The organism is Streptomyces sp. L2, assembly GCF_004124325.1.
Classification (GTDB): Bacteria; Actinomycetota; Actinomycetes; order Streptomycetales; family Streptomycetaceae; genus Streptomyces.
Map to the genome: position 1 here is coordinate 5,589,183 of NZ_QBDT01000001.1, position 56,132 is coordinate 5,645,314.

At 70.8% G+C, this 56,132-nt stretch carries 52 protein-coding genes and 1 tRNA gene (2 of these 53 cut by a window edge); 22 read left to right on the top strand and 31 right to left on the bottom strand.

Going from position 1 to position 56,132, the window contains the following annotated elements:
* The 7 genes from DBP14_RS24910 to DBP14_RS24940 form a co-directional block, all read right to left on the bottom strand.
* Window positions 1-750 carry the 5' portion of an aldose epimerase family protein gene (locus tag DBP14_RS24910; RefSeq protein ID WP_129309341.1) on the bottom strand. It extends 411 nt beyond the left edge of the window, so 750 of the gene's 1,161 nt are visible here — the first part of the coding sequence; the start codon lies at window positions 748-750; the stop codon falls past the left edge of the window.
* A 24-nt stretch (window positions 751-774) separates the two neighbouring features.
* Window positions 775-2,022, bottom strand: a complete 1,248-nt coding sequence (mmsB, locus tag DBP14_RS24915; protein WP_129309342.1) for a multiple monosaccharide ABC transporter permease — start codon at window positions 2,020-2,022, stop codon at window positions 775-777.
* A complete protein-coding gene (mmsA, locus tag DBP14_RS24920; RefSeq protein WP_129309343.1) occupies window positions 2,019-3,614 on the bottom strand; it encodes a multiple monosaccharide ABC transporter ATP-binding protein in 1,596 nt (531 codons plus the stop codon). The genes mmsB and mmsA overlap by 4 nt, the downstream gene beginning before the upstream one ends.
* A gap of 32 nt (window positions 3,615-3,646) precedes the next feature.
* A complete protein-coding gene (gene chvE / locus DBP14_RS24925) occupies window positions 3,647-4,756 on the bottom strand; it encodes a multiple monosaccharide ABC transporter substrate-binding protein (protein WP_129309344.1) in 1,110 nt (369 codons plus the stop codon).
* A 5-nt stretch (window positions 4,757-4,761) separates the two neighbouring features.
* The gene (locus DBP14_RS24930; RefSeq protein WP_129309345.1) at window positions 4,762-5,778 is read right to left on the bottom strand and encodes a hypothetical protein; all 1,017 of its coding nucleotides are present in this window, start codon (window positions 5,776-5,778) and stop codon (window positions 4,762-4,764) included.
* A gap of 122 nt (window positions 5,779-5,900) precedes the next feature.
* Window positions 5,901-6,905, bottom strand: a complete 1,005-nt coding sequence (locus tag DBP14_RS24935) for an alcohol dehydrogenase catalytic domain-containing protein (protein WP_129309346.1) — start codon at window positions 6,903-6,905, stop codon at window positions 5,901-5,903.
* On the bottom strand, window positions 6,902-8,065 hold the full coding sequence (locus DBP14_RS24940) for a mandelate racemase/muconate lactonizing enzyme family protein (protein WP_129309347.1): 1,164 nt from the start codon (window positions 8,063-8,065) through the stop codon (window positions 6,902-6,904). Before DBP14_RS24940 ends, DBP14_RS24935 begins: the two co-directional genes overlap by 4 nt.
* A gap of 225 nt (window positions 8,066-8,290) precedes the next feature.
* Between DBP14_RS24940 and DBP14_RS24945 the strand changes: the two genes are divergently transcribed.
* Together DBP14_RS24945 and DBP14_RS24950 are read left to right on the top strand one after the other, a co-directional pair.
* Entirely contained in the window at window positions 8,291-9,262 is a 972-nt protein-coding gene (locus DBP14_RS24945) for a hypothetical protein (RefSeq protein WP_129309348.1), read from the top strand.
* Between the two features lie 85 nt (window positions 9,263-9,347).
* On the top strand, window positions 9,348-10,505 hold the full coding sequence (locus tag DBP14_RS24950; protein WP_129309349.1) for a serine hydrolase domain-containing protein: 1,158 nt from the start codon (window positions 9,348-9,350) through the stop codon (window positions 10,503-10,505).
* A 135-nt stretch (window positions 10,506-10,640) separates the two neighbouring features.
* On the opposite strand, the gene DBP14_RS24955 is transcribed toward DBP14_RS24950, so the two are convergent.
* Window positions 10,641-11,060: an organic hydroperoxide resistance protein gene (locus tag DBP14_RS24955; RefSeq protein ID WP_129309350.1), complete on the bottom strand. Its 420-nt coding sequence runs from the start codon at window positions 11,058-11,060 to the stop codon at window positions 10,641-10,643.
* Window positions 11,061-11,178: 118 nt separating this feature from the next.
* Window positions 11,179-12,177, bottom strand: coding sequence for an NADP-dependent oxidoreductase (locus tag DBP14_RS24960; RefSeq protein WP_129312080.1), 999 nt, complete (start codon window positions 12,175-12,177; stop codon window positions 11,179-11,181).
* 122 nt (window positions 12,178-12,299) lie between these two features.
* Here DBP14_RS24960 and DBP14_RS24965 point away from each other — a divergent pair, with 122 nt between their 5' ends.
* Both DBP14_RS24965 and DBP14_RS24970 read left to right on the top strand, forming a co-directional pair.
* A complete protein-coding gene (locus DBP14_RS24965) occupies window positions 12,300-12,734 on the top strand; it encodes a MarR family transcriptional regulator (protein WP_129309351.1) in 435 nt (144 codons plus the stop codon).
* A 20-nt stretch (window positions 12,735-12,754) separates the two neighbouring features.
* Window positions 12,755-13,579 (top strand): EI24 domain-containing protein, encoded by an 825-nt coding sequence (locus tag DBP14_RS24970; RefSeq protein ID WP_129309352.1) that lies wholly within the window; start codon window positions 12,755-12,757, stop codon window positions 13,577-13,579.
* Between the two features lie 11 nt (window positions 13,580-13,590).
* Here DBP14_RS24970 and DBP14_RS24975 read toward each other — a convergent pair whose 3' ends face one another.
* The 3 genes from DBP14_RS24975 to DBP14_RS24985 all read right to left on the bottom strand — a co-directional run bounded on the left by DBP14_RS24975 (window position 13,591) and on the right by DBP14_RS24985 (window position 17,069).
* Entirely contained in the window at window positions 13,591-14,856 is a 1,266-nt protein-coding gene (locus tag DBP14_RS24975; RefSeq protein WP_206739343.1) for a pyroglutamyl peptidase, read from the bottom strand.
* Between the two features lie 315 nt (window positions 14,857-15,171).
* Complete coding sequence (locus DBP14_RS24980; protein WP_129309353.1) at window positions 15,172-16,143, bottom strand: aldose epimerase family protein; 972 nt, start codon at window positions 16,141-16,143, stop codon at window positions 15,172-15,174.
* 23 nt (window positions 16,144-16,166) lie between these two features.
* The gene (locus tag DBP14_RS24985) at window positions 16,167-17,069 is read right to left on the bottom strand and encodes an SGNH/GDSL hydrolase family protein (protein WP_129309354.1); all 903 of its coding nucleotides are present in this window, start codon (window positions 17,067-17,069) and stop codon (window positions 16,167-16,169) included.
* Window positions 17,070-17,325: 256 nt separating this feature from the next.
* Between DBP14_RS24985 and DBP14_RS24990 the strand changes: the two genes are divergently transcribed.
* Window positions 17,326-17,820 (top strand): DUF3145 domain-containing protein, encoded by a 495-nt coding sequence (locus tag DBP14_RS24990; RefSeq protein WP_129309355.1) that lies wholly within the window; start codon window positions 17,326-17,328, stop codon window positions 17,818-17,820.
* A 167-nt stretch (window positions 17,821-17,987) separates the two neighbouring features.
* Here the strand turns inward: DBP14_RS24990 and fabF are convergent, their stop codons facing one another.
* From fabF to DBP14_RS25015, 5 genes are all read right to left on the bottom strand, one after another.
* Window positions 17,988-19,250 (bottom strand): beta-ketoacyl-ACP synthase II, encoded by a 1,263-nt coding sequence (fabF, locus tag DBP14_RS24995; protein WP_129309356.1) that lies wholly within the window; start codon window positions 19,248-19,250, stop codon window positions 17,988-17,990.
* 94 nt (window positions 19,251-19,344) lie between these two features.
* Window positions 19,345-19,593, bottom strand: coding sequence for an acyl carrier protein (locus tag DBP14_RS25000; protein WP_129309357.1), 249 nt, complete (start codon window positions 19,591-19,593; stop codon window positions 19,345-19,347).
* Between the two features lie 80 nt (window positions 19,594-19,673).
* Complete coding sequence (locus DBP14_RS25005) at window positions 19,674-20,705, bottom strand: ketoacyl-ACP synthase III (RefSeq protein ID WP_129309358.1); 1,032 nt, start codon at window positions 20,703-20,705, stop codon at window positions 19,674-19,676.
* Between the two features lie 15 nt (window positions 20,706-20,720).
* Window positions 20,721-21,662, bottom strand: coding sequence for an ACP S-malonyltransferase (locus DBP14_RS25010; RefSeq protein ID WP_129309359.1), 942 nt, complete (start codon window positions 21,660-21,662; stop codon window positions 20,721-20,723).
* Between the two features lie 89 nt (window positions 21,663-21,751).
* The gene (locus tag DBP14_RS25015; RefSeq protein WP_129309360.1) at window positions 21,752-22,957 is read right to left on the bottom strand and encodes a helix-turn-helix domain-containing protein; all 1,206 of its coding nucleotides are present in this window, start codon (window positions 22,955-22,957) and stop codon (window positions 21,752-21,754) included.
* Between the two features lie 74 nt (window positions 22,958-23,031).
* Here DBP14_RS25015 and DBP14_RS25020 point away from each other — a divergent pair, with 74 nt between their 5' ends.
* The gene (locus DBP14_RS25020) at window positions 23,032-23,685 is read left to right on the top strand and encodes a pirin family protein (protein ID WP_206739472.1); all 654 of its coding nucleotides are present in this window, start codon (window positions 23,032-23,034) and stop codon (window positions 23,683-23,685) included.
* Window positions 23,686-24,084: 399 nt separating this feature from the next.
* Here DBP14_RS25020 and DBP14_RS25025 read toward each other — a convergent pair whose 3' ends face one another.
* Both DBP14_RS25025 and DBP14_RS25030 read right to left on the bottom strand, forming a co-directional pair.
* Window positions 24,085-24,906, bottom strand: a complete 822-nt coding sequence (locus DBP14_RS25025; RefSeq protein WP_129309362.1) for a serine hydrolase domain-containing protein — start codon at window positions 24,904-24,906, stop codon at window positions 24,085-24,087.
* Between the two features lie 20 nt (window positions 24,907-24,926).
* A complete protein-coding gene (locus DBP14_RS25030) occupies window positions 24,927-25,424 on the bottom strand; it encodes a GNAT family N-acetyltransferase (RefSeq protein ID WP_129309363.1) in 498 nt (165 codons plus the stop codon).
* A gap of 97 nt (window positions 25,425-25,521) precedes the next feature.
* Between DBP14_RS25030 and DBP14_RS25035 the strand changes: the two genes are divergently transcribed.
* Complete coding sequence (locus DBP14_RS25035; protein WP_129309364.1) at window positions 25,522-25,986, top strand: MerR family transcriptional regulator; 465 nt, start codon at window positions 25,522-25,524, stop codon at window positions 25,984-25,986.
* On the opposite strand, the gene DBP14_RS25040 is transcribed toward DBP14_RS25035, so the two are convergent.
* The 3 genes from DBP14_RS25040 to DBP14_RS25050 all read right to left on the bottom strand — a co-directional run bounded on the left by DBP14_RS25040 (window position 25,987) and on the right by DBP14_RS25050 (window position 28,895).
* Window positions 25,987-26,832, bottom strand: a complete 846-nt coding sequence (locus DBP14_RS25040; RefSeq protein WP_129309365.1) for a DUF4429 domain-containing protein — start codon at window positions 26,830-26,832, stop codon at window positions 25,987-25,989.
* An 86-nt stretch (window positions 26,833-26,918) separates the two neighbouring features.
* Window positions 26,919-28,136 (bottom strand): alpha/beta hydrolase, encoded by a 1,218-nt coding sequence (locus DBP14_RS25045; protein WP_129309366.1) that lies wholly within the window; start codon window positions 28,134-28,136, stop codon window positions 26,919-26,921.
* A 114-nt stretch (window positions 28,137-28,250) separates the two neighbouring features.
* Entirely contained in the window at window positions 28,251-28,895 is a 645-nt protein-coding gene (locus DBP14_RS25050; protein ID WP_129309367.1) for a TetR family transcriptional regulator, read from the bottom strand.
* Window positions 28,896-29,004: 109 nt separating this feature from the next.
* Here DBP14_RS25050 and DBP14_RS25055 point away from each other — a divergent pair, with 109 nt between their 5' ends.
* Window positions 29,005-30,648 (top strand): MFS transporter, encoded by a 1,644-nt coding sequence (locus DBP14_RS25055; RefSeq protein ID WP_129309368.1) that lies wholly within the window; start codon window positions 29,005-29,007, stop codon window positions 30,646-30,648.
* Between the two features lie 693 nt (window positions 30,649-31,341).
* Here DBP14_RS25055 and DBP14_RS25065 read toward each other — a convergent pair.
* Entirely contained in the window at window positions 31,342-32,085 is a 744-nt protein-coding gene (locus DBP14_RS25065) for a potassium channel family protein (RefSeq protein ID WP_129309370.1), read from the bottom strand.
* 170 nt (window positions 32,086-32,255) lie between these two features.
* On the bottom strand, window positions 32,256-35,003 hold the full coding sequence (gene aceE / locus DBP14_RS25070; RefSeq protein WP_129309371.1) for a pyruvate dehydrogenase (acetyl-transferring), homodimeric type: 2,748 nt from the start codon (window positions 35,001-35,003) through the stop codon (window positions 32,256-32,258).
* Between the two features lie 402 nt (window positions 35,004-35,405).
* On the opposite strand from aceE, the gene DBP14_RS25075 reads away from it, so the two are divergent.
* From DBP14_RS25075 to DBP14_RS25100, 6 genes are all read left to right on the top strand, one after another.
* Complete coding sequence (locus tag DBP14_RS25075; RefSeq protein WP_164992402.1) at window positions 35,406-35,843, top strand: DUF3052 domain-containing protein; 438 nt, start codon at window positions 35,406-35,408, stop codon at window positions 35,841-35,843.
* 137 nt (window positions 35,844-35,980) lie between these two features.
* Complete coding sequence (locus DBP14_RS25080; RefSeq protein ID WP_129309373.1) at window positions 35,981-36,439, top strand: peroxiredoxin; 459 nt, start codon at window positions 35,981-35,983, stop codon at window positions 36,437-36,439.
* A gap of 139 nt (window positions 36,440-36,578) precedes the next feature.
* Window positions 36,579-37,154 carry a TerD family protein gene (locus tag DBP14_RS25085; RefSeq protein ID WP_129309374.1) on the top strand — a complete coding sequence of 192 codons (576 nt, stop codon included), beginning with the start codon at window positions 36,579-36,581 and terminating at the stop codon, window positions 37,152-37,154.
* A 106-nt stretch (window positions 37,155-37,260) separates the two neighbouring features.
* Window positions 37,261-37,839, top strand: a complete 579-nt coding sequence (locus tag DBP14_RS25090) for a TerD family protein (RefSeq protein WP_129309375.1) — start codon at window positions 37,261-37,263, stop codon at window positions 37,837-37,839.
* A 76-nt stretch (window positions 37,840-37,915) separates the two neighbouring features.
* Window positions 37,916-39,061, top strand: coding sequence for a DUF475 domain-containing protein (locus DBP14_RS25095; protein ID WP_129309376.1), 1,146 nt, complete (start codon window positions 37,916-37,918; stop codon window positions 39,059-39,061).
* A 130-nt stretch (window positions 39,062-39,191) separates the two neighbouring features.
* Window positions 39,192-39,929: a Tellurium resistance gene (locus DBP14_RS25100; protein WP_129309377.1), complete on the top strand. Its 738-nt coding sequence runs from the start codon at window positions 39,192-39,194 to the stop codon at window positions 39,927-39,929.
* Window positions 39,930-40,051: 122 nt separating this feature from the next.
* Here the strand turns inward: DBP14_RS25100 and DBP14_RS25105 are convergent, their stop codons facing one another.
* Window positions 40,052-40,828 (bottom strand): TerD family protein, encoded by a 777-nt coding sequence (locus DBP14_RS25105; RefSeq protein ID WP_129309378.1) that lies wholly within the window; start codon window positions 40,826-40,828, stop codon window positions 40,052-40,054.
* Window positions 40,829-41,004: 176 nt separating this feature from the next.
* Between DBP14_RS25105 and DBP14_RS25110 the strand changes: the two genes are divergently transcribed.
* From DBP14_RS25110 to DBP14_RS25120, 3 genes are read left to right on the top strand one after another with little or no spacing between them, the layout of a single operon-like run.
* On the top strand, window positions 41,005-42,171 hold the full coding sequence (locus DBP14_RS25110) for an HpcH/HpaI aldolase/citrate lyase family protein (protein ID WP_129309379.1): 1,167 nt from the start codon (window positions 41,005-41,007) through the stop codon (window positions 42,169-42,171).
* Between the two features lie 24 nt (window positions 42,172-42,195).
* A complete protein-coding gene (locus tag DBP14_RS25115; protein WP_129309380.1) occupies window positions 42,196-44,706 on the top strand; it encodes a phosphoribosyltransferase in 2,511 nt (836 codons plus the stop codon).
* Window positions 44,706-45,536 (top strand): HAD family hydrolase, encoded by an 831-nt coding sequence (locus DBP14_RS25120; protein ID WP_129309381.1) that lies wholly within the window; start codon window positions 44,706-44,708, stop codon window positions 45,534-45,536. The genes DBP14_RS25115 and DBP14_RS25120 overlap by 1 nt, the downstream gene beginning before the upstream one ends.
* Window positions 45,537-45,798: 262 nt before the next feature.
* On the opposite strand, the gene DBP14_RS25125 is transcribed toward DBP14_RS25120, so the two are convergent.
* Window positions 45,799-46,035 (bottom strand): zinc ribbon domain-containing protein, encoded by a 237-nt coding sequence (locus tag DBP14_RS25125; protein WP_129309382.1) that lies wholly within the window; start codon window positions 46,033-46,035, stop codon window positions 45,799-45,801.
* Between the two features lie 172 nt (window positions 46,036-46,207).
* Between DBP14_RS25125 and DBP14_RS25130 the strand changes: the two genes are divergently transcribed.
* From DBP14_RS25130 to DBP14_RS25140, 3 genes are all read left to right on the top strand, one after another.
* On the top strand, window positions 46,208-48,553 hold the full coding sequence (locus DBP14_RS25130) for a transglycosylase domain-containing protein (protein ID WP_241741032.1): 2,346 nt from the start codon (window positions 46,208-46,210) through the stop codon (window positions 48,551-48,553).
* 57 nt (window positions 48,554-48,610) lie between these two features.
* Entirely contained in the window at window positions 48,611-49,891 is a 1,281-nt protein-coding gene (locus tag DBP14_RS25135) for a hypothetical protein (protein ID WP_206739474.1), read from the top strand.
* Between the two features lie 175 nt (window positions 49,892-50,066).
* Window positions 50,067-51,188 carry an amidase domain-containing protein gene (locus DBP14_RS25140; protein ID WP_241741282.1) on the top strand — a complete coding sequence of 374 codons (1,122 nt, stop codon included), beginning with the start codon at window positions 50,067-50,069 and terminating at the stop codon, window positions 51,186-51,188.
* Here DBP14_RS25140 and DBP14_RS25145 read toward each other — a convergent pair.
* Together DBP14_RS25145 and DBP14_RS25150 are read right to left on the bottom strand one after the other, a co-directional pair.
* Window positions 51,176-51,751, bottom strand: coding sequence for a DUF4383 domain-containing protein (locus tag DBP14_RS25145; RefSeq protein WP_129309384.1), 576 nt, complete (start codon window positions 51,749-51,751; stop codon window positions 51,176-51,178). The two genes, DBP14_RS25140 and DBP14_RS25145, sit on opposite strands and share 13 nt — an antisense overlap.
* 370 nt (window positions 51,752-52,121) lie before the next feature.
* A complete protein-coding gene (locus tag DBP14_RS25150) occupies window positions 52,122-53,420 on the bottom strand; it encodes a hypothetical protein (RefSeq protein WP_241741283.1) in 1,299 nt (432 codons plus the stop codon).
* Between the two features lie 280 nt (window positions 53,421-53,700).
* Here DBP14_RS25150 and DBP14_RS25155 point away from each other — a divergent pair.
* Window positions 53,701-53,775: transfer RNA gene (locus DBP14_RS25155), tRNA-Val, on the top strand.
* Window positions 53,776-53,831: 56 nt separating this feature from the next.
* On the opposite strand, the gene DBP14_RS25160 is transcribed toward DBP14_RS25155, so the two are convergent.
* Window positions 53,832-54,176 carry a hypothetical protein gene (locus DBP14_RS25160; protein ID WP_129309386.1) on the bottom strand — a complete coding sequence of 115 codons (345 nt, stop codon included), beginning with the start codon at window positions 54,174-54,176 and terminating at the stop codon, window positions 53,832-53,834.
* 120 nt (window positions 54,177-54,296) lie between these two features.
* Window positions 54,297-55,196 (bottom strand): 2-dehydropantoate 2-reductase, encoded by a 900-nt coding sequence (locus DBP14_RS25165; protein ID WP_129309387.1) that lies wholly within the window; start codon window positions 55,194-55,196, stop codon window positions 54,297-54,299.
* Window positions 55,197-55,289: 93 nt separating this feature from the next.
* Here DBP14_RS25165 and DBP14_RS25170 point away from each other — a divergent pair, with 93 nt between their 5' ends.
* Window positions 55,290-55,520, top strand: a complete 231-nt coding sequence (locus DBP14_RS25170) for a DUF2277 domain-containing protein (protein ID WP_129309388.1) — start codon at window positions 55,290-55,292, stop codon at window positions 55,518-55,520.
* A gap of 275 nt (window positions 55,521-55,795) precedes the next feature.
* Here the strand turns inward: DBP14_RS25170 and DBP14_RS25175 are convergent, their stop codons facing one another.
* Window positions 55,796-56,132, bottom strand: partial view of a VTT domain-containing protein gene (locus DBP14_RS25175; protein ID WP_129312084.1) — the 3' portion only. Its footprint extends 227 nt past the window's final position; only the last 337 of its 564 coding nucleotides appear in the window; the start codon falls outside the window, past its right edge — the gene reads right to left on this strand; its stop codon occupies window positions 55,796-55,798.

The following is a 56,132-nucleotide window of genomic DNA, read 5'->3' on the forward strand; positions in this document are numbered from 1 at the left end:
CCCGGTGGGGATCAGGCCCGCGTCCGTCGGGGTGTAGCGGGACGCGGCGACGCGGAGTTCGTGGTCCTCGATGCTCCCGCTGCCCTCACCGGCGAGGTTCCAGTACACGTGACTGGTGAGGTTGACGATCGTCGGCTTGTCGGTGGTGGCCTCGTAGTCGATGCGCCACTCGCCCCGCTGGTTCAGCGTGTACGTCACCTTCGCCCGGAGCGTGCCCGGGTAGCCCATCTCGCCGTCGACGCTGGTGTAGTGGAGGTGGAGGCCGACGTCGGGGCCGTCGGTGAACGGCTCGACGTCCCACACGTGTTTGTCGAAGCCCTTCGCCCCGCCGTGCAGGCTGTTGACGCCGTCGTTGACGGAGAGCTGGTACTCCTTGCCGTCGAGGGTGAACCGGCCCTTGCCGATGCGGTTGCCGTAGCGGCCGATCAGGGCGCCGAAGTAGGGGCTCTTGGCCACGTAGTCGTCGAGGTTGTCGAAGCCCGCCACCACGTTGGCGTGCCGGCCGTGCCGGTCGGGGATCTCCAGACTCTGGACGATGCCGCCGTAGGAGAGGACCTTGAGGCGGGTGCCGCCGTTCTCCAGTGACCAGCGGTGGACCTTCGTGCCGTCGGCGAGCCTGCCGAAGGGCTCCCGCACCGGCTTCCGGCCTCCGTGACCGGTGCTCGCCCGGGCCGTGCCGGTGCCGAGGGCGGTGGTGGCGAGGCCCGCCGCCGCGGCGCCCGCGATGACCGTGCGTCTGTTCAGTTCCATTTCAGCTCCCTGTGGTCGGGCCGATCACGAACCGGACTTGCGCTTGTTCCACACGTCGAAGCCGACCGCCACCAGCAGGGCCAGGCCCTTGATGACCTGTTGCCAGTCGGTGCCGACGCTGAGGAGGTTCATTCCGTTGTTCAGCACGCCGAGGACGAGGCCGCCGATGATCGCGCCGAGGACGGTGCCCACACCGCCGCTCATCGAGGCTCCACCGATGAACGAGGAGGCGATGGCCTCCAGTTCGAAGTTGACGCCCGCCTTCGGAGAGGCCGCGTTCAGGCGGGCGGCGACCACCAGACCCGCCAGGGCCGCGAGCACGCCCATGTTCAGGAAGACGTAGAAGGTGACCTTCTTGTCCTTGACGCCGGACAGCTTGGCCGCCGGCAGGTTGCCGCCGATCGCGTAGATGTGCCGCCCGAACACCGCGTTGCGCATGATGTAGCCGTAGCCGACGACCAGCGCGCCGAGGACGATCAGGATGATCGGGGCGCCCTTGTAGCTGGCGAGCAGCAGGGTGAGGACGAGGATCGCGGCGACCAGGGCGGTCAGCTTGAGCAGGAAGAGCCGGGCGGGCAGCACGTCGAGGGCGAACTCCTGCTGCCGGCGCCGGTCGCGGACCTCCTGCCACACCACGGCTGCGATCAGCACCAGGCCGAGCAGCAGCGTGAGGTTGTGGTAGTTGGTGTCCGGTCCGGTCTCGGGCAGGAAGCCGTTGCCCATCTTCTGCAGGCCGTCGGGGAAGGGGCCGAGGGTCTGGCCCTTGAGGAGGATCTCGGTCAGGCCGCGGAACAGCAGCATCCCGGCGAGGGTGACGATGAACGACGGTATGCCGAGGTAGGCGATCAGGAACCCCTGGAGCGACCCGGCGACCGCGCCCACCAGCAGACAGGCGACCAGGGCGATCGGCCAGGGCACGTGGTGGCTGACCGTGAGCACGGCCGCGAAGGCGCCGACGAACGCGGTGAGCGAGCCGACCGACAGATCGATGTGCCCGGCGATGATCACCAGCATCATGCCGATCGCGAGGATCAGGATGTAGCTGTTCTGCAGCACCAGGTTGGAGACGTTGCGCGGCAGCAGCAGGTCCCCGTCGGTCCAGATCGCGAAGAGCACCACGATCAGGCCGAGCGCGATCAGCATGCCGTACTGGCGCATGTTGCGGCGCAGCCCGCTCAGCAGGACGCCGAGCAGTCCCGGGCCGGCGGCCGCCGGGCCGCTGCCGCCCGGCGGCGCGGGGGCCGGGCTCTTGGCGGTCACATCCGTGCTCATCGCGACACCTCTTCGTCCCTCTGCTCCTGCCGGTCCTGCTGGTCCGTCTGGTTCTGCTGGTCCTTCGTCATGTGGCGCATCAGCACTTCCTGTGTCGCCTCGGCCCGCGGCACCTCACCGGTCAGCCGCCCGGCGGCCATCGTGTAGATGCGGTCGCACATGCCGAGCAGCTCGGGCAGCTCGGAGGAGATGAAGACGACCGCCTTGCCCTCGGCGGCGAGCCGGTCGATGACCGTGTAGATCTCGTACTTGGCGCCCACGTCGATCCCGCGCGTCGGCTCGTCCAGGATCAGCACCTCCGGGCCGGCGAAGATCCACTTGCTGAGGACGACCTTCTGCTGGTTGCCGCCGGACAGCCTGCCCACCGGCTCGAACACGGTCGGCGCCTTGATGTTCATCGACGTGCGGAAGCCCTCGGCGACCTGCCGTTCCTCGTGCTCGTCGACCACGCCCCGCCGGGCCACCTTCCGCAGCGCGGTCAGCGAGATGTTGCGGTTGATGGTGTCCATCAGGTTCAGGCCGTAGTGCTTGCGGTCCTCGGTGACATAGGCGATGCCGTGTCCGACCGCCTCCGCGACGGTCCTGGTGCGGATCTCCCGGCCGTCCTTGAGGACCGTGCCGCCCGCGTACCGGCCGTAGCTGCGCCCGAAGACGCTCATCGCGAGTTCGGTGCGGCCGGCGCCCATCAGGCCCGCGATGCCGACGATCTCCCCGCGGCGCACCTGGATCGACACGTCGTCGACGACCTTGCGCTGCTGGTCGATCGGATGGCGCACGGTCCAGCCCCGGATCTCCAGTGCCGGTGCCGCGCCCTCCTCGGGTTCGTGCGGGGTGCGCTCGGGGAAGCGGCTGTCGAGGTCCCGGCCGACCATGCCGGCGATGATCCGCTCCTCGGTCGTCCCGGGGGCCTTCACGTCCAGGGTCTCGATGGACCGGCCGTCCCGGATGATCGTCACCGAGTCGGCGACCCGGCGGATCTCGTTCAGCTTGTGCGAGATGATGATCGAGGTGATGCCCTGCTTCTTCAACTCCAGGATCAGGCCCAGGAGTTTGCCGCTGTCCTCGTCGTTGAGCGCGGCCGTCGGCTCGTCCAGGATGAGCAGCTTCACCTGCTTCGACAGAGCCTTGGCGATCTCCACGAGCTGCTGCTTGCCCACGCCGATGTCGGCGACCCGGGTCTCCGGGTGCTCGTCGAGACCGACCCGGCGCAGCAGTTCGGTGGCGTGCCCGAGGGTCTCGGTCCAGTCGATGAGCCCGCGCCGGGCGTGCTCGTTGCCGAGGAAGATGTTCTCCGCGATGGAGAGGTACGGCACCAGCGCCAGCTCCTGGTGGATGATGACGATGCCGCGCTGCTCGCTCGCCCGGATGTCCCTGAACGCGCAGGGAGCGCCCTCGAAGAGGATGTCGCCGTCGTAGCTTCCGTGGGGGTGGACGCCGGAGAGCACCTTCATCAGGGTGGACTTCCCGGCGCCGTTCTCCCCGCAGATGGCGTGGACCTCGCCCTGCCGGACGGTCAGGGTGACGTCCGACAGCGCCTTGACACCGGGAAAGGTCTTGACGATCGAGCGCATTTCCAGGACGGGTCCCGCCATGGTCGTGCCTTCCAATCCGTAGGGGTGGCGGCTTACTTGAGCTCGGACGCGGTGTAGTAGCCGCCGTCGACCAGGACCTTCTGGTAGTTGGACTGGTCGACGCTGACCGGCTGCAGCAGGTAGGCGGGCACCACCTTCGCGCCGTTGTCGTACGTCTTCGTGTCGTTGACCTGCGGCTTCTTGCCCTTGAGCGAGTCGTCGACCATGCTCGCGGCGACCTCGGCGAGCTTGCGGGTGTCCTTGTAGACGGTCTGCGTCTGCTCACCGGCGATGATCGACTTCACCGAGGCCAGCTCCGCGTCCTGGCCGGTGACGACGGGCAGCGGCTTGCTCCCGGAGCCGTAGCCGTCCGACTTCAGCGAGGACAGCACGCCGATGGAGATCCCGTCGTACGGCGAGAGGACCGCGTCGACCCGCTGCGACTTGTACGACGAGGTCAGCAGGTCGTCCATGCGCTTCTGGGCGGTGGCGCCGTCCCAGCGCAGGGTGGTCACCTTGTTCAGCGCGGTCTGGCCGGAGCGGACGACGAGCTGCTTCTTGTCCAGGTACGGCTTCAGGACGCTCATCGCGCCGTTGAAGAAGTACTTGGTGTTGTTGTCGTCGTTGGAGCCGGCGAACAGCTCGATGTTGAACGGGCCCTTCTTTCCGCTGTCCAGGCCCAGCTTGTGCACGATGTACGTGCCCTGCAGCTCGCCGACCTTCTCGTTGTCGAAGGAGGCGTAGTAGTCGACGTTCTTGGTGCCGAGGATCAGCCGGTCGTAGGCGATGACCGGGATGTGGGCGTCCGCGGCCTCCTGGAGCACGTTGTTCAGGGACTTGTTGTCGATGGCCGCGATGATCAGGCCCTTGACGCCCTGCGTGATCAGGTTCTCGATCTGCGAGACCTGGGTGTCCGGGTCGTCCTCGCCGTACACCAGCTTCGTCTTGTAGCCCTTGGACTCAAGGTTCTTGACGACGTTGTTCCCGTCGGATATCCAGCGCTCGGAGGACTTCGTCGGCATGGCGATGCCGATGGTGGCGCCCTTGACGTCGCCCGTCTTCGCCTTGCTGCCGCCGTCGCTGTTCTGCCCGCAGGCGCTCAGCGTGAGGGCGAGCGAGGCGGCCGCGGCCGCCGTGGCGAGTGCTGCTCTGCGGTTGCGCATGATGATCAGTCCTTGTCGGTGTCGACGTCGATGGGGGATCGGCCGGGGGTGCTTTCCGGGTCGGGGAAGCGGTGGAGCGGGCCGGGGAGGCGGGAGCCCAGCGGGGCCATGCCGGTGTCCGCGCCGTGCCGGGCGAGCAGGTCCAGGGCGAGCCGGCCGCGCCGCACCCGCTCCCGGGCGGTGTCCAGGGTCAGGTCCCGCAGATGCCTGCCCCACGGGTAGATGCCGGGCGCCTTGGACAGGCCGAACTTCAGGTAGAGCGGTGCGCCGCGCCGGATCAGCTCGGCGACCTCGTACATCCGGACATAGCCGCCGAGGTCGTCCGGGGCCTCGATGTACATGTCCATGGGAGCGCCGGACACCCGGCGGATCTCGGTGAGGTGAGCGGGCGTCAGGTCGCTGGGCACGTTGACCGAGTCCGCGCCCAGCCGCTCGTACACCGCGTACGACGCCGGATTGACGGGGCCGATCAGCGCGGACACCTTCAGCGTGGTGCCGGCCGGGATGATCCCCCGCTGCCGGGCCCGGTGCAGGGTCCACAGCACGCCCTCGTCGGCCACCAGCAGGCACCGCACGCCCAACTCCGTCGCCCGGACGGCGTCCTCGACGCAGCCGGCGACCCCGTCGTGGCCGCGCACGCGCGGTCCGGCCCCCCGCGAGTCGGAGCGTACCGAGCCGCCGATGTCCCAGGTGCCGCGCGGGCCGGTGAACAGGCAGAGTTCGATGTCGCGTTCGGCGGTGGCCTCGACCATCTCGGTGATCTCGGCGTCGGTGAGCATCCACACGCCGCTGCCCTGACTGATCCGGTGGATCGGCACGTCCAGGCGCGAGGACTCCTTGAGGACGACCGCGAGCGCCTCGGGCCCCTCGCACGAGGGGACCTCGGTGCGCCAGCGGCCGCCGCCCGGGAAGCTGTGCGGGGAGGCGTCGGCGGGGTCGAGGGCGGGCGCGCCCAGACCGAGCGCGGCGAGCACCTGCTCACCGGGTCGGCGGGCCGCCGGGGCGGAAGCGTCGGTCGTCACTGGCTGTCCTTCGTGTTCGGAAGAGCGTGTTCGGAAGAGCGTGTTCGGGCGGGTTCGATATTTCGGACGTCGTTCGCGTCTTTGGGTAGGGAAAGTTCCCGAGTCTGGCGGTGAAGGAGGTCCTACGGCCGGAGCAGCACCTTGCCCACCTTCGGGTCACCGGCCCCCACCAGCTCCATGGCCTGGGCGAACTCGGTCAGCGGCAGCTCGTGCGTGACCAGCGGCAGCGGGTCGAGCAGCCCGGCGCCGAAGACCCGCACGGCATGCGCCCAGGCGGCCGGCGGGGCGCCGAAGACGGTGCGCACCTCCAGTTGCCGTACGACCAGAGAGGTCGGGTCGAGTCCGTCGGCGCCCGGCGCCGGGATGCCGGTCAGGACCAGCCGGCCGCCCCAGCGCAGCAGCGCGGCGGCGGTGCGCGCGGCGGACGCGGACCCGGCGGCCTCGATCACGACGTCCAGGTCGTCCGGCAACTCCTCGCCGGCGAGCCGGAAGTCGCTCGCCCCGAACGAGCGGGCCGGCGCCTCCCGTTCGCGGCCAGTGCCCACCACCAGCAGGCCGGCGGGGGACACCGCCCTGAGGAACCGCACGGCGAGCATCCCGAGCGTGCCCGTGCCGACCACGCCCACCCGCTCGCCCGGCCGGGCGTCCGCCTTCAGCGCGGCGGCCGCGACGCAGGCGGCCGGCTCCAGGAGGGCGGCGGCGGTGAGATCGGCGTCCTCGGGCAGGACGTGCAGCAGCCGGGCCGGCAGGGTGAGCGTTGTGGCCATGGCACCCGGCTGGGTGAACCCGGTCTCCTCGTAGCCGGCCGTGCACAGCGTGGTCTCGCCCGCGTGACAGCGGGCGCACACCTGGCAGTTGCGGAAGCCCTCCCCGACGACCTTGCGGCCGACCAGGGCCCCGGGCACACCGGCGCCCACCGCCCGCACCGTCCCGGACCACTCATGGCCGGGCGTCAGCGGGTAACGGACGTAGCCCTCGGGCCGGTTGCCCTGGTACACCTCGCGGTCGCTGCCGCAGACGCCGACCGCGTGCACGGCGACGAGTGCCTCCCCGGGGCCGGGGTCGCGGGGCGTGTGCCCGGCGATCCGGTGCCGGCCGGGCGCCTCGACGACGACGGCGACGCTCACCGCTCGCCCTTCGGGGCGCGCTTCTCCCAGCCTTCCGCCCACAGGTCGAAGTGGGCGCGCTGCTGCGGGAACTCGGCGGCCGCGTCGACGTCCAGCTCGACGCCGAGCCCCGGCGCGTCGGAGAGGTGGAAGCAGCCGTCCTCCGGGTTCACCCGCGGGGCGCCCTTGACCACCTTCTTGATCTCCGCGTCCGCGAAGTCGTTGAAGTGCTCAAGGATCTTGAAGTTCGGGGAGGTGAAGCCCACTTGGAGCGAGGCCGCGGTGAGCACGGAGCCGCCGACGTTGTGCGGGGCGACCAGCACGTAGTGGGTCTCGGCGGTCGCGGCCAGCTTCCGGGTCTCCCAGATGCCGCCGATGTGTCCCACGTCCGGCTGGATGATGTCCACGGCCTGGCTCTGGAACAGCTCGCGGAACTCGATCCGGTCGTGGATCCGCTCACCGGTGGCGACCGGGACGTCCACCTTCGCGGCGACCTTCTCCAGCGCCTTCATGTTCTCCGGCGGGCACGGCTCCTCCAGCCAGGCCGGGTTGAAGGGCGCCATCTCCTTGGCCAGCCGCACGGCGGTGGCGGGGGAGAAGCGGCCGTGCATCTCCAGCATCAGCTCGGCGTCCGGCCCGATCGCGTCCCGCACGGCCTCGATCAGCGAGACGGCGTACCGGGTCCGCTCGTGATCCAGCTCGAAGTGCCCCGTGCCGAACGGGTCGATCTTCAGCGCCCGGTACCCGCGCTCCATCACGCCCCGCGCGGCCTTGTGGTACGCCTCGGGCGTCCGCTCCGTGGTGTACCAGCCGTTGGCGTACGCCTTGACCTTCTCGGTGACGCTGCCGCCCAGCAGCTGCCAGACCGGCACGCCCAGCGCCTTGCCCTTGATGTCCCAGCAGGCCATCTCGACGACGGCGATGCCCGACATCACGATCTCACCCGCACGGCCGTAGTCGCCGTACTTCATCCGGCGCACCAGGTCCTCGGCGGCGAACGGGTCGGAACCGAGAATGTGGTTGGTCTCGGCCTCCCGGAGGTAGCCGAGCAGCGCGTCGGTGTGACCGAGCATCCGGGTCTCGCCGACTCCGGTGATCCCCTCGTCGGTGTGCACCTGGACGTACGTCAGGTTCCGCCACGGCGTTCCGACCACGTGCGTGCTGATTCCGGTGATGCGCACGGCAGTTGCCCCTCAGCTGTTCGACAGTGCTGTTCGGTGCTGTTCGATATTTCGTCACTCGTTCGAAATGTTGGCGTGACAGTAAGGAGGGTGCGGCGGGGGTGTCAATGGGGCGAACAGGTAACGGTTTCGGCAAGGCTTTCGAGAATTTCGTTCGCTCTCCCACCAAACCTTCACAGCGGCACCTAGGAACGTGACCCGCGGGGAATCTAGTCTTCCGGCGTCATGGACTTCTGCCACCCGTGCCAACGGCACCTCAACGGCGCCCTGGCCTGCCCGGGCTGCGGCGCACCGGCGCGGACCCCCGCGCCGGCCGAGGGTGTTCCGTTCGCGCAGGTATACGCGGCCGCGAACCCGGCGCCGGGCCACGGCGGGTACGGCGGGTACGGCGGGTACGGGGACTACGGCACCCACGGGGGCTTCGGCGCGGGCGCCTCGTACGAGGAGTACGGCGGCCGGTCGGAACCGGAGGAACGCCGGGAACCGGAAGCCCGTGAACCGAAGGAGCGGCGGGAACCGGAGCGGCGGGAACCGGAGCCGGACCGTGAGCCGGAGACGAGGGAACCGGAGGTGACGGGTGGCCGGGCCGCCGCCCGGCGCCAGGCCCGCGGCCGGAGGGACGCCGGGAGTTCCGCCGCTGCCGTCGGGAGTTCCGCCGACGCCGAGGCCGGCCGTCGCGACCGCAAGGCCGCCGCCCACCGCCGCCGTCGCCGCCGTACCGTGTTCATCGCCGCCGGCCTCGTCCTGGCGGCCGGTGCCATGAGCGTCGCCGAACTCGGCATCGACGCCCCCTTCTCCGACGACAAGCCCGCCGCGGCCGGGGACACCGCACCGGACGGCACCTCGTCCGACACGGCCCCGGGCCACACCGCGTCCCCCCTCGACGACACCGCGGGTGGCGGCGCGGCCCGCCGGCACGGCTCGGCCTCGCCCGGCGCGTCGGCCTCCGCTTCCGCCTCCGCTTCCGCCTCCACGTCCGCGAAGCCCGAGGACTCCACGTCCCCGGACCCGCAGGGCAGCGGGCAGCCCCAGCAGTCCGCCGGCACGGGTCCTGACCCGACCGGCGCCCCCACCACGGCCCCGGCCCCGCAGCCGAGTTCCGCCCCCGCCTCGGCTCCCGCGAGCTCCGCTCCGCCGCCGCAGCCGACACCGACGAGGACGAGGTCCTGCGACCGCTTCCTCTGGTGGTGCACCTGACCCCTCTCCCGCCTGGAGTCACGCCCCTGCGTTGAGTCGAACGGGCGTCTGGCGCCGTACCCGTTCCCGGAAGTGAGGAGAGCGGATGAGGCAGGAGATCAGCGTCCACGGCACGGTCGCCGAGGGCTTCGAGGCGGTGCGCGAGGAGTTCGCCGCGTTCGTCGCCTCCGAACAGAGCGACTACGAGGGCCAGTTGTGCGCGTACGTCCACGGCCGGCGGGTCGTCGACCTGTGGGCCGGCGAGGGTGCGGACGCGGACTCGCTGTACGGCGTGTTCTCGTCCACGAAGGGCGCCGCCCACCTCGTCGTGGCCCTGCTGGTGCAGGACGGCACCCTGGAGCTGGACCGCAAGGTCACCTACTACTGGCCCGAGTTCGCGGCCGAGGGCAAGGGCGCGCTGACCCTGCGCGACCTGCTGGCACACCGCGCGGGCCTGATCGGCACGGACACCGGGTTCACCCTGGCCGAACTGGCCGACGACCGCGCGATGGCCGAACGCCTCGCGGACCAGCGGCCGTTCTGGCGACCGGGCACGGCGTTCGGCTGCCACGCCCTGGTCCTCGGCGCGCTGACCGGCGAGGTCGTCCGCCGCGCGACGGGCCGTACGCTCCAGGAGGTGTACGAGGAGCGGATCCGCGCCCCCTACGGCCTGGACCTCCACCTCGGCCTGCCGGCCAGGTCGGACCACCGCTACCGCGGCGTGCGGCCCATGCGGCCGACCCCCGTACAGCGGGCGGCACTGGACGCGCTGCCGTCAGGCCCGCACACGCTCACGTCGATCGCCCTCAACGGGCACACGGCCGACCCGACCGACCTGGCGAACCTGCCCAACGAGCCGCTGATCCGCGCCAAGGGCCCGGCCTCGTTCGGCGCGGTCGCCTCGGCGCGGGGTCTCGCCGGGATGTACGCGGCGATGATCAGCGAGGTCGACGGGCAGGCGCCCCTGCTCAAGCAGGACACGGTCGCCGAGTTCGGCCAGCCGCACTCCGTGGGATACGACCTGGTGGCCCGCGCCCACAGGTCGTACGGCCTCGGCTTCCAGGCCACCTCCGACACCTGGTATCCGTTCCTCGGCGCCGGCACGATCGGCCACAGCGGCGCCTCCGGCTCCCAGTCCTTCGCCGACCCCCACACCGGCCTCACCTACGCCTACACCCGCCGCACCTGCGCCCACCCCCTGGGCCCGGCCCCGGAAAACGCCCGCCTGGCAGAGGTGCTGCACAAGGCAACACTGGCCAGTTGAAACGCCCCAACGGGGCGCGGGGCTGTATCGATGTGCGGCTCCGCCGCGTGGGCGCGACAAGCCACAACCCACCCGCGCCCGAAACTCAACAGAACCCGGCAGCCGCTCCCGACCTCAGACCAGCGTCACCGTGCTTCAGACGAGCGTCACCGTGATGTTGCCCCGAGTCGCCTTGGAGTACGGGCACACCTGGTGAGCCTTCTCCACCAGCTCCCGAGCCACCGCAGCGTCCACCTTCGGGATGCTCGCCGAGATCTCCACGATGATCCCGAACCCCTCCTCGTTCTTGCCGATCCCGACCTTCGCCGTCACGGTCGACCCGGAGACATCCGCCCCCTCCTGCCGGGCGACGACACCGAGCGCGCCCTGGAAGCACGCGCTGTACCCCGCCGCGAACAGCTGCTCGGGGTTGGTGCCGGCGCCGTTGCCGCCCATCTCCTTGGGCGGGTTGACGACGACGTCGAGCTTGCCGTCGTCGGTGGCGACCCGCCCGTCGCGGCCGTTCTCGGCGGTGGCGACGGCGGTGTACAGGACGTCGGACTGCTGAATGGGCATGCGGTTTCTTCCTCCTAGGTCCGCCGCGACTCGCGCCCACGATCGGCGACGGATTTCGGAAAGAAGTTACCGCATGCCGGAAACGACGCGGAAGCCCCTGCCGGCATCCGGACCGGGATCACAGCTTGACGATCATCTTCCCGGTGTTGTCGCCGCGCAGGACCCCGAGGAACGCCTCCAGGTTGTTCTCGATGCCCTCGACGACCGTCTCGCGGTACTTCAGCGCGCCCGAGGCGACCCACGGCCCGACCTCCTGGACGAACTGGGGCTGCAGGTCGTAGTGGTCGCCGACCAGGAAGCCCTCGATGCGGCCACGGGTCTGGATGAGCCGGGCGAGGTTGCGCGGGCCGGGGGCCGGCTCGGTGTTGTTGTAGACCGAGATCATGCCGCAGACCGCGATCCGGCCGCCCTGGTTGAGCGAGCCGATGGCCGCCTCCAGGTGGTCCCCGCCGACGTTGTCGAAGTAGACGTCGACGCCGTCGGGAGCGGCGGCGCGCAGCTGCTCGCTCACCGGCCCGTTCTTGTAGTTGAACGCGGCGTCGAAGCCGTACTCCTCGACCAGCAGCTTCACCTTCTCGTCGGAGCCGGCCGAGCCGATCACCCGCGAGGCGCCCTTGAGCTTGGCGATCTGCCCCACCTGGCTGCCCACGGCGCCGGCCGCGCCGGACACGAACACGGTGTCGCCCTCCTTGAAGGAGGCGGTGCGCAGCAGGCCCGCGTACGCGGTCAGACCGGTCATGCCGAGCACGCTGAGGTACGTCGACAGGGGGGCGGCACCGGCGTCGACCTTGACGGCGTGCTGCGCGTCGAAGGCCGCGTACTCGCGCCAGCCGAAGAAGTGCAGCACGTGGTCGCCGACGGAGATCCCCTCGGCGTTGGAGGCGACGACCTCACCGACCGCACCGCCCTGCATGACCTTGCCCAGCTCGAAGGGGGCGGCATACGACTTCGCGGCCGACATCCTGCCGCGCATGTACGGGTCCACGGACAGGAACAGGTTCCGCACCAGCACCTGGCCCTCGCCCGGGGTCGGCACGGGTGTCTCGACGAGTGCGAAGTCCTCGGGCTTGGGCCAGCCGACGGGACGGTTCAGCAGGTGCCACTCGCGGTTGATCATCATCGTTCCTCTCTGGTGGTTCAGGTGGTTCTCTCAGGTGGTTACGTCAAATTACTTCAGTAACTGAAACAACAGTGCATCTGAATATTTCATGTTGTCAAGTAAAGAGGTATCCTGGAGGCATGGCCACACCGCACATCGCCCGCCCCGACCAGCTGACCGTCGAGGTCGTCGAACTGATCGCCGAGGTCGTGGCCCGCTACCACGCGGACTACGACGAGGCCGCCGCCGTCCACGCCCTCACCGGCGCCCAGGCCAAGCTGCTCAGCCTGCTGTCCCTTGAGCCGCTGCCCATGCGCAAGCTCGCCCAGAAGCTCAAGTGCGAGCCGTCGAACGTCACCGGCATAGTGGACCGCCTGGAGTCCCGGGGCCTGGTCGAGCGCCGCCCCGACCCGGCCGACCGCCGGGTCAAGCTCGCCGCCGCCACCGAGGACGGTGTCCGCGTCGTCCGGGAACTGCGCGACGGGCTCCGCTTCGCCCACGCACCGCTGGCCGGCCTCTCCGACGAGGAGCGGCTGTCCCTGCGCGACCTGCTGCGCCGCATGCTGGAATCCTGAGGCTGGGTAAAGTCCTCCCCATGCGCGATCTCGGGGTGGGTTTCCGGTACCTGGTGGAGGGCCAGCGCTGGGTCGGCCGGCACGGCCGGAGCTACGGCTTCGGGCTGCTGCCCGGCCTGATCACCCTGGTCCTCTACGCGGCGGCCCTGGTCGCCCTCGCGGTGTGGGGCGAGGACGCCGTCGCCTGGGCGACCCCCTTCGCCGACGACTGGACGAGCCCCTGGCAGGGCCTGTTCCGCGGCTTCCTCACCGCCGTCCTCTTCGCCCTCGGCCTGCTCCTGGCCGTGCTCACCTTCACCGCCGTCACCCTGCTGATCGGCCAGCCCTTCTACGAGAACCTCTCCGAGAAGGTCGACGAGGACGTCTCGCCCGACGGCACCGCGCCCCGCTCCGGCCTGCCCCTCTGGCGAGAGCTGTGGATCTCCGCGCGCGACAGCCTGCGCATCGTGCTCCGCGCCGTCCTGTGGGGCGTGCTGCTGTTCGCCCTCGGCTTCCTGCCCGTCGTCGGCCAGACCGTCGTACCGGTGATCGGCTTCTTCGTCACCGGCTTCTTCCTCACCGAGGAACTCGCCGCTGTGGCCCTCCAGCGCCGAGGCGTCGAACTCCGCGCCCGCCTCACCCTGCTCCGCTCCCGCAAGACCCTCGTCTGGGGCTTCGGCACCCCGCTCGGCCTGGCCTTCCTGGTCCCGTTCGTCGCGGTGTTCCTGATGCCGGGCGCGGTCGCCGGCGCCACCCTGCTCGCCCGCGACCTGCTGGGCGAGGAGACCGCCGGCGCCGAGCCCGACCGGGAGGGTGCCGACGAGCCGGTCACCACCGGGGGCACCGACGGGCCGGTCACCCTCTGACCTGCGGCCCGTCACCCCTCCCCGGCCGCCGTCGCCTCCGCCGCCACCCGCGCGATCGCCCGCACCTGCTCGACGATGTCCATCCGGTTCCGCACGAACACCGGGTCCGTCACCGACCCCGACGCCGGGTCCGTATTCCCCGGCCCGAACTCCAGCACCGGCGTGTGGACATGGCCGCCGGGCAGCCGGCCGTGCAGCCCCAGCCGGTCCCGCAGCAGCGTCGCCCGATAGGCGATCTCGTTGGAGAGGTAGTCGCCGCCGCCCCCGGCCCGCGCCATCGAACCGGGAGTCGGACCGTCCGGCCGTACCACCGGCTCCGTGCCGCCCGCCGGGATCTCGGTCACCTCCGTGTGGTCGTACACCGGGAAACGGCCCGTGCGCGCGGCCGTGATCGCGCCGTACGGCAGGGTCGTCGTCGTCCACTGGGGCTGCGAGGCCGGGTCGGCGACCGGCACGGTCTCTGTGCGCGACACGTCGTCGTTGTCGGGGAACCCGCCCCGCCACGCCCCGTTGGTCCGCTCCACGTCGAACCGCCCTACCCGCCCCTGGCTCACCGTCGTGAACAGGTCGACCCGCGGCAGGTACGGTCGCAGCGCCCGCTCGACCACCCCGTCCGCGAAGTCCCGCCAGCGCACCGGGAACACGGCCGTCTCCACCCGCACCGGCCCCCGCGCCGTCTCGATCACCGTGCCGTCCAGCGCGAGCGCGGCCGCCCCCGACGGGTTGGAGATACGGATGTCCCGGTCCAGGGTGAAGGGATCGAAACCGGTGAGCAGCACCCGCCGCAGGTGCGGCCGGCGGGGGTAGCGGATGTCGGTCTGGCCGCGCGAAGTGCGCTCCAGCCCGTCGAGCAGCGCTGTCCGCCGGGACTCCGGAAGCCCGAACCGCGGCTCCCACGTCCGCACCTCCCGCGTCATCCCCAACCGCGCCCAGTACAACGGCCGGTCGTCGTCCCGGCTCAAGTCCCCGGCCACCGGACCCCGCCCCCGCGCCCGGTCCACGGCCCGCCGCCACAGCGAGGTCCCCTCGCGTACGACGACACGGCGGGCCTGCGCATAGGAGCGGGCCTGCTCCAGCGCGCGCGTGAACTCCGGGAGCACGGCGTCGAATCCGGAGCGCCGCAGGATCTCCTGCGGTACGGCCCCGTCGAGCCGCTGCTCCTCGACGGTGGGGGAGAGGGGCGCCGCTTCGGCGGCGGACGCTGTCGTCGTGGGTGCCGTCATCCCGGCCAGCAGGGCCAGACCGAGTACGGCGGTGCGTATACGCAGACCAGTCAAGGGAGTTCGGGTCCTTCCGTCGCTGTGGGGCGCGTGGTGCGGTGGACGCCAGGCAGTATCCCGTGCCGGCGGCGGACGGACGAGGGCGCGCCCGTTTGTGAAGGCTTCGTACGAACTCGCCGGGGACCGCTCCCACGCAGGCCGCGAGCCCGCCGCGCCGATTAACGTCAGTTCCGGGACAAGTCGCCCACGAACAGCCCCGGTCCGGGACCTGACCCCTGGACCGGGGCTCGTACCCCCGCCCCCCGACTCCCGCCCCGGCGGCCGCCGGACTGGCCCTGCCGGCCTTCGGGACCTTCTCGGCGGTGTGAACCGTCAGCGCGCCGAGAAGCCGTACACCGTCTCCGAACGGAACACCCGTCCCGGCCGGAGCACGGTGCCCGGGAAGCCGGGGTGGTGCGGGGAGTCGGGGAAGTGCTGGGTCTCCAGGGCGATGCCGTCGACCGGGGCGAAGGGCGCGGTCAGGTGGTCGGCGGTGTAGAGCTGGAGGCCCGGCTCGGTCGTCGAAATCGTCAGCGTCCGGCCCGACGCCGGGTCGTGCAGCTCGGCGACCGGCTCCGGACTCTCCGTCAGCCCCTTGTCGAGCACGAAGTTGTGGTCGTAGCCGGCGCCGGTCTCCCGGGGCTCACGGAAGTCGAAGCGTGAACCGGTGACGTCCTCCAGCGCGCCCGTCGGGATCGGGCCGGCGTCGACGGGCGTGTAGCGGGAGGCGGCCAGCCGCAGTTCATGACCGCCCGCGTACCCCGAACCGGCCAGGTTGAAGTAGCTGTGGCTGGTGAGGTTGATCACCGTCGGCGCGTCCGTCACCGCCTCGTAGGCGATCCGCAGCCCGCCCGACGCGTCCAGCGTGTACGTCGCCGACACCTCCAGACGGCCCGGGAAACCCTCCTCGCCGTGCGGGCTGACCCGGCTCAGCCGGACTCCGTGCGCGACCGGCTCCGCCGCCCACACCCGCTTGTCGAAGCCCCGCTCCCCGCCGTGCAGCGAGTGGGGACCGCTGTTGGGCACCAGCGCGTACGTGCGGTCGTCCAGCGGGAAGCGGGCGCCCGCGATCCGGTTCGCGTACCGCCCGACCAGCGCCCCGAAGTACGGCTCCGGGTGCGCGAGATAGCCGTCCAGATCCGCGAACCCCAGCACCACGTTCGCCGGACGGCCGTCCTGGTCCGGGACCTCGGCGGAGCGCACGATCCCGCCGTACGTCAGCACCTCCACCCGCGTCCCGGCGCGCTGAAGCGTCCAGCGGTGCACCTCGGTACCGTCGGAAAGTGTGCCGAAAAGTTCACCCATGTGGGAAACCCTAGAGCAGGGTCTCACCACTTGGCCGCGGTGATCGTGCGGTACGCGATCGCCGCCAGCCGGGCCTGGCCGTCCTTGCTCGGGTGGAACCAGTCCCAGTGACTGAGCTGGTCGGTGCTGAACCGGTAGTCGTGGACCGCGTTGTCGTCGAAGCGGCAGTAGCGGTCCTTGGCGCACACCTCCTGCAGCACCGTGTTGTACGCCTCCACCCGCTGCTGCACCTCGCCCCGGCGCACCGCGGCCGCGCTGGTCAGGTCGTCCGCGTCGGCCAGCATCGACGGGCAGATGCCCAGCTTCCACACCTCCTTGCCCAGCGGGTTCGTCCGGCCCTCCGACCACAGCCGCTTCAGGTTCGGCACGCTCGCCACGTACACCTGCGTCTTCGGCAGCGCCGAACGCAGCGTGTCCATCGCCTCCTGGAAGTCCGCCCGGAAGTCGTCCACCGGGGTCATCGCCGACGCCGACGAACGGCAGGCGTCGTTCGCGCCCGCCATCACCGTCACCAACTGGGGACCGCGGGTGGCCGCCTGCGCCATCTGCTGGGGCAGATCCGACATCCGCGCCCCGGTCACCGCGTAGTTCCAGCTGCGCTCGGCCGCGCCCCGCACCCCGAGCAGCCGCACGGCCAGGCTGTCCACCCGCGCGTCGCTGCCCGTCGCCCAGGACACCTCGGGGCAGTCCGACAGGACCGCGCACGCGTCGAAGCCGCGGGTGATGGAGTCACCGACCGCCGCGATGGAGTCCGGGCTGCGGTCCCACACCGGCGCCGCCTTCCGCGCCGCACGCGACGCGCCGCCGCCCGTGTCCTTCGTACCGGAGGAGCCACCGCCGCCGAACGCGTCACACCCCGCCGTCGCCAGAACGGCCGTCACCACGACGGCCAGCGCGGCTCGCGCGCGGTCGCTTCGGTTCCGCATCCCCTGGTGATCCCCTCGCTCGACGGTCAGTGCTCCCTCCCATAACAACGCGCGGGAGTTCCCACACCCGCCCCCTGGAACGGCGCACCCCCGTACAAGCGTCCCCCTGGGTGAATGGCAGAGGTTTCCTGGCACCGGGACCGACGGTACGTCACACTCCTCGCGCCCCCGCACGGTAGCCTCGCCATCAACGCGGCCGTCCCACCACTGCCGCCCCGCCAGTCCGCAAGATGTCCCGCTCTGCCCGGAGGTTCCGGTGACGACACGTGGAGTTCTGTACGTGCACTCCGCGCCGCGCGCGCTGTGCCCGCACGTCGAGTGGGCCGTCGCCGGGGTGCTCGGCACGCGCGTCAACCTCGACTGGATCCGGCAGCCCGCCGCCCCCGGCACCTGGCGCTCCGAGTTCTCCTGGCAGGGTGAGGTCGGCACGGCCTCCAAACTCGCCTCCGCCCTGCGCGGCTGGCACCTGCTGCGCTTCGAGGTCACCGCCGAGCCCTGCCCCACCGCCGAGGGCGAGCGCTACAGCTGTACCCCCGACCTCGGCATCTTCCACGCCGTCACCGGCATCCACGGCGACATCCTCATCCCCGAGGACCGCCTCCGCGCCGCCCTGACCCGCTCCCAGCGCGAGGAAACAGACCTCGAAGCCGACATCGCCAAACTCCTCGGCAAACCCTGGGACGACGAACTGGAACCCTTCCGCTACGCAGGAGAGGGAGCCCCGGTCCGCTGGCTCCACCAGGTGGTCTGACAGTTCTTGTGAACGCCCTGAAGGGCAGCGCCCCCCAAGGGGCGCGGGGCTGTTTCGATATGCGGCTCCGCCGCGTGGGCGCGATCAGCCACAACGCACCCGCACCAGACAACGGCGAAGGCCCGGCCTCCCCTCAAGGGAGACCGGGCCATTCAAGTTCAGGGAACCTACACGGTCCTGAACGCCAGCACGACGTTGTGCCCACCAAACCCGAACGAGTCGTTCAGCACCGCAATCCGCCCGGAGGGCAACGCCCGCGCCTCCCCGGTCACCACATCCGCGTTGACCTCGGGATCCAGCTCCGTCACATTGATCGTCGGCGGCGCGACCCGGTTCACCAGCGCCAGGATCGACGCCACGGTCTCGATACCGCCCGCACCACCGAGCAGATGACCCGTCATCGACTTGGTCGCGGAGATGGCCATGTGGTCGACGTCGTCGCCGAACACCTTCCGCAGCGCCTTGATCTCGGCGACATCCCCCTGCGGGGTGGACGTGGCGTGCGCGTTGACGTGCACGATCTCCGCCGGCTTCAGGTCCGTGTTGTCCAGCAGGTTCTGCAGCGCGTGCGCGATCCCGTTGCCGGACGGCTCCGGCTGCGTGATGTGGTGGCTGTCGGCGGAGATGCCCTGGCCGACCGCCTCGACGTAGATCTTCGCGCCGCGCGCCTTCGCGTGCTCCTCGGACTCCAGGACGATCACGCCCGCGCCCTCACCGAGGACGAAGCCGTCGCGGCCGGAGTCGTAGGGACGCGACGCGCCCTGCGGGTCGTCGTTGTTCTTGGACATCGCCATCATGTTGCCGAACGCGGCGATCGGCAGCGGGTGGATGGCGGCCTCGGTGCCACCGGCGACGACGACGTCCGCACGCCCGGTGCGGATCATCTCGATCGCGTAGCCGATGGCCTCGGCGCCGGAGGCGCAGGCCGAGACGGGGGTGTGCACACCGGCCCGCGCGCCCAGCTCGATACCGACGTTGGCCGCCGGGGAGTTGGGCATCAGCATCGGCACGGTGTGCGGGGAGACACGGCGTACGCCCTTCTCCTTGAGCACGTCGTACTGGTCCAGGAGCGTGGTCACGCCGCCGATGCCGGAGGCGATGACCGCACCCAGACGGTCGGGGTTCACGGTCGCGTCCTCGCCGGCCTTGGCGGTGAAACCGGCGTCCTTCCAGGCCTGCTGAGCGGCGATCAGCGCGAACTGCGCGGACCGGTCCAGCTTGCGGGCCTGCGGGCGGGGCAGGATCTCGCCCGGTTCGACGGCGATCTGCGCAGCGATCTTCACCGGCAGCTCCGCCGCCCAGTCCTGTTCGAGGCGGCTGACACCGGACGTGCCGGCGACGAGGGCCTCCCAGAACGAAGCTGCGTCGCCACCCAGCGGTGTGGTTGCGCCGATACCGGTGACGACCACGGTGCGATTGGTCGGGCTCATCGGGAATTCTTCTCCAACGGAAAACGGGATTCGAACGGCGCCACCGCCGGGTGGCGGGGCCTTGCGGCCTGGGCCTGGGCCTTAAGGGGGGCCCTTAGCCCTGGTGTTCGAGGATGTAGCTGGTCGCGTCGCCGACCGTCTTGAGGTTCTTGACGTCCTCGTCGGGGATCTTCACGTCGAAGCGCTCCTCGGCGGCGACGACGACCTCGACCATGGACAGCGAGTCGACGTCCAGGTCGTCGGTGAAGGACTTGTCCAGCTGGACGTCCTCGACCGGGATGCCGGCGATCTCGTTCACGATCTCTGCGAGACCGGCGACGATCTCTTCCTGGGTGGCGGCCATGTCAGGCGCTCCTTCTTCGATGTTCCAGACGGTTGGTGGCAATTGTCCCCGCTCCGGATCCAAGATCCGGCACGGAGTGCCTAGGGGAGGGTAACGACCGTGGCGGCGTACACGAGACCCGCCCCGAATCCGATGACGAGCGCGGTGTCGCCGCTCTTCGCCTCGCCGGTCGCCAGGAGCCGCTCCATCGCGAGCGGGATCGAGGCGGCCGAGGTGTTGCCGGTGGTGCGGATGTCACGGGCGACCGTGACGCGCTCCGGCAGTTTGAGGGTCTTCACCATCGAGTCGATGATCCGCATATTGGCCTGGTGCGGGATGAAGACGTCCAGGTCGTCCGGGCTGATCCCGGCAGCGTCCAGCGCCTGCTGGGCGACCTTCGCCATCTCGAACACGGCCCAGCGGAACACCGCCTGGCCTTCCTGGGTGATCGCGGGGAACTTGATGTTGCCGTCGCCGTCCAGGGGCAGTTCGGCGACGTCACCGACCCGGTAGCGGTCCCAGGAGACGGTCTGCTTGATCGTCTGCGACTTGTCGCCCTCGGAACCCCAGACGGTCGGGCCGATCGCCGGCTCCTTCGAGGGGCCCACGACGACCGCGCCGGCACCGTCACCGAACAGGAAGGCCGTCGCCCGGTCCTCCAGGTCGGTCAGGTCGCTCAGCCGCTCCACGCCGATCACGACGACGTACTCGGCGCTGCCCTCCACCACCATGCCCTTGGCGAGGGTCAGGCCGTAGCCGAAGCCCGCGCAGCCGGCCGAGATGTCGAACGCGGCCGCCTTGTTCGTGCCCAGCTTGTCGGCGATCTCGGTGGCGATGGCCGGGGTCTGCGCGAAGTGCGAGACGGTGGACACGACGACCGCGCCGATCTGCTCGGCGTCGATACCGGCGTCGGCGATCGCCTTGCCGGCCGCCTCGACCGACATCGCGGCCACGGTCTCGTCGGGGCCGGCCCAGTGCCGGGTCTCGATGCCGGAGCGGGAGCGGATCCACTCGTCGGAGGAGTCGATCTTCTCCAGGATCACCTCGTTGGGCACCACCCGGGTCGGCCGGTAGCCGCCGACACCGAGGATGCGCGCGTACGGGGAGCCCTTGCTGGGCTTGATCTTCGACATGATCTCTACGGCTCCTCAGTCGTCGGCGCCCGCTGCGGCGGCAGCGGCCTCGGTTGCGGCGGAGACCAGCTCGCGGGCGGCGGCGAGGTCGTCGGGGCTCTTCAGCGCCAGCGTCCGCACGCCGGGCAGGGCACGCTTGGCCAGACCCGTCAGCGTGCCGCCGGGGCAGACCTCGATCAGCGCGGTGACGCCCAGTTCCTTGAACGTCTCCATGCACAGGTCCCAGCGGACCGGGTTGGCGACCTGGCCGACGAGCCGCTCCAGCACCTCGGCACCGGTGGCGACGGCCCGGCCGTCCTTGTTGGAGACGTAGGCGGTCTTCGGGTCGGCGGGCGCGAGGTCCGCCGCCTTGGCCAGGGCCTCGACCGCGGGGGCCATGTGGTGCGTGTGGAACGCCCCGGCCACCTTCAGCGGGACGACCTTGCGGACACCCTCGGGCTTGTCCTCGTTCAGCGCGGCGAGCTGCTCCAGGGTGCCCGCGGCGACGATCTGGCCCGCGCCGTTGATGTTCGCCGGCGTCAGGCCCAGCTTCTCCAGGTGCGCGACCGACACGTCCGGGTCACCGCCGAGCAGCGCCGACATGCCGGTCTCGGTGACCGCGGCGGCGTCGGCCATGGCCAGACCCCGCTTGCGTACGAGGCCCAGCGCGGCGGTGTCGTCCAGCACACCCGCGAACGCGGCGGCGGTGATCTCACCGACACTGTGACCGGCGACCGCGCCCGGCGCGACGTCACCGAGGGCGGCCGCGGACAGGAGTCCGGCGGCGACCAGCAGCGGCTGCGCCACCGCGGTGTCGCGGATGGCGTCCGCGTCGGCCCGGGTGCCGTAGTGGACCAGGTCCAGTCCGATGGCGTCGGACCACGCGGCGACGCGGTCCGCGGCACCGGGGAGTTCGAGCCAGGGAGTCAGGAAGCCGGGCGTCTGGGCGCCCTGGCCGGGAGCGACGAGTACGAGCACTCTCACACTCTCTCTTGGGGACGGCCACGGCCGCCCGTGGGGACAGGGACGAAGAACACGAAGGGCTTTTGTGGACCCCCGACAAAACCTTACGGTTGGGAGTCTGCGTCGGCCAGGCGCCCCAGGATCAGCGCGATCCGCAGGGTGAAGGCGGATCGTACATCCGAGGGTGACCAGCCGGTGACGTCAGTCACACGTCGGAGCCGGTAGCGCACGGTGTTCGGGTGAACGAAGAGCATCCGGGCCGCGCCCTCCAGGCTGCTCGCCTGCTCCAGGTAGACACTCAGGGTCTCCAGCAGAGCCGAGCCGGCCTCCTCCAGCGGTCTGTAGATCTCCTCCACCAGTTGCTCGCGCGCGCTCGGATCGCCCGCCATCGCGCGCTCGGGCAGGAGATCGTCCGCCAGCACCGGCCGCGGCGCGTCCTGCCACGCCGAACACGCCTTCAGCCCGGCGGCGGCGGCCTGCGCGGACCGGGTCGCGGCCAGCAGGTCGGACACCACGGGCCCGGCCACCACCGGTCCGGCGGCGAACGGCCCGATCAGCGACTTGGCGACGGCCATCGGGTTGTCGCTGCCGCCGGCGATGACCACGAGACGGTCCCCGAGGACACCGGTGAGCACCTGCAGCTTGGCGTGCCGTGAGGCCCGCCGGATCGCCTCGACGGTCAGTTCGCTGTCACCGTCCGGCGCGGTGCCGAGCACCACGCACACGTGCTCGGGCGAGTTCCAGCCGAGCGCGGCGGCCCGGCTCAGCGCGCCCTCGTCGGCCTCCCCGCTGAGCACCGCGTTCACCACCAGGGACTCCAGCCGGGCGTCCCAGGCACCGCGTGCCTCGGCGGCCTGGGCGTACACCTGCGCGGTGGCGAAGGCGATCTCCCGCGCGTACACCAGCAGGGCCTCGCGCAGCACGCTCTCGTCGCCCGGGGCGGCCACCTCGTCGATGGCGCTCTCCATGACCTCGATGGTCGTGCGCACCATCTCCACGGTCTGCCGCAGCGTGATGGCGCGCGTCAGCTCGCGCGGCGCGGTGCCGAAGACGTCGGTGGAGATCGCCTGGGGCGCGTCCGGGTGCCGGAACCACTCGGTGAACGCGGCGATGCCCGCCTGCGCCACGAGCCCGATCCAGGAACGGTTCTCCGGAGGCATGGCCCGGTACCACGGCAGGGTCTCGTCCATGCGCGCGATCGCCTGCGCGGCGAGACTCCCGGAGGACTTCTCCAGCCGCTTCAGGGTCGCGGAGTGCGGGTGAACGGGGCGGGGCTCGGGGTCGGCAGGGCGGGATTCGGGTTCGGGCACGGGGACAAGACTGCCTTATCCGGACGGGACCGCGCGCCGCCGGGTGGGTGGCGAGGGCTACCGTGGTGCGCGTGATGGACGTACGGCGCGCCGGTGAGCGCTATCCGGGAGGGGAACCCGAGGCCGGCATCGAGACCCGGCACGCGTTCTCCTTCGGGCCCCACTACGACCCCTCGAACCTGCGCTTCGGCGCACTCATCGCCTGCAACGAGGAGCGGCTGGCGCCGGGCGCCGGGTTCGACGAGCATCCGCACAGCCACACCGAGATCGTGACCTGGGTGATCGAGGGCGAGCTGACGCACCGGGACTCCGCGGGCCACGAGACGGTCGTCCGGCCCGGCGACGTGCAGCACCTCAGCGCGGCCGGGGGTGTCCGCCACGTCGAACGCAACTCCGGTGACGGCCCCCTGACCTTCCTCCAGATGTGGCTGGCCCCACTCCGGCCCGGCGGCGAACCCTCCTACGAGATCATCCCGGGCATCGCCGACTCCACGCCGTACGCCGTCCCGGCCGCGGGCGCCATGCTCCACGTCCGCCGCCTGTCCACCGGCGAACGCACGGCCGTCCCGGACGCGGCGTCGGTGTACGTCCACGTGATCCGCGGCGCGGTGCTCTTGCTCTCGGAGACCCTCGCCGCAGGCGACTCAGCGAGGCTCACCGCTCCCACGGGGTTGGCCCTGCTGTCCCTGACCGCAACGGAACTGCTCCTGTGGGAGATGCCCCGATAACCCCCCCGCGCCGTCGTTCGCCTGCGGGCGCGTCGTGGCCGCTCGCGCAGTTCCCCGCGCCCCTTACGGGGCGCTGCCCCGCCTCCGCCGTCGCTGCCTGCGGGCGCGCGGTGGTTGCTCGCGCAGTTCCCCGCGCCCCTTACGGGGCGCTGCCTGGCCTGCGCCGTGTTCGCCTGCGGGTGCGTCGTGGCTGGTCGCGCCGACGTGGCGGAGCCGCATATCGATACAGCCCCGCGCCCCTGACGGGGCACGGCCCGCTCAGCGCGCGCGGCGGAGAGCGGCGCGGCACCCGACCCCCTAGCTGCGGGCATGCGTGCCGCTTGGGGCGGCACGGGTGGGCGCAGCGGCGCCCTGCGAGCGCCGGTGAGCTGACCCACACCCGGCCCACCCGAGCGGGGCTCAGCCGTGCAGCTCCCGCAGGATCGCGTCCGTGAAGGACGGCCACGCGTCGATCGCCCAGGGGCCGAAGGCGCGGTCCGTCAGGGCGACGCAGGAGACCCCCGCCTCAGGGTCGATCCACACGAACGTGCCCGACTGGCCGAAGTGCCCGAAGGTACGGGGGGAGGAGGAAGAACCCGTCCAGTGCGGCGACTTGGAGTCGCGGATCTCGAACCCGAGCCCCCAGTCATTGGGGTTCTGGTGCCCGTACCCCGGCAGCACCCCCTTCGTCCCCGGATACTGGACCGACATCGCCTCCGCCACAGTCCGCGGATCCAGCAGCGCCGGCGCCTGCACCTCCGCCGCGAAGCGGAGCAGGTCCTCCACCGTCGACACACCGTCCTTCGCCGGCGACCCCTCCAGCGACGTCGCCGCCATCCCCAACGGCTCCAGCACCGCCTGCCGCACGTACTCCGCGAACGGAATCTCCGTCGCCTTGGCGACATGGTCCCCGAGCTGCTCGAACCCGGCGTTGGAGTACAGCCGCCGCTCCCCGGCAGGGGCCATCACCCGGTGCTCGTCGAACGCCAGCCCCGAGGTGTGCGCCAGCAGATGCCGCACCGTCGACCCGGGCGGCCCGGCCGGCTCGTCCAGCTCCACCGCCCCCTCCTCGTACGCCACGAGCACCGCGTACGCCGCCAGCGGCTTGGTCACCGAGGCCAGCGGAAAGCGGTGCCCGGCGGGCCCGTGGGTCCCGAGGACGGTCCCGTCGGCCCGTACGACCCCCGCCGCGGCGGTGGGAACGGGCCAGTTCTCGATCAGCGCCAGACTCTGCAACGACATGCCGGCGAGCCTAATCGGAATCAGAGATCCAGCCGCATCGAGGGGTCCGGCTTCCGCATGAATCCCAGCGAGGCGTACAGCGGCTCGGCCGCGGCGGACGCGTTGAGGTCGACCTGCGCGGCGCCCTGCTCCCGGAACCACGCCAGCAGTTCCTCCATGCACGCGCGCGCGTACCCCCGCCGTCGTACGTCCGGATCGGTGGCGACGCTGAAGACGTGCCCGACCCGGCCGTGCGGATTGCCGGCCCGCCCGATCCGGTACTCCAGCGACCCGGCGGCCAGCGCGCCGAGGGCCCCGGGCCGCTCCGGATGGTCGATGACGTACGCCACGAAAGCCCCGACCCGGCCGGCCCCGGCCCCGCCGCTCTCGGCGAGCCGCCCCCGCAGCGTCGGCAGGGAAGCCGTCTGCCAGTCCGTCGCCCCGCCCTCCCCTCCCTCGAACACGGAGTCGATCATGACCTGGCGCAGGCGCAGCACTTCCACGGCGTCCTCGGGCAGGGCCCGGCGTACGAGACTCATGTCCCTCACGCTAGCCAGGCGTCCCCGGCCCGTCCCCCGTATTTCTTACCGGGTTCCGCTTGCCTGGAGTGCACTCGAAGGCCATAGCGTGGGGGCCATGACGGTGATGCAGACCACGCCCGCGGACACCGACCGGACCACCCCGGCCCGCCTCTGCTCCGGCCCTCCCCGGCGCCATCCCCGCCCCGACGGCAAGGACCAGTACACGATCAGCGAGGTCGTCGCCTGCACCGGCCTGACCGCGCACACCCTGCGCTGGTACGAGCGGATCGGCCTGATGCCGCACGTCGACCGCTCCCACACCGGCCAGCGCCGCTACAGCAACCGCGACCTGGACTGGCTGGACTTCGTCACCAAGCTCCGCCTGACCGGCATGCCGGTGGCCGACATGGTCCGCTACGCCGAACTGGTCCGGGAGGGCGAGACGACGTACGCAGACCGCCGCGACCTCCTGGAGTCGACCCGCCGGGACGTCCTGAACCGCATCGCCGAACTCCAGGACACCCTGGCCGTACTGGACCTGAAGATCAGCTTCTACGCCCAGGGAGGCGCGAAGCGCTAGTCACAACTCCGCCAGCAGTTCCGCCTTCTTGACGGAGAACTCCTCGTCCGTCACCAGCCCCGCCCGGTGCAGCTCGCCGAGGTGCCGGATGCGTTCGGCGATGTCGGCGGGGTCGCGCCGGGCCGGCGCGGGTATCGCCGGGACCGGCCCCCGCGCCCGGACCGCGGCCAGGACCGCCGCGGCGAACGGCAGCGACTCGTGGACCGGGCCGTAGCCGAGCCCGAACACCACCGCGGCCGGATCCTGGTCGGCCGGCACGGCCTCGCCGGAGGCGTCGCGGGGGAGGAGCCGCAGGTGCCCTTCGAAGACCTCCGGCGAGCGCCACTCCACCCCGCCGAGGTCGGCGACGGTGAAGCTCCGGTCGCCGCCCTTCCACTTGGCCGAGGACGCGCCCGTCCAGGACCAGCGGAACTGCACGGCCGTACCGTCGAAGGACGCCTTCGCGTCGTACGCCTTGAACTGCAGCGGAGCCTCGGGAGCCGCCACCAGGTAGCGGTCGGCCGGACCGGACTCGGTCAGCAGGCCCTTCAGCTCGTCCACGTAGTACTCGGCGAGCGTCTCCCGCCCGGTCGGCAGCACCAGGCGGTACGGATCGCTGCCCTCGCGCAGCTGTCCGGCCGCCGCGTCCATCAGCGGATCGGCGCCCGGCCGCGGCCGGGCCCGCAGGACCACCGTGCCGCGCCTGCCCGGCGTGAGCGTCACCTCGTCGAGCGCGGCCAGCGGCACGCGCCGCTCGCCGAGCGCCTGGAACAGCCTGGGTGTCCGAATCCCCCGTTCGTAACGGATGAGCACGGAGTCGGACTCGAACTCCCAGGCGGCATGAAAACCGGCCAGTACGTCACCCATGCGGCTCATCGTATGCGGCACGTGCCCCTCCGTCGCCACCCGCGCAGACCGCACTTCCTGCTGTTTCTACGCGCGTTCGCCCGTTTCTACGCGTGTCCGGTCAAAGCCTCGCCGGAAACACCGGCGAGGCACGCATCGTCTCCGTGGGCGCAGCTCACCGCGCCGTACGCGCCGACCGCCACGTCGGCCAGGTTCTGCAGGCTGTCGGTTCCCGGCTGGAAATAGCCGCTGTGCCCCTGAGCGTCACGCGAGGACAGCAGACGCGCGCCGTACCCCGAGGACATCGGATCGGCCCCGTGGCCGAGCCCGCCGACCTCCAGGTACGGAACGTCCTGCACCCAGTCCGTGGCGTCCCGCATGGCCCACAGCCGGGCCGAGGTGTGCAGGTGGGAAGCCTTCGAGACGCGCAGGCCGGGGCTCGCGGCCACCGCGATGTCGGTCACCCGGGCGGGCATGTCGTGCGCGGCGACCCCGCAGAGCACCGAGCCGTAGCTGTGGCAGACCGTCGTCACGGGGGCGTGGCCGGGCAGGGCGCGCAGCAGCGCGTTCAGCCGTACGGCGCCCTCCTCGGCGCGCATCGCGGTGGCCGCGTCGACGCCGAGCCCGGCGGGGGCGGTGTAGTCGGCCCAGGCGATCACCGCCGTACGCGTGCCGGGGCGTGCCGTGCGCTCGGCCGCGTACAGCGCCTCGGCCATGCCGACCGGGGCGCTGTACTGGCGGTACGTCTTCTGGAAGGTGAGCAGGTCGGTGTCGACGCCGGGGACAACGACGGAGATCCGCTGCGCCTTGGTGAGGTTCCCGAACACCTCGGCGACCCGGCCGGTGCCCTTCGGGTCGAACGCGAGGATCTGCCGGTGGTCGCGCATCAGCGACTCGTACCGGTGCATGCGCCGACTCGCGTCCTGGTGCCCGACCGCGGTGAGGCGTTTGTCGTGCATCCGCTCCCGCTCGGCCCGGCGTGCCTGGCCGAGCGCGATGTGGTTGGCGCGGTAGCGCAGGGTGACCGGCGCGCCGTTCATGTTGCCGACGGCGAGCGGATAGCGGTGGGCGAGGCGGTCGCGGTCCCGGGGGGTGAGCGAGGCGAAGAAGCGGGTGAGCCGCGCGGGCGCCGCCTCGGGGTCCGGCAGGTGCAGCCCGTGGATGCTTCCGTGCTCCCACTTGGCTATCGAGGCCTGCAGGGCGGACGGCGGACGGTGACTGCGCAGGGCGGTCCAGCCGGTCGTCGCGAGCATCACGAACACGACGGCCAGGGCCAGCAGCGCGCGCCAGACGTTCAGTTGCGGGGAGGTTTCGAAGGAAGTCACTGGGAGGACACACTAGGAGAACGGGAGGGTCTCGGGGTAACCGAGTGACAGGGATCACGTTTCACCCGATCCATGGATCACGTGAGCTCCGGCAGCGGTCACCTGCCCAACGGCTCAGCCCGTCCGCCAGTTCCCCGTCAGCGCCGGGCCCACCTGATCGAGGTACGACGCGGTGAGCGCGCGGATCGCCTCCAGGCTGAAGTCGTCGCCCGTGCTCCACTGCCGTTCGGTGACCCGGATCACGGCCCCGAACACCGCCACGGCGAGCCGCGGCCGCGGATCGGACGCCGCGTCCACACCCTCCCGCGCGGCGAGTTCACGCGCGATGGTCTCCTCCGTGGCGGCGGAGCGGCGCAGATGGGCGGCGAGCAGGGCGGGCGTCGACTCGATCGTCCGGTACATGCGCAGGTACAGCTCCACCGGCACCGCCGACTCCACCGTCTCGCGGATGGCGTCCCAGCCCTCCAGCATCGCCTGCCGCAGCGCCTCCATCGGCGCCTCGTCCGCGGGGCGCTCCCGTACGGCCGCCACGAAGTGAGCCTCCGTCATCTCCTGTACGGCGAACGCCACGTCCTCCTTGCCGGCGAAGTAGCGGAAGAACGTGCGCTGCGACACGTCGACGGACTCGGCGATCTCGTCGACGGTGGTGCGCTCGTAGCCCTGGGTGGTGAACAGTTCGAGAGCGGCCCGCAGCAGCGCCTCCCTGGTCCGCCGCTTCTTGCGCTCGCGCAGCGTCTCCGGCGTCTCCAGCGTGTCCATGGCCTCTCCTGTACGGCGTCCTTCCCGTTCACCCTATGTCCATGTGATGTCAGTTACCGACTAGTGAAATGGTTTGTCAACTGTCAGTGGCTGTCACTAGCCTCGAAGTATGACTAGTCAGACCACCATCGACACGACCGGTCCGGGGGACGGCGCGGCAGTCGAATCGGAGCCGGCCGCGGCCGCGGGGCTGCGCGGGCACCCCTGGCTCACCCTGATCACCGTCGCCGTAGGGGTCATGATGGTGGCCCTGGACGGCACCATCGTGGCCATCGCCAACCCGGCCATCCAGAAGGACCTGCACGCGAGCTTCTCGGACGTGCAGTGGATCACCAACGGCTACTTCCTGGCCCTCGCGGTGTCCCTGATCACCGCGGGCAAGCTCGGTGACCGCTTCGGCCACCGGCAGACGTTCCTCATCGGTGTGACCGGCTTCGCCGCCGCCTCCGGTGCCATCGGCCTGTCGAACAGCATCGCCGCGGTCGTCACCTTCCGCGTCTTCCAGGGCGTGTTCGGCGCGTTGCTGATGCCGGCCGCGCTCGGCCTGCTGCGGGCCACCTTCCCGGCCGAGAAGCTCAACATGGCGATCGGCATCTGGGGCATGGTGATCGGCGCGTCCACCGCGGGCGGCCCGATCCTCGGCGGTGTCCTCGTCGAGCACGTCAACTGGCAGTCGGTGTTCTTCATCAACGTGCCCGTCGGCGCGCTCGCCCTGCTGCTCGGCCTGCTGATCCTGCTCGACCACCGCGCCGCTCTCGGGCGGAGCCCGGAAAACGGGCACAGCGCCCCCCGCTCCTTCGACCTGCCCGGCATAGCCCTGCTGTCCGGTGCGATGTTCTGCCTGGTCTGGGCCCTCATCAAGGCCCCGGCCTGGGGCTGGGGCGACGGCAGGACGTGGGCCTTCATCGCCGGTTCGGTGCTGCTCTTCGCCCTCTTCGCGTTCTGGGAGACCAAGGTCGCGGAGCCGCTGATCCCGCTCGGCCTGTTCCGCTCCGTCCCGCTCTCCGCGGGCGTGCTGCTGATGGTGCTCATGGCCATCGCCTTCATGGGCGGCCTGTTCTTCGTCACCTTCTACCTGCAGAACGTGCACGGCATGAGCCCGATCGACGCCGGCCTGCACCTGCTGCCGCTGACCGGCATGATGATCGTCGGCTCCCCGCTGGCCGGAGCGATGATCACCAAGCTGGGCCCGCGCATCCCGCTGGCCGGAGGCATGGTGGCCACCGCGGTCGCCATGTACGGCATGTCGACGCTGACGGCCGGCACCGGCAGCGGTGTCATGTCGGTCTGGTTCGCCCTGCTCGGCCTCGGCCTCGCGCCGGTGATGGTCGGCGCCACCGAGGTCATCGTCGGCAACGCGCCGATGGAGCTGTCCGGTGTCGCCGGCGGACTCCAGCAGGCCGCCATGCAGATCGGCGGCAGCCTCGGTACGGCGGTGCTGGGCGCGGTGATGGCCTCCAAGGTCGACAGCGACCTGCCGGGCAACTGGGCCGGCGCGGGCCTGCCGAAGCTGACTCCGGCACAGCTGCACCAGGCCTCCGAGGCGGTCCAGGTGGGCGCGGCACCGGTGACGAAGGACATGCCGGCGGCGATGGTCGCGAAGATCACCGAGGTGGCGCACCACACCTTCATCTCCGGCATGAGCCTGGCCTCGCTGGTCGCGGCGGGCGTCGCGGCGGTGGCCGTGTTCGTCGCGCTGTTCACCAAGCGGGGTGCGAACGTCGAGTCGGGGGCGGGCGTGGGTCACATCTGAGCGAGGTTCCCCTATCAGGGTGACTCCGCTAAAGATCCCTCGCCTCGGGCGCGCGCCGCAGGTCACAGTGGGTCACGTCCTCCGCAGGGCCCTCCGGGCGGCGGCGGACGACCGGGCCACGGCGCGCGCCGCAGGAGGGGGGCGACGCGCGCCGGCCTCCGGCGGTTCCACGAACTCCGGCCCACTGCCGAGTGCGGGCACGCAGTGGCTCGTCGCGCAGTTCCCCGCGCCCCTTAGGGGTGGCTGCCCCGCCTGCGCCGTCTTGGCCTGCGGGCCGGTCGTGGTTGCTCGCGCAGTTCCCCGCGCCCCTTAGGGGTGGCTGCCCCGCCTGCGCCGTCTTGGCCTGCGGGCCGGTCGTGGTTGTTCGCGCAGTTCCCCGCGCCCCTTAGGGGTGGCTGCCCCGCCTGCGCCGTCTTGGCCTGCGGGCCGGTCGTGGTTGCTCGCGCAGTTCCCCGCGCCCCTCAGGGCCGCCGCGCCGTCTTCGCTCGCGGGCGCGCTGTGGCCGCTCTCGCCCGCGCGGCGGAGCCGTAAATCGGCACAGCCCCGCGGCCCTGACGGGGCGCTGCCCCCCTTGGCTGCGGGCATGCGTGCCTCCCCCAGTGCCTTAAGGGCCTGGGGGACCCCCAGGGCGGCACGGGTGGGCGCAGCGGCACCCTGCGAGCGCAGGTGAGTGAGACCGACCCCCGGCCGAGCTCAGCCCCGCTGCTCCTGGCGCTCCGCCGACAGCGCCGCCACCTCCGCCCGGAGCAACCGAATCTCCTCGGCCAGCGCAGCGATCGCCTCCGTCTGTCGCCGCTCCTCCACATCATCCTTCTCGAACCGCGCGATGAACCAGGCCGCGATATTCGCGGTGACCACACCCAGCAGCGCGATCCCGGACAGCATCAGCCCGACCGCGATCACCCGCCCCAGCCCCGTGGTCGGCGCGTGGTCCCCGTACCCCACGGTCGTCATCGTGGTGAACGACCACCACACCGCGTCACCGAGCGTCCGGATGTTCCCGTGCGGCGCCGTCCGCTCCACGGACAGCACGGCCAGCGACCCGAACATCAGCAGCCCGACCACGGACCCCACGACATACGTCGTCAGCCGGATCTGCGGAGCCATCCGCGCCCGCCGCCCCACCAGCAGCAGCGTCGACACCAGCCGCAGCAACCGCAACGGCTGCAGCACCGGCAGCACCACCGCGCACAGGTCCGGCCAGTGCGTCCGCACAAACTCCCTGCGCCGCGGAGCGAGCCCGAGCCGCATCAGGTAGTCCACGGCGAACGCACCCCACACCACCCACTCCACACCCGTACACACGACCGTCAGCCGGTGCCCCGCAGAGCTGTCCACGATCGGCACGGCATAGGCAACAGCGAACGCCAGAGCAAGCCCCAGCAACGGCCGCTGAGTACACCGCTCCCACCGAGCCTGCCCCGACAGATCGTCCATCAGCGCATCGTAGGACCAGGCAAGCGCCCCGAAGGGGCGCGGGGCTGTGCCGATATGCGGCTCCGCCGCGCGGGCGCGACCAGCCACAGCGCACCCGCACCCGCACCCGGCGACGCAAGCCGCACGAACCCGCGCCCTCACCTACCAGCCGGCCAAAGCCGAGCGCAGCGCTACGCGTCGCCGCCCGCCGCCCCCGGATCCGCCGCCGTCACGTCGAGGAGCTGGTACCGGTCGATCGCCTGCTTCAGCACGGACCGGTCGATCTTCCCGTCCCGCGCCAGCTCGGTCAGCACGGCCACCACGATCGAGTGCGCGTCGATGTGGAAGAACCGCCGCGCCGCGCCCCGGGTGTCGGCGAAGCCGAAACCGTCCGCGCCGAGCGACTGGTACGTCCCCGGCACCCACCGGGCGATCTGGTCCGGAACCGACCGCATCCAGTCGGACACGGCCACGAACGGCCCCTCCGACCCGCTCAGCTTGCGCCTCACCCACGGCACCCGCTGCTCCTCCTCCGGATGCAGCAGGTTGTGCTCCTCGCAGTCCACGGCCTCGCGGCGCAGCTCGTTCCAGGAGGTCGCCGACCACACGCCGGCCCTGACGTTCCACTCCTCGGCGAGGATCTTCTGCGCCTCCAGGGCCCACGGCACGGCCACACCGGACGCCATGATTTGCGCCGGGATGCTGCCGCCGGGCCCCTCGCCGAGCCGGTGGATGCCCTTGACGATGGCCTCGACGTCCACGTCGGCCGGCTCGGCCGGATGCCGGATGGGCTCGTTGTAGACGGTGAGGTAGTAGAAGACGTCCTCACCGTGCGGGTGTTCGGCGTCCCCGCCGTACATCCGGCGCAGGCCGTCCTGGACGATGTGCGCGATCTCGTAGGCGTACGCCGGGTCGTACGCCACGCACGCGGGGTTGGTCGAGGCCAGCAGCTGCGACTGGCCGTCCGCGTGCTGCAGCCCCTCACCGGTCAGGGTCGTACGGCCCGCGGTCGCGCCCAGGACGAAACCGCGCGCCAGCTGGTCGGCCATCTGCCAGAACTGGTCACCGGTGCGCTGGAAACCGAACATCGAGTAGAAGACGTAGACCGGGATCAGCGGCTCGCCGTGCGTGGCGTAGGCCGAGCCCGCCGCGATCAGCGAGGCCGTGCAGCCCGCCTCCGAGATGCCGTCGTGCAGCATCTGGCCGGTCGGCGACTCCTTGTAGGCGAGCAGCAGGTCCCGGTCCACCGACTCGTACTGCTGGCCCAGCGGGTTGTAGATCTTCGCGCTCGGGAAGAAGGAGTCCATGCCGAACGTGCGGTACTCGTCCGGCGCGATCAGCACGAACCGCTTGCCGATCTCCTTGTCCCGCATGAGGTCCTTGAGCAGTCGTACGAACGCCATGGTGGTGGCGATGGACTGCTGACCGGAACCCTTCTTCACGGTCGCGTACGTCTTGTCGTCCGGCAGCGGGAGCGGCTTGGAGCGCACCACGCGCGTGGGCACGTAGCCTCCGCAGCCCATGCGGCGGTCGTGCATGTACTGGATCTCCTCGGTGTCCCGGCCCGGGTGGTAGTACGGCGGCGGGCCGGACTCCAGCTCCTTGTCGGAGATCGGCAGGTGCAGGCGGTCCCGGAAGCGCTTGAGGTCGTCGACCGTCAGCTTCTTCATCTGGTGGGTGGCGTTGCGGCCCTCGAAGTTGGGGCCCAGCGTCCAGCCCTTGACCGTCTTGGCCAGGATGACCGTCGGCTGGCCCTTGTGCGCCTTGGCCGCCGAGAAGGCCGCGTAGATCTTGCGGTGGTCGTGGCCGCCGCGGCCCAGCATCAGGATCTGGTGGTCGGTCATGCCCTCGACCATCGCGCGCAGCCGGTGGTCGTCACCGAAGAAGTGGTCCCGGATGTAGGCGCCGGTCTCCGTGGCGTACGTCTGGAACTGGCCGTCCGGCGTCGTGTTCATCTTGTTGACCAGGACGCCGTCCCGGTCCTGCGCGAGCAGCGGGTCCCAGGTGCGGTCCCAGATCAGCTTGATCACGTTCCAGCCGGCGCCCCGGAAGACCGACTCCAGCTCCTGGATGATCTTGCCGTTGCCGCGCACCGGCCCGTCCAGGCGCTGCAGGTTGCAGTTGACCACGAACGTCAGGTTGTCCAGGCCCTCCCGGGCCGCGATCGACAGCTGCCCCAGCGACTCCGGCTCGTCCATCTCGCCGTCGCCGAGGAACGCCCACACGTGCGAGTTGGAGGTGTCGGCGAGGCCGCGCGCCTCCATGTAGCGGTTCATCCGCGCCTGGAAGATCGCGCCGAGCGGACCGAGGCCCATCGAGACCGTCGGGAACTCCCAGAAGTCCGGCATGGAGCGCGGGTGCGGATAGCTCGACAGGCCGTCGGGGTACTTCGACTTCTCCTGGCGGAAGCCGTCCAGCTGCTCCTCGGTGAGCCGGTCCAGCAGGTACGCGCGCGCGTAGATGCCGGGGGAGGCGTGGCCCTGGAAGAAGACCTGGTCGCCGCCCAGGCCGTCGTCCTTGCCGCGGAAGAAGTGGTTGAAGCCGACGTCGTACAGCGAGGCGGAGGACGCGAACGTGGCGATGTGGCCGCCGACGCCGATGCCGGGGCGCTGCGCGCGGGAGACCATCACGGCCGCGTTCCAGCGGGTGGCGTTCAGGACCTTGCGCTCGATCTCCTCGTTGCCGGGGAAGAACGGCTCGTCCTTGGTGGCGATCGTGTTCACGTAGTCCGTGCTGCGCATCTCGGGCACGGCCACGCGCTTCTCGCGGGCCCGCTCGATCAGCCGCAGCATCAGGTACCGCGCCCGCTCCCGGCCGCGCTCGTCGACGGCGGCGTCGAGGGAGTCGAGCCACTCCTGGGTTTCCTCGGGATCGAAGTCAGGAACCTGACTCGGAAGGCCGCCAATGATGATCGGGTTGCGATCGGATCCGGAAGCCACGCTGTTCCTTACCTGTCGGAGGGCCGCTTGTCTTCTCGTGTTTCTCGCGTTCGTGCTCGCCTACATCGTCCTCATGGTCCACCCCGGGGCGACGTACGTCATCTGTACCGGTCAAAACGCAACGATACGCCCGGGGTGTGACGTGGTTGGCAAAGCTGTTCGAGAGGGTCAGCCGGTCGAGGATTCCGAACCGTGCAAACCGGGCACATCGGTGTGATGTGGCGGGCGCGGAATCGGGGTACGGTGCCAGAAGTTGCGGCGACACGGCCCGGATCGTCACTGTTTCGGCGGTCTGGAGGGCCGGGTACTTGCGCGATCCGTCCCGCCCGTGTGGACTACGGCCAATGCTTCGCGCACGCGCGTGGCTGAGATATTCACCAAGACATGATCAGGAGGCAACCCGTGAGCGCGACCGCGGACCACGCGGAGGAGCGGACGAACCCTGCCGTCAGGCTGGGTTTCCAGCCCGGGCAGGTGGTCCAGGAGATCGGCTACGACGACGATGTCGATCAGGAGCTCCGCGAGGCCATCGAGGGCGCCGTCGAAGGCGACCTGAAGGACGAGGACTACGACGACGTGGCCGACGCCGTCGTGCTGTGGTTCCGTGACGACGATGGAGACCTGACCGATGCGCTGGTGGATGCCACCACGTACATCGAAGAGGGCGGCGCCATCCTGCTCCTCACGCCGAAGACCGGCCGTGACGGGTACGTGGAGGCGAGCGAGATCTCCGAAGCCGCCACGACCGCCGGCCTGACGGCGTCCAAGAGCGTCAGCGTGGGCAAGGACTGGAGCGGCTCGCGCCTGGCGACGCCGAAGGCGGCCAAGTCCAGGAAGTGACCCCCGGCTGAGCGCCGCCCCCCGGACGGGCTGGATTTCGCCCCGGCCCGTCCGGAGTCCCCGGTGATCGCTGCGTAGGCTGGTCGGGAGCGCGACACGCGCTCTCACCCGAACAGCCCACCGAAAGGGATGCACACATGGCGATCCAGGTCGGCGACAAGGCGCCCGACTTCGAGCTCAAGGACAACCACGGCCGCACCGTGAGGCTCTCCGACTTCCGCGGTGACAAGAACGTGGTGGTGCTCTTCTACCCGTTCGCCTTCACCGGCGTGTGCACCGGCGAGCTGTGCGAGCTGCGCGACAACCTGCCGAAGCTCGCGGACCGCGACACCCAGCTCCTCGCCGTCTCCAACGACTCCATCCACACCCTGCGCGTCTTCGCCGAGCAGGAGGGCCTGGAGTACCCGCTGCTCAGCGACTTCTGGCCGCACGGCAACGTCTCGCGCGCGTACGGCGTCTTCGACGAGGACAAGGGCTGTGCCGTCCGTGGCACCTTCATCATCGACAAGGAGGGTGTCGTGCGGTGGACCGTGGTCAACGGCCTGCCGGACGCCCGCGACCTCGGCGAGTACGTGAAGGCGCTCGACACCCTCTGAGCACTCCGCGGTCCGACACCTGCGAAGTTTCGGGTCCAGGGTCTGCGGGGGCGGGAACCCGTCACTAGGATCGGCACGTTGATCCCATATCCGAAAGCACGACGGGGCTCCCCGCCCCCGGACACCACTTGGAGGACTCGTGGGAGTCAGCCTCAGCAAGGGCGGCAACGTTTCGCTGACGAAGGAGGCCCCGGGCCTGACCGCCGTCATCGTCGGTCTCGGCTGGGACGTGCGCACCACGACCGGCACGGACTTCGACCTCGACGCCAGCGCGCTGCTGGTGGACAGCTCCGGCAAGGTCAGCAGCGACCAGAACTTCGTCTTCTTCAACAACCTCAAGAGCCCCGACGGCTCCGTGGAGCACACCGGTGACAACATCACCGGTGAGGGCGAGGGCGACGACGAGCAGATCAAGGTGAACCTGGCCGGCGTCCCGGCCGAGATCGAGAAGATCGTCTTCCCGGTCTCGATCTACGACGCCGAGAACCGCCAGCAGTCCTTCGGCCAGGTGCGCAACGCGTTCATCCGCGTCGTCAACCAGGCAGGCGAGCAGGAGATCGCCCGGTACGACCTCAGTGAGGACGCCTCCACCGAGACCGCCATGGTCTTCGGCGAGCTGTACCGGCACGGCGCCGAGTGGAAGTTCCGCGCCATCGGCCAGGGCTACGCCTCGGGCCTGCGCGGCATCGCCCAGGACTTCGGCGTCAACGTCTGATCCCGGCAGGGTTACGACGCCCTCACCGTCCGGCGCCGCACCGTTTGGGGGCGGCGCCGGACGCGCAGGACAACCAGGAAAGCATCATCAGGGGAGGACCAGCATCATGGGCGTCACACTCGCCAAGGGGGGCAACGTCTCCCTCTCCAAAGCCGCACCCAACCTCACCAACGTGCTGATCGGCCTCGGCTGGGACGCGCGCTCCACCACCGGAGCCCCCTTCGACCTGGACGCCAGCGCCCTGCTCTGCGGCGCCACGAACCGGGTCCTGGGCGACGAGTGGTTCGTCTTCTACAACCAGCTCACGAGCCCGGACGGCTCCGTCGAGCACACCGGCGACAACCTCACCGGCGAGGGCGAAGGCGACGACGAGTCGATCCTGGTCGACCTCGGCAAGGTCCCCGCCCACTGCGAGAAGATCATCTTCCCCGTCTCCATCCACATGGCCGAGGAACGCGGACAGGCCTTCGGCCAGGTCTCCAACGCGTTCATCCGCGTCGTCAACCAGGCCGACGGCCAGGAACTCGCCCGCTACGACCTCAGCGAGGACGCCTCCACCGAGACCGCGATGATCTTCGGTGAGCTGTACCGCTACCAGGGCGAGTGGAAGTTCCGTGCGGTGGGGCAGGGGTACGCGTCGGGGCTGCGCGGCATCGCTCTAGACTTCGGAGTCAACGTTTCGTAAAGCCGCCTACGGCGCGGGGGACACCCTCCCCCAGACTTCGTCTGGGAGGGACCCCCAACACACGATGGGGTAGCCAGTGCTTCTCAAAACCTTTGGCTGGTCGTTCGCGGTCACCGCGGTCGGTCTGGTCGCGGCGGCGTTCTACGGGGGGTGGACCGCCCTCGGCATCGTGGCGATCCTGGCCGTCCTGGAGATCTCGCTGTCGTTCGACAACGCGGTGGTCAACGCCGGAATCCTGAAGAAGATGAACGCCTTCTGGCAGAAGATCTTCCTCACGGTCGGCGTGCTGATCGCGGTCTTCGGCATGCGGCTGGTGTTCCCCGTCGTCATCGTCGCCATCACCGCCAAGATGGGGCCCATCGAGGCCGTCAACCTGGCGTTCAATGACAAGGACAAGTACCAGCAGCTCGTCACCGACGCCCACCCGGCGATCGCGGCCTTCGGTGGCATGTTCCTGCTGATGATCTTCCTCGACTTCATCTTCGAGGACCGGGACATCCAGTGGCTGCGCTGGATCGAGCGGCCCCTGGCCAAGCTCGGCAAGGTCGACATGCTGTCGGTCTGCATCGCCATGATCGTCCTGCTCATCACCTCCTTCACCTTCGCCACCCACGCCCACCAGCACGGCGGCGCGCACGTGGACAAGGCACAGACCGTGCTGATCGCCGGCATCGCCGGCCTGATCACGTACATGGTCGTCGGCGGCCTCTCCGGCTACTTCGAGGACCGGCTGGAGGAAGAGGAGGAGCGGGAGCACGAGGCCGAGGAAGAGGCCGCCCGCACCGGCAAGAAGCGCTCCGCGGTCGTCCTGGCCGGCCAGGCCGCCTTCTTCATGTTCCTCTACCTGGAAGTCCTGGACGCGTCCTTCTCCTTCGACGGCGTCATCGGCGCCTTCGCCATCACCAACGACATCGTCATGATGGCGCTCGGTCTCGGTATCGGCGCCATGTACGTCCGGTCCCTCACCGTCTACCTGGTCCGCCAGGGCACCCTCGACGACTACGTGTACCTGGAGCACGGCGCCCACTACGCCATCGGCGCGCTGGCCGTGATCCTCATGGTCACCATCCAGTACGAGATCAACGAGGTCATCACCGGTCTCGTCGGCGTCATCCTGATCGCCTGGTCCTTCTGGTCCTCCGTCCGCCGCAACCGCGCACTCGCGGCCGAGGAGGGGAACGCGGGATCGGACGACAAGGCCGAGGTGCCGTCCGGGGTCTGACCCTTACGGGCAACATCCGGGTCGTGACGGGGTGTGACAGCCCCCTCCGCGAGGAACGCTCTTGTCGGGGCGGCCGACACGGTCGGCCGCCCCGACGGCTTTACGGCATCGGGTGCATGGGGGGCGGGACATGGGATTCTTCGACGGGCTGCTGGGCGGACGCGCGACCGACTTCGACTCGGGCAGCGCCGCGACCAACTCCATCCAGCTCACCAGGCGGCATCCCCAGGTGTCCCTCACCAAGCAGGACGCCGCCACCGGACACCTGCGCATCAACCTGTCCTGGCGGATGCGCACCTCCGACTTCGACGACAACCCCCGCAGCAGCCTCTTCCGGCACCCCTTCAAGGCCCTCAAGCCCCCGGAGATGCTCGAACACGGCCAGAGCATGGTCAACGTCGACCTCGACCTCGGCTGCCTGTACGAACTGACCGACGGCACCAAGGGCGTCGTCCAGCCCCTCGGCGGCTACCTCGGCGACGTCAACGCACCGCCGTACATCAAGCTCAGCGGCGACGACCGGTTCGGCTCCGGCTCCGGCGAGACGATGTACATCAACCTCGACCACCGGGACTCCATCAAACGCCTCCTGGTCTTCGTCTACATCTACGACCAGACTCCCGCCTTCGACCGTACCCACGCGATCGTCACCCTCTACCCCAGCAACGGCCCCCGCATCGAGATAAGCCTCGACGAACGCCACCCCCAGGCCCGCTCCTGCGCCGTCGTCCACATAGAAAACGTCAAGGGCGAACTGGTCGTCCGCCGCGAGGTCAAGTTCGTCTACGGCTTCCAGGGCGAACTGGACCGCCTCTACGGCTGGGGCCTCACCTGGGGCAGAGGCTACAAAACAAAGGCGGACAGATAAGGGCCCCGTAAGGGGCGCGGGGCCGTATCGATATGCGGCTCCGCCGCGTGGGCGCGACCAGCCCCAACGCACCCGCACCCGCGAGCAGACCGGGACCCCCACCCCCGTAGGCGAATGCCCCCTCACCGCCCGATGAACTGAGGCCCCTGCGGCGGCAGCCGAAACTCCCCGTACCTCGCAGAAGCCGCCGCAGCCGCAGGCTCCCCCTGGGGATACCCATACGCAGGCGACACGACCGGAACCGCCGGAGGCAACGGCTGCGAGGTGGTCTCCGGCAACGCCACCGACCCCACAGCCGACGGCTCCTCATCCGGCAAGGCCCCCGCCGGCAAACCCCCCGCCGGCAAGGCGTTCTCCGACTCGTCCACGGAGATCCCGAAATCCGTGGCCAGCCCCTTCAACCCGTTGGAATACCCCTCACCCAGCGCCCGGAACTTCCACCCCTCCCCGCGCCGGTACAGCTCACCGCAGATCAGAGCGGTCTCCGCCCCCGTCTCCGGCTTGATCTCGAAGCGCGCCAGCGGCTCCCCCTCGGCGACCGCGGCGTCGTACAGGAAGATGCACAGAGCAGGCACCCGGTCGAAGGACACCCCGTCCGCCGAGGCGACCAGCAGCACCCGTCCGACCCCGGGCTCCATGCCGGAGAGGTCTGTCTGGATCGTGTCGGTCAGCCCCTCGGACACCCGCTTCTTGCCGAGCCGCCACACCTTCCCGGACGGATGCCGGGGCTGGTTGTAGAAGACGAAGTCCTCGTCCGAGCGCACCCGGCCGTCGAGGCCCAGCAGCAGCGCCGACGCGTCGACGTCCGGGACCCCCTGCCCCGGCGTCCAGCGCAGCACGGCGCGCACCGTGGTGGCGTCCAGCGGGACGTTCGACCCCTTCAGCATGGCGTGCGTCATGCGGTCATCCTGCCCTCTCGGTCCTGGCCACGACAATGCGGGGGGTGCCCGGGCCGGCACCGGTTGGTTACGTGAAATTCATGCCCGAGGGGAACCCGGTGCACGGGTCCCTACGTACTATTACCGGCCACCCTTTACCGAATCCACAGGCTGACTTGGGCCTTCGAGGGAGTCCTATGCGTCATTTCGGGCACATCGCCCCCGAGGTGCGGCAGCGTATCTTCCACCAGGAGCCGGGCGCCTTCACGGCCGACTCACCGGCCCGGCTGCTCTCCGCCGCCCTGGGGGCCACGCTGTACAGCCCGGCCACCCGCCCCCGGCTCGCCGACGACATCGTCAAGCAGGCCGGCCGCGGTGTGGTCTCGATGGTGCTCTGCCTGGAGGACTCCATCGACGACGCGGACGTCGCGGCCGGCGAGGAGAACCTCGTCCGGCAGTTCGCCGACCTCGACGCACGCACCGGCCTGGAGCCGCCCCTCCTCTTCATCCGGGTCCGCGCCCCCGAGCAGATCCCGGACCTCGTCCGGCGCCTCGGCCCCACCGTGCGGCTGCTCTCCGGCTTCGTCCTGCCCAAGTTCACCGAGGAACGAGGCATCCCCTTCCTGGAGGCCCTGGCCGTCGCCGAGGCCGCGAGCGGCCGCCGGCTGTTCGCGATGCCGGTCCTGGAATCGCCCGAGCTGCTGTACCGCGAGTCCCGGGTGGACACCCTGGAAGGCATCTCCCGCGCCGTCGGCAAGTACCGCGACCGCGTCCTGGCCCTGCGGCTCGGCGTCACCGACTTCTGCTCCTCCTACGGCCTGCGCCGCGCCCCCGACATGACCGCGTACGACGTCCAGATCGTCGCCTCCGTCATCGCCGACGTGGTGAACATGCTGGGCCGGGCCGACGGCACCGGATTCACCGTGACCGGGCCCGTGTGGGAGTACTTCCGCGTTTCCGAACGCATGTTCAAGCCGCAGCTCAGGCAGAGCCCCTTCCTCCAGGTGCGCGCCGTGGAACTGCGCGAGAAGCTCATCGAGCACGCCATGGACGGGCTCCTGCGCGAGATCTCCCTGGACCAGGCCAACGGTCTGCTCGGCAAGACCTGCATCCACCCCTCCCACGTCCTGCCCGTGCACGCGCTGTCCGTCGTCAGCCACGAGGAGTTCAGCGACGCCGCGGACATCCTCCGGCCGGAACGCGGCGGCGGGGGTGTACTCCGTTCGGCCTACACGAACAAGATGAACGAGGTGAAGCCCCACCGTGCCTGGGCCGAGCGGACCCTGCTGCGCGCCGAGGTGTTCGGCGTGGCGAACGAGGACGTCGGCTTCGTGGAGCTTCTCGCCGCCGGAATAACCGGCTGACCCCCTTCCCAACCCAAGGAACGCATGAACAACGCAGTGAACGACGGGGACTGGTCCGGAAACTGGGTCGCCGAGCGGCTCGGAGTCGGACTGGAGGGCGACGACGGCCTGCCGGCCATGCTCGGACTCGCCCTGCGCCGCAACCCCAAGCGTGCCCACCTCCTGGTCTCCAACGTGCTGGGCAAGCACGTACCCCAGTCGCCGTCCGTCGTGTACGGCCACGGGGTCGCCCTCGGCCGCCGGGTCCGCGAGATGCTCGGCGAGGCGGAGGCGGCCACGGCGGTCGTCCTCGGCTACGCGGAGACCGCGACCGGCCTGGGCCACGCGGTCGCCGACGGGCTGGGCGCCGCCCCGTACCTGCACTCCACCCGCCGCCCCGTCCCGGGCGTGACCCGCGCCGGCGGCTTCGAGGAGTCCCACTCCCACGCGACCTCGCACCTGCTGCTCCCCGAGGATCCGGCGCTGCTGGCGGGGGAGGGGCCGCTGGTTCTCGTCGACGACGAGTTCTCCACCGGGAACACGGTGCTGAACACCATTCGTGACCTGCACGAACGGTATCCGCGTCAGCGGTATGTGGTGGTGGCGCTGGTCGACATGCGCGGTGCGGAGGATTCCGGGCGGTTGCGGTCGTTCGCGGGGGAGGTGGGGGCCCGGGTGGATGTGGTCGCGGCTGCGTCCGGGGTGGTGCGGTTGCCTGCCGGTGTGCTGGAGAAGGGGCAGGAACTGGTGGCTCGGTTCGACGCCGGGTGCGGGGCCGATGTGGCTGGTCGCGCCCACGCGGCGGAGCCGCGCAATGTCTCGCCCCGCGCCCCTGGAGGGGCGCACCAGCCAAGCCATCTCGTGAAGCGTGCCCACCTCCACTGGCCCCCCGGCCTGCCCGATGGTGGGCGGCACGGGTTCACGCCCGTCCACCGGGCCCGGCTGGAGGCCGCGCTGCCCGGGATGGCCGCACGGCTCGCCGAGGCGCTGCCCGCCGGTGTCCGTCGGGTGTTGGTGCTCGGGTTCGAGGAGTTGATGTACGCCCCGTTGCGGCTGGCGTGCGGGCTGGAGGAGGTGACGGGGGCCGAGGTGCGGTTCTCGACCACGACCCGCTCGCCCGTCCTCGCCGTCGACGATCCCGGTTACGCGATACGCACCCGGCTGGTCTTCCCCGCCCACGACGACCCGGCGGACGGCCCCGGCGAGCGGTACGCCTACAACGTCGCCGGCGCGGGCTTCGACGCCGTCGTCGCCGTCGTCGACTCGGTCGCCGACACCCCCGCGCTGCACGCGCCCGACGGCCTCCTGGCCCGCCTCGCCGACCAGGTGCCGCACGTCCTGCTCGCGGTCGTACCGACGTACGTCCCCGAGCCACACCCCTCTCCCGAAAGGCCGGTCATGCTGCCCGAGCCCCTCCGCGGCCCCGCCTTCTCCTCGTACGCGCCCGACGAGGTCGGCTGGCTGCTGCAGGACCTCTCGGACGTGCCGCTGGAGGCGCCGACGGAGGAGCGCGAGGAGGCCGTGCAGAGCGGCGGGGCGCACTACGCCGAGTCGCTGCCGGTGGAGTACCAGCCGACCGAGCAGTACCAGGAACTGTTCCACGCGGCCCTGCGGGTCTCGGCCGCCCGCATCGCCCAGGCCACCGGCGTCGTCACCGAGACCGTCCTCGCCGAACGGTCCCCGCGCCCGGTGCTCGTGTCGCTCGCCCGCGCCGGCACCCCCGTCGGCGTGCTGATGCGCCGCTGGGCCCAGTACCGGCACGGCCTCCAACTCCCGCACTACGCCGTGTCGATCGTGCGCGGCCGGGGCATCGACGCCAACGCGCTGCGCTGGCTGGCCGCCCACCACGACCCGCGGGACGTCGTCTTCGTCGACGGCTGGACCGGCAAGGGCGCGATCACCCGGGAACTCGCGGAGGCGGTGGAGGAGTTCGAGGAGCGGGAAGGCATCACCGGATTCGACCCGGAGATCGCGGTCCTCGCCGACCCCGGTTCCTGTGTGCGCACCTACGGCACCCGCGAGGACTTCCTCATTCCCTCCGCCTGCCTCAACTCGACGGTTTCCGGCCTGATTTCACGTACGGTACTGCGCGCGGACCTGGTCGGCCCGCATGATTTCCACGGCGCGAAGTTCTACCGCGAACTCGCCGGAGCGGATGTGTCGGCGGCCTTCCTGGACGCCGTCTCGGACCGCTTCACCGAGGTCGCCGACACGGTCGACGCGGCCGTCAAGGAACTGATGGACGGGGACCGCACACCGACCTGGGCGGGCTGGCGGGCGGTCGAGCGGATCAGTGAGGAGTACGGCATCCACGACGTCAACCTCGTCAAGCCGGGCGTCGGCGAGACCACCCGGGTGCTGCTGCGCCGGGTCCCGTGGAAGATCCTCGCCCGCGCGGGTGCCGGCGCCGACCTGGACCACGTACGGCTGCTCGCGCGGCAGCGCGGGGTGCCGGTCGAGGAGGTGGGGGAGCTGCCGTACTCCTGCGTCGGACTGATCCACCCCCAGTACACGCGGGGCGCGACGGGCGCCGACGGCCGGGCGGTGAACGTCTGATGCCGGTGCTGGTGGCGAGCGACCTCGACCGTACGCTCATCTACTCCTCGGCGGCCCTCGCGCTGACCATGCCGGACGCGCGGGCGCCCCGGCTGCTGTGCGTGGAGGTCCACGAGGCCAGGCCCCTGTCCTACATGACCGAGACGGCCGCCCAGCTGCTCACCGACCTCGGCGACGCGGCGGTCTTCGTGCCGACGACGACCCGGACCCGTAAGCAGTACCAGCGCATCAACCTGCCGGGCCCGCCGCCCAAGTACGCGATCTGCGCCAACGGCGGCCACCTCCTGGTGGACGGCGCCACCGACCACGGCTGGCACGCCGGGGTGCTGTCCCGGCTCGCCGAGGAGTGCGTGCCGCTGGCGGAGGTCCGCGAGCACCTGGCGCGCTCCGCCGACCCCGCCTGGGTGCGCAAGCACCGGGTGGCCGAGGACCTGTTCGCCTACCTGGTCGTCGAGCGGGAGCTGCTGCCGGAGGACTGGGTGAAGGAGCTGGCGGTGTGGGCGGAGAATCGTGGCTGGACGGTCTCGCTCCAGGGCCGCAAGCTGTACGCCGTCCCCAAGCCGCTCACCAAGAGCGCCGCCGTCCGCGAGGTCGCGCGGCGCACGGGGGCGGAGCTGACGCTGGCCGCCGGTGACTCGCTCCTCGACGCCGACCTGCTGCTCGCGGCGGACCGGGGCTGGCGCCCCGGCCACGGGGAACTGGCGGACACCGGCTGGACGGCCCCGGCGATCAGCGCACTGCCCGAGCGGGGCGTACTGGCCGGCGAACGCATCGTAAGAGAGTTCCTGCGAGCGGCCCGCGGAACGCCGGAGTGGGGCCAACAGCCGTAGACACGCGCGCGGGTGGCCACCGGCCGTTGGCCTTCGGGTGTTGGCCAACGGCTGGTCGCCTCCAGGTGTTGGCCTCCGGCCGGTGGCCTCCGGATGTTGGCCAACGGCCGTTGGCCATCGGGGGTTGGCCTCCGGCCGGTGGCCTCCGGGTGTTGGCCACCGCTCGTTGGCCACCCGGTGATGACCACCGCATGTTGGCCACCGCCCGTTCGCCAACACTCGTTGGCCAACCGATGTCGGCCAACACCCGTTGTGTCCGGTTTCAGCCGCAGCAACCCCCGCCGCAGCACCCGCCGCCGGACCCGCCGCCGGACCCCGCGCCCGGTGCCGGAGCAGGGGCGGATGCGGAGGACACGCCGCCCACGGCTACCGTCGACAGCAGCTTCACGGTGTCGTCGTGGCCCGCGGGGCAGGCGGCGGGGGCGGCCGACTCGGCCATGGGGCGGCTCAATTCGAACGTGTCGCCGCAGGTCCGGCAGCGGTACTCGTAGCGTGGCATGTGCACAGGTTAGTCTCCGCCCAGACGCGGGCGGCTCAATGTTTCATGAGTGTTCTATTCCATCGGCCACGTGTGCGGAGTTTTTGAAAACACTGCTGATAATTTGTGAACGCCGCCGCGAGGAAGCTCAGCTCAACCCGCGCGAGCACGATCGAGTGGGGAGGGGGACGCCGTGAACGATGCGTCGCGGCGCGGGGACGATGCGAAGAGCGAGGGCCGCAAGGGCAGGCCGTTCGACTCCGACGAGACCCTGCACCTGAAGGTGGACGCCCTCCGGGCGGACCACACCATGCAGCTGCGCATCCCCCTCCAGCCGAAAGGCCCCAAGAGTCCCAAGAGTCCCAAGAGCCTTAAGGGCGACGAAAGTTCTGAGAGTCCCGAACTGTCCGGCACGGCCGCGCGTTCGGAGTCCCCGTCCCCCTCCCCGTCCCCGTCCCCGACCCCGACCTCGGCCCCCGCCTCGGGCGGCCGCGCCGACCGCCGGCGCGACGCGCGCCCCTCGCTGCGCGAGCGAATACAGGAGCGAATAACCACCGTCGCGGCCCCCGTGCTCGCGACCCTCGCCCCCTACGCGCGCCGTCTGCAGCCGTACGCGCGCCGCCTCAAGCCCGTCTACCCGCGCCCCGGACGCACCGGCTGGCGCCGCTGGATGCCCTCCTGGCGGCAGTGGATCGGCGCCGTGCTGTCGTCGATCGTCATGGTCTTCCTGTTCCTCGTCGTCGCCTACGCGGCCACGGACATCCCGAAGAACCTGAACACCTTCGCCACCCAGCAGGACAACGTCTACTTCTGGTCCGACGGCACCCCCATGGCCCGCACCGGCTGGGTGCAGCGGCAGGCGATGCCCCTGAAGGACATACCCCCGGACGTCCGCTGGGCCGTGCTGGCGGCGGAGAACGAGAGCTTCTACTCGGACCCCGGCATCTCGTTCAAGGGCATCACCCGCGCCCTGTGGCGCACGGTGGGCGAGGGGGACACCGAGGGCGGCTCCACCATCACCCAGCAGTACGTCAAAAACGTATATCTCACCCAGAACCAGACCATCAGCCGCAAATTCACCGAGGCGATGATCTCGCTCAAGCTGGACAACCAGATGAGCAAGGACGACATTCTGGAGGGGTACCTCAACACCAGCTGGTTCGGCCGCGGCACCTACGGCATCCAGCGCGCCGCACAGGCCTACTACGGCGAGGACGTCAGCAAGCTCAACGCCTCCCAGGCCGCCTTCCTCGCCTCGCTCCTCAAGGGCGCCGGGCTCTACGACCCGACCCTCAACAAGGCCAACCATGCCCGCGCCGTGGAGCGCTGGAACTGGATCCTGGACCGCATGGTCAAGATCGGCAAGCTGTCACCGGCCGAGCGGGCCACGTACAAGACGTTCCCCGAGCCGCTGAAGACCAACCCGCTGTACGACACCGGCCAGCAGAGCGACTACCTGGTGGAACTGGCCTCGCAGTACGCCAAGAAGGCCGCGCACCTCACGGACCAGCAGTTCGACCTGGGCGGCTACCAGATCTACACCACCTTCGACCGCAAACGGGAGAAGGCGCTGACCGACGCCGTCACCAAGGCCCGCAAGCAGGCGAAGAAGGACACTCCCGCCGCCGCGAAGAACGGCCACTACGGCGCCGCCTCGGTGGACACCGACGGCCGGATCCTCGCCGTCTACGGCGGCCCCGACCACCGGAAACAGGGCTACAACGAGTCCAACGCCACGACCGTGCCGGCCGGCACCGCGTTCCTGCCGTTCGTGTACGCCGCCGGCCTGGAACACGGCGCGCACAAGACACGCACCGGCCCGGCCACCCCGGTCACCCCGGAGACGGTCTACAACGGTGACGACGCCGTACCCGTCACCACGCCCGAGGGGCCGTACTGGGACCGCAGCGGCAAGAAGGTCGCCGCGCACAACGACGGCGGCAGATCCTACGGCCCCATCACCCTGCGCCAGGCGCTCGCCCAGTCGGTGAACACGCCGTTCATGCAACTCGGCATGGACACCGGCCTGGACAAGGTGCGCGACACCGCCGAGGCGGCAGGCCTGCTGCACTCCAGCATGGGACCACAGGTGCCCGCCCTGTCCCTGGGCAGTTCCACGCCCAGCGCCATCCGGATGGCCAGCGGGTACGCCACGTTCGCCGCCGGGGGCAGGCACACCGAGCCGTACTCGGTGCGCCGGATCACCCGCAACGGCTCCGCGATCCCCCTGGCCACCCCGCGCCCGCACCGCGCGGTCGGCGCCCAGGTCGCCGCGGACGTCACCGACGCCCTCACCGACTCCCTCCGCGCCGCCCACCCGGCCGCCGCCGAACCGGGCGTGTCCGGCAAGGCGGGCGGCAACGAGAAGGACACCGCCTCCTGGTACGCCGGCACGGCCGACTCCGTGTCGACCGCCGTGGTCGTCTACCGGATGGACCTCGCGAAGTCCCTGGAACCGCTGCCCCTGCACGGACTGGCGGGCACGCCCGCCGACAGCGTCCCCTACGCCCTCTGGTCGACCGCGACGGGTCTCGGCTGATGCCCGGACCCCGACCGCCCGCACCCCCCTCCGCAGAATGAGCCGCGCATGCCGAGCATGAAGTCACCGACGGGCCGCCGCCGAGCCGCCGGCCGCCGCCGCGTCCCCACGGCCACCAACCCGCAGGTCCTCACGCTGGCGGCGTTCCTCGTCGTGGCCTCCCTGGTGGCCGGCTACCTGGTGCTGACCCGCACGGACAGCACCACGCCGACCGCCTCCGCCGGCAAGAACGGCACGGCGGCTCCCAGCCCGAGCGCGACTCCTTGGGACGGCAAGACGGACGTCCTCGGCGACGGGTCCACCTCCTACACCGGGCCACAGAAGGGGCAGTTGAAGGCAGAACCCCTCAAACCGGGGGAGAAGCCGCCCCAGTTCGTCGTGTTCTCCTGGGACGGCGCCCTGGAGGGCAGCGACCACCTCTTCTCGCACTACCGCGAGATGGCCCAGCAGTACAACGCCCACATGACCTTCTTCCTGACCGGCATCTACCTGCTGCCCAAGGACAAGAAGACCCTCTACCACCCGCCGATGCACGCGCCGGGCGCCGCCGCCATCGACTACCCCACCGACGAACACATCCGCACCACCCTGGAACAGCTCCGCCTCGCCTACGAGCAGGGCAACGACATCGGCACCCACTTCAACGGCCACTTCTGCGGCCCCAAGGGCGGCGGCGACTGGAGCGTCAAGGAGTGGAAGAGCGAGATCGACCAGTTCTACTCCTTCGTGGAGAACTGGAAGACCAACACCGGCTACAAGGACATCCCGCCGCTGCCCTTCGACTTCAAGAAGGAGGTCGAAGGCGGACGCGCCCCCTGCCTGGAGGGCCAGCCGAACCTGCTCAAGGCCATCAAGAGCTACGGCTGGCGCTACGACGCCTCCTCGCCCGGCGACTTCCAGATATGGCCGGCGAAGAAGAACGGCATATGGGACTTCCCGCTGGAGATGCTGCCGTACGAGAACGGCAAGTTCCAGGGCCTGTCCATGGACTTCAACTTCCTCTACAACCAGTCGGGCGGCGAGACCAAGGGCGACCCGTCCAAGTACCCCCAGTGGGAACAGCAGACCGTCGACTCGTACATGGCCGGCTTCAACCGCGTCTACTACGGCAGCCGCGCACCGCTGTTCATCGGCAACCACTTCGAGGACTGGAACGGCAGCATCTACATGAAGTCCATCGACCAGATCATCCCGAAGATCTGCACCAAAAAGGGCGTCAAGTGCGTTTCGTTCCGGGAGCTGTCCGACTGGCTCGACGCGCAGAAGCCCGCCACGCTGCAACGGCTGCGCAGCCTCGACCCGGCGCAGTCGCCCGACTGGTCCCAGGTCGTCAAGTGACCCCTGTAACCACTCGGTTCCACTTGTGCACACCCTCTTCACAACCGCCGCGTACGTCATGCGAAGATGCCGTCTCCCGGTAGTCATACCGGCGTAGAGGGGAACATCATTGAAATCAAGAAGACTGAGCCATAAGCGGCGTCGTACCGCGATAGTCGGCGCGGCCGCGGCATCCGTGGTCGCCGGTGTGGTGCTGGTGCCCAACTGGAGCGCCGGCGCGGCCGTGACCAACGACCCGACCGTGGACGCGTCCACCAAGGCCACCTTCCAGAAGCTGGCCGACGCCGTGTTCACCGACCGCACCGAGGCCCTCGTGGACAACCACGGGCACGGCAACGGCAAGCATGGCAAGCAGCGGACCTCCGGCTTCCGCGGCCACGTCCGCCTGTCCGGCACCCAGTCCCGGCACGAGGACTCCGCCCTGGACCAGCTGCGCGGCCGCAAGTCCCGCCTCGCCGAACTCGGCGAGAAGTACAGCGCGGGCAGCACCACGGTCACGCTGGACGCCACCGAGGTGCACGGCCGCCGCGCCAAGGTCGCCGTCACCGAGACGACCTCGCTGACCTACGAGAAGCCCAAGCCCGGCGCGCCCAAGACCACCGGCTTCCAGGCCCACCACGAGCTGACGTTCAAGGCCGACCGGCACGGAACCTGGCAGCTGACCGGCGTCCAGGACACCGACGACGGCGTCGCCGTCAACCAGGTCGCCACGCCGCAGGTGGCCACGGCGGACACCGCCACGGACGACAACCCGCCCGAGGCGCCCCGCTCGTCCACCTCGCGCAGCGCGCCGGCCAAGCCGAAGAACCTCACCTCCGGTACGTACGACTACAAGGCCATGGCCGCGTACGCCAAGAAGTACTGGAGCAACTACAACCCGGACTACCCGAACTACAACGGGCACGGGGACGGCGGCGACTGCACCAACTTCGTCAGCCAGTCCCTCAAGGCCGGCGGCTGGAAGCACGTACCCGGCTACACGTACGACTTCCACAAGTGGTTCGGCAACGCCGACATCCAGTCTGACTCGTTCGTCGGTGTCAACGAGTTCTCGTGGTTCGCCCTGTCCTCGAAGCGGGTCACCCCGCTGCCCTACGTCTACCAGCTGGACGTCGGTGACGTGCTGCAGATGGACTTCAACAAGGACGGGTCCAAGGACCACTCCATGATCGTCACCTACCGCAGCCCGCAGGGCGTGCCGTACGTGTCGTACCACTCCACCAACACGTACAACCGGTCGGTGGCGAGCCTCATCGCCTCCTACCCGACCGCGGCGTACTACGCCTACCGGACCTGATCCAGGCCCCCGGGGCCACTGCCGTCCCGGCCGTCCAGCTCCCGCCGTTCGTGCGGGGACGGCTCGGGGTGCCGGGCCCGCCAGTACGGGTTGTCGTGCGGCAGGGTGGAACTCACCCTGCCGTACATCCCGAATGTCATCAGCAGCAGCCCGACGATAAAGCTGAACAGCACGTTCTGCATCTTGAACGCCAGGAAGTTGTAGCTGGTGTCGAGCAGGCCGAGGTTGAGGAAGCCGTTCAGGATGAACAGCACGCCGAAGACCATGTTCACCGTCGAGGCGACGTTTCCGCCGATCACCATGCCGACGAAGAGCAGGACGCCGACACAGATGGACAGCACGCTCAGCGTGCCGTTGGTGTTCAGGCCCGCGACGGTGTCACCGCCGGTGTTGAAGAACCCGATCTGGTCGATCAACCCGAGGATCCCGAAGACCAGCAGGAAGAGCCCTATCAGGCCCGCGCCGATCCGGTAGATCAGGTTCAGCCGGTGATCGACGGGCAGATGCTCGTCGAACCGGATCCGAGACCGGGGTTCCCGCGTGTGCGCTGCGTGCGTGGCCATATCCGCCTCCCTCGGGCGCTAGCGGAGGCCATCCGTCCGTTCCACCAAATATCCGCCTGCCCGCCCCACCCGGCAACATTCCACCCCTAACGGACGGCCCCCGGACCGGTCCGGACACCGGCGCCTGGGGCCGACGGCTCGGCGCAACGGGCCGACGGCTCGGCGCAACGTGGGCGGGGCTGCCGCGGGCCCCGCGCCGAACCGCTCCACCCGCGACGGGACGGCGCACTCCGCACTCCCCTCCGCCATTCCACCGCCCCGCCGTCACGCGCGAGGAGGCTGGGCTCAGGGCGCCCCAACGCCGCTGGGCTACTCACGGATGCGGCCGCCCTGCTCCGCCGCCCCGCCGTCACGAGCGAGGAGACTGCCCTCAGTGGGCCGGGCCGCCGCCGCGTTCCTCGCGGATGCGGCCGACCACATCGGTCACCGTGCGGCGTACGGCCTCCGTCTCCGTCAGGAAGTGCCAGTAGTCGGGGTGCCGGCCCTCCAGGCCGGCGACCGCGCGGTCCAGGCGCGCCACCGCCTCGTCCAGCGGACCGGCGTGCCGGGGATCCGGGGTCGTACGTCCCGCCATGGCCAGCCGCTGCGCGTCACGGATCGCGAACCGCGTCCGCTGGATCTCCTGCTCCGGGTCCTTCTGGACCGCGTTCAGCCGCGTCAGCCGGTCCCCGGCCGCCGACACCGCCTCGTCGGTCGTGTTCAGCAGCGCCCGCACCGTCGACAGCAGCGACGTGGCGTCCGGCCAGCGCTGCGCCTCCCGCGCCGACTGCGCCTCGCGCAGCTTCAGCTCGGCCTGCCGTACGCTCTCGCCCGCCTGCTCCGGCACATGCTGCAGATCCTGCCAGCAGGCCGCCGCGAACCGCCGCCGCAGCTCGCTCAGCACCGGCTCGACCTGCCCCGCGCGGGTGGTCAGCGCCTGCGCCCGAGTCCGCAGACTCACCAGCCGGTGGTCGATCTCGGCCGCCCGCTCCGGCAGCCGCTCGGCCTCCGCCGTGATCGCCCCGGCCTCCCGCTGCACCCGCTCTGCCCGCTCCAGCGTCGGGGCCACCCCGTGCTGCCCGGCCCCCTGGTTCAGCCGGGTCAGCTCGGGCGACAGGGCGGCAAGCCGGGCCGCCAGGTCGTCGGCCTTCAGCCCGTGCTGCCGTACGGCGTCCAGCGCGTTGCTCGCCGCCAGCAGCGCCTGCCGCGCCCGCTCCACCGCCGGAGCGATCCGCGCGAGCTGCGTCTCCGCCTTGCCCAGCAGCGGCCCCAGCGAACCGCCGAACCGCTCCAGCTCCTGCTTGACCCGGGCCAGTTCGTCCTTCGCCGCCGTCAGCTCACTCCGCGCACGGGAGGCGGCCGACGCCTCCAGATCCACCCGGTCCAGATCATGCGCGTCCACGGCCTGGATGTAGCGCTGGCTGACCTCGTCGATGCGCCGGCCCAGCGCCTCGAAGTCGGCGACCGCGCGCCGGGCCGCCGGGGAGTCGTCGACGGCCGTGATGGTCTCGACCGAGATCCGCAGGTCCCGCTGGGCGGTGTCCAGTTCGTAGAACGCGGCCGCGGCCGCGTCCTTCGCGGCCTGCGCCTCGGCCCGCTGCCCCTCGGCCCGCCCGCCGAACCAGCGCCGGGTGCCGCCCCCGGCGAACGCGGCGGGCAGCGCGAGCGCGGCCAGCACCGGCAGGCCCATCAGCACGAGGGCGTCACCGAGACCCGTGGAGCGGCGCCGGGGCCGCGGCCGTGCGGTCGGCGGCGGCCCCGGCCGCGAAGCCGGCGTCGCCGATGTCCCCGTCGTCACATGCCTCTCCCGTGCTGCGGTCCGCCCTGGGCGCTCTCATTCTCCCACCAGTAGAGGACGAACACACGAGCCGATCAGTTCGCCGTTCCCACCCTGCTTTCGGCGTCCGGTGCGGGGGCGGACGTGGTGTGCGGCGGTGCCGCCCGGGCCATGTAGGCTGTCGGTCTGTCGCGGGTGCGTAGCTCAGGGGTAGAGCGCCTGCCTTACAAGCAGGATGTCGGCGGTTCGAAACCGTCCGCGCCCACCAGGTGATCAGGGAAGACCCCGGACCGTGAGCGGTCCGGGGTCTTCGCGTTCGTGGGGTCAGCCGGACTGTTCCGCGGACTCCTCGTGGGCGTGCTTGAGCTTGGTGCGGGCGTCCACGCGTTCCGCCGCCGCTATCTCGGACCAGAAGCGGTGGGTGCTGACGAAGACCGCCAGTTCGTGTTCCCGGCGCCGCAGCTTCTCCACCTCGGCCTGTTCGTCCGCCGTCCAGCCGGGGGAGGCGGGGCGTTCCACCTTGCGCCAGCCGTTGTCGTCACTGAACGCGTCGGCGGGCTCGACGGACCACGGCAGGCGCTTGAGCAGGGCCGACAGCTCGGACCGGACCTGATGCAGCTCCTCCTGGCCGGCGAGGAGGTCACTGGGGAATCCGTAGGTCGTTGCCACACGGCAATGCTACGCCTGTTCGATTTTAGGTGGCGAGTTCGGCCACGAGGTTCACGCGAACGAGGGGGTCGGTCGACCCCGCGCCGGCGCGGTCGAACCTCGTGGCCGGACGGGAGCGGATCAGTGGCCGGCTGCCCGCAACTCGCTCACCAGGCGGGCCGTCACCGGCGCCGGGACGCCGTTCCGGTCCGCCGCGCGGAGCAACGCCCCGCCGATCGCGTCGAGTTCGAGGGGGCGGCCCGCCTCGGCGTCCCGCTGCATGGAGGACTTGGTGGCGGGCGGAAAGGAGTCGTACCGGGCGAGGGCCTGGGCCGGGTCGGCGGGGGCGCCGCAGGCGCGGCTGACCGCCGCCGTCTCGGCCACCAGGGCCTGGAGTTCGTCCCGGTGGCGGGTCCGGGCCTCGCCGAGCGGGAGGCCGTACCGCGTGGTCAGCAGGGCGAACGGGGCGAGGAACGCCATCTTCGCCCACAGGGCCGCCGTCTCGTCGTCGACGACGCGCGTGGCCGGGCCGGCCGCGGTGAGGGCGGTTGCCAGGGTGTCGAGGAGGGGCTGGGGCACGTCGTCGCCCGCGAGGTCGATCTCCGTGAACGGGCTGCCGTGTTCGATCTCGCCGGGGGCGACGCGGGTCGACTCGACGCGGATCACCGCCGGGGCCACGCGGTCGGGCCGGTAGCGGGCGCGCAGGGCGGCGGGGTGCTCGACGCCGTTCAGGAGTGGTACGACGAGGGCGTCGCCCAGAGCCGCGGCCGGGACGCGGCTCAGTGCGGCGTCCAGCGCGGTGTGCTTGACGGCGATCACGCAGGCGTCGACCGGTTCGCGCAGTTCGGTGTCCGCCTCGACCTGGGCGCCGAAGTCGCCGAACTGGCCGCTGCGGACCCGGATTCCGTTCGTGCGCAGGATGTCGGCCGTGCCGGCCCGCGCGAGGCAGATCACCCGGTGTCCGGCGCGGGACAGCAGGGCCGCGAGGAGGCCGCCGGTGCCGCCGGGGCCGAGGATGGCCACGGTGAGTCTGGTCGTCATGAGGAGGGTCCTCTCGTCGGTCGGCCCCGTGGATCGGTGGCCGCCTTCGAGGTGATCTTCGCAGCCGCGGGCGGGCTGGGCCAGACTGGGAGCATGTGCCGGAGTATCAAGACGCTACGACCGCCCGCGCTGGCCGAGGAGGCCACCGAGGAGGAGATCCGGGCCGCCGCACTGCAGTACGTGCGCAAGGTCTCGGGCTTCCGGGCGCCCGCCGCCCACAACCGCGAGGTCTTCGAACGGGCCGTGCAGGCCGTCGCCGAGGCCACGGCGGAACTGCTCGGCGGCCTGGAGGTCCGGGGACAGCCCGCGCGAAGCGCCGGGTAAGCGTGGAGGGGGAGGTGGGGGGGTGGGTGACTGGGCGCGGGGGGTGCGTGCGGCCGCAGGTGACCGATGCGTGCGGCGCCGGGTGACTGTTTGTGGGCGCCGGTGGCCACGTGCGGGGTGCCGGGCGTCGGCGGGCATGCGCGGAGTGCCGGGTGCCGGTGGCCACGTGCGGAGTGCCGGGTGCCGGAAGGCCGTGCTGGAGTGACGGGTGACTCACCGTGCCGCGCGGTGGCCACGTGCCGAGTCCGGGTGCTCGGCCGTTGACCGCGGCGCTGTTACGCCGGGCGTCGGCGCATCAGGTACGCCGCTGCTGCCCCCGCCCCGAAGAGCGCGGCGACCGAGACTGCCGTGGCGATCCAGGTCGGGCCCAGCCAGCGGGCGCCGTAGTAGCCGAGGGCCACGCTGTATCCGGCCCAGGACAGGCCGGCCAGGGCGGACCAGGGGACGAAGTCGCGGGCGCGGCGGTGGGCGGCGCCCGCGCAGAAGGAGACGACCGAGCGGCCGGCCGGGGCGAAGCGGGCCAGGACCACCAGGGCGCCGCCGCCGCGGGACAGCGCCTCGCCGAGACGTTCCTGCGCGGAGGTCAGCCGCCGGGAGCGGGCGATGGCGCGA

Excerpts from the sequence above, each read along its gene's own strand:
- DBP14_RS25055 (WP_129309368.1), top strand. The coding sequence starts at position 29,005 with ATGACTAGTCAGACCACCATCGACACGACCGGTCCGGGGGACGGCGCG.
- DBP14_RS25110 (WP_129309379.1), top strand. The coding sequence starts at position 41,005 with ATGCGTCATTTCGGGCACATCGCCCCCGAGGTGCGGCAGCGTATCTTC.
- DBP14_RS25000 (WP_129309357.1), bottom strand. The coding sequence starts at position 19,593 with ATGGCCGCCACCCAGGAAGAGATCGTCGCCGGTCTCGCAGAGATCGTG.
- DBP14_RS25040 (WP_129309365.1), bottom strand. The coding sequence starts at position 26,832 with ATGGGTGACGTACTGGCCGGTTTTCATGCCGCCTGGGAGTTCGAGTCC.
- DBP14_RS24965 (WP_129309351.1), top strand. The coding sequence starts at position 12,300 with ATGGCCACACCGCACATCGCCCGCCCCGACCAGCTGACCGTCGAGGTC.
- DBP14_RS25165 (WP_129309387.1), bottom strand. The coding sequence starts at position 55,196 with ATGACGACCAGACTCACCGTGGCCATCCTCGGCCCCGGCGGCACCGGC.
- DBP14_RS25065 (WP_129309370.1), bottom strand. The coding sequence starts at position 32,085 with ATGGACGATCTGTCGGGGCAGGCTCGGTGGGAGCGGTGTACTCAGCGG.
- DBP14_RS24945 (WP_129309348.1), top strand. The coding sequence starts at position 8,291 with ATGGACTTCTGCCACCCGTGCCAACGGCACCTCAACGGCGCCCTGGCC.
- DBP14_RS25035 (WP_129309364.1), top strand. The coding sequence starts at position 25,522 with ATGACGGTGATGCAGACCACGCCCGCGGACACCGACCGGACCACCCCG.
- chvE (WP_129309344.1), bottom strand. The coding sequence starts at position 4,756 with ATGCGCAACCGCAGAGCAGCACTCGCCACGGCGGCCGCGGCCGCCTCG.
- DBP14_RS25135 (WP_206739474.1), top strand. The coding sequence starts at position 48,611 with ATGAAGTCACCGACGGGCCGCCGCCGAGCCGCCGGCCGCCGCCGCGTC.
- DBP14_RS24980 (WP_129309353.1), bottom strand. The coding sequence starts at position 16,143 with ATGGGTGAACTTTTCGGCACACTTTCCGACGGTACCGAGGTGCACCGC.
- DBP14_RS25005 (WP_129309358.1), bottom strand. The coding sequence starts at position 20,705 with ATGTCGAAGATCAAGCCCAGCAAGGGCTCCCCGTACGCGCGCATCCTC.
- fabF (WP_129309356.1), bottom strand. The coding sequence starts at position 19,250 with ATGAGCCCGACCAATCGCACCGTGGTCGTCACCGGTATCGGCGCAACC.
- DBP14_RS25100 (WP_129309377.1), top strand. The coding sequence starts at position 39,192 with ATGGGATTCTTCGACGGGCTGCTGGGCGGACGCGCGACCGACTTCGAC.
- DBP14_RS24950 (WP_129309349.1), top strand. The coding sequence starts at position 9,348 with ATGAGGCAGGAGATCAGCGTCCACGGCACGGTCGCCGAGGGCTTCGAG.
- DBP14_RS25080 (WP_129309373.1), top strand. The coding sequence starts at position 35,981 with ATGGCGATCCAGGTCGGCGACAAGGCGCCCGACTTCGAGCTCAAGGAC.
- DBP14_RS25170 (WP_129309388.1), top strand. The coding sequence starts at position 55,290 with ATGTGCCGGAGTATCAAGACGCTACGACCGCCCGCGCTGGCCGAGGAG.
- DBP14_RS25050 (WP_129309367.1), bottom strand. The coding sequence starts at position 28,895 with ATGGACACGCTGGAGACGCCGGAGACGCTGCGCGAGCGCAAGAAGCGG.
- DBP14_RS25030 (WP_129309363.1), bottom strand. The coding sequence starts at position 25,424 with ATGAGTCTCGTACGCCGGGCCCTGCCCGAGGACGCCGTGGAAGTGCTG.
- mmsB (WP_129309342.1), bottom strand. The coding sequence starts at position 2,022 with ATGAGCACGGATGTGACCGCCAAGAGCCCGGCCCCCGCGCCGCCGGGC.
- DBP14_RS24960 (WP_129312080.1), bottom strand. The coding sequence starts at position 12,177 with ATGATCAACCGCGAGTGGCACCTGCTGAACCGTCCCGTCGGCTGGCCC.
- DBP14_RS24985 (WP_129309354.1), bottom strand. The coding sequence starts at position 17,069 with ATGCGGAACCGAAGCGACCGCGCGCGAGCCGCGCTGGCCGTCGTGGTG.
- DBP14_RS25090 (WP_129309375.1), top strand. The coding sequence starts at position 37,261 with ATGGGCGTCACACTCGCCAAGGGGGGCAACGTCTCCCTCTCCAAAGCC.
- DBP14_RS25020 (WP_206739472.1), top strand. The coding sequence starts at position 23,032 with ATGGACGTACGGCGCGCCGGTGAGCGCTATCCGGGAGGGGAACCCGAG.
- DBP14_RS25125 (WP_129309382.1), bottom strand. The coding sequence starts at position 46,035 with ATGCCACGCTACGAGTACCGCTGCCGGACCTGCGGCGACACGTTCGAA.
- DBP14_RS24955 (WP_129309350.1), bottom strand. The coding sequence starts at position 11,060 with ATGCCCATTCAGCAGTCCGACGTCCTGTACACCGCCGTCGCCACCGCC.
- DBP14_RS25105 (WP_129309378.1), bottom strand. The coding sequence starts at position 40,828 with ATGACGCACGCCATGCTGAAGGGGTCGAACGTCCCGCTGGACGCCACC.
- DBP14_RS25150 (WP_241741283.1), bottom strand. The coding sequence starts at position 53,420 with ATGGGCCTGCCGGTGCTGGCCGCGCTCGCGCTGCCCGCCGCGTTCGCC.
- mmsA (WP_129309343.1), bottom strand. The coding sequence starts at position 3,614 with ATGGCGGGACCCGTCCTGGAAATGCGCTCGATCGTCAAGACCTTTCCC.
- DBP14_RS24970 (WP_129309352.1), top strand. The coding sequence starts at position 12,755 with ATGCGCGATCTCGGGGTGGGTTTCCGGTACCTGGTGGAGGGCCAGCGC.
- DBP14_RS25115 (WP_129309380.1), top strand. The coding sequence starts at position 42,196 with ATGAACAACGCAGTGAACGACGGGGACTGGTCCGGAAACTGGGTCGCC.
- DBP14_RS25145 (WP_129309384.1), bottom strand. The coding sequence starts at position 51,751 with ATGGCCACGCACGCAGCGCACACGCGGGAACCCCGGTCTCGGATCCGG.
- DBP14_RS25120 (WP_129309381.1), top strand. The coding sequence starts at position 44,706 with ATGCCGGTGCTGGTGGCGAGCGACCTCGACCGTACGCTCATCTACTCC.
- DBP14_RS25025 (WP_129309362.1), bottom strand. The coding sequence starts at position 24,906 with ATGTCGTTGCAGAGTCTGGCGCTGATCGAGAACTGGCCCGTTCCCACC.